General features: G+C 37.5%; 48 protein-coding genes and 1 other annotated feature (1 of these 49 running past the window's edge). Of the genes, 7 read left to right on the plus strand and 41 right to left on the minus strand.

The genetic code is table 11. From position 1 onward, the window contains the following. Nucleotides 1-392: 392 nt before the first annotated feature. The 3 genes from LMC10_RS06020 to LMC10_RS06030 are packed head-to-tail and all read right to left on the minus strand — an operon-like array spanning nt 393 to nt 6,672. A complete protein-coding gene (locus tag LMC10_RS06020; protein WP_324294037.1) occupies nt 393-884 on the minus strand; it encodes a lipocalin/fatty acid-binding family protein in 492 nt (163 codons plus the stop codon). A gap of 7 nt (nt 885-891) precedes the next feature. Beyond that, nucleotides 892-3,048 carry a hypothetical protein gene (locus tag LMC10_RS06025; RefSeq protein ID WP_229269206.1) on the minus strand — a complete coding sequence of 719 codons (2,157 nt, stop codon included), beginning with the start codon at nt 3,046-3,048 and terminating at the stop codon, nt 892-894. Between the two features lie 12 nt (nt 3,049-3,060). Beyond that, entirely contained in the window at nt 3,061-6,672 is a 3,612-nt protein-coding gene (locus tag LMC10_RS06030) for a hypothetical protein (RefSeq protein WP_229269207.1), read from the minus strand. A 261-nt stretch (nt 6,673-6,933) separates the two neighbouring features. Between LMC10_RS06030 and LMC10_RS06035 the strand changes: the two genes are divergently transcribed. After that, nucleotides 6,934-7,638: a glucosamine-6-phosphate deaminase gene (locus tag LMC10_RS06035; protein ID WP_229269208.1), complete on the plus strand. Its 705-nt coding sequence runs from the start codon at nt 6,934-6,936 to the stop codon at nt 7,636-7,638. Here LMC10_RS06035 and LMC10_RS06040 read toward each other — a convergent pair. The 3 genes from LMC10_RS06040 to LMC10_RS06050 all read right to left on the minus strand — a co-directional run bounded on the left by LMC10_RS06040 (nt 7,635) and on the right by LMC10_RS06050 (nt 10,983). Beyond that, the gene (locus LMC10_RS06040) at nt 7,635-8,195 is read right to left on the minus strand and encodes a Fic/DOC family protein (protein WP_229269244.1); all 561 of its coding nucleotides are present in this window, start codon (nt 8,193-8,195) and stop codon (nt 7,635-7,637) included. The two genes, LMC10_RS06035 and LMC10_RS06040, sit on opposite strands and share 4 nt — an antisense overlap. Further along, nucleotides 8,188-8,610, minus strand: a complete 423-nt coding sequence (locus tag LMC10_RS06045) for a helix-turn-helix domain-containing protein (RefSeq protein ID WP_003663582.1) — start codon at nt 8,608-8,610, stop codon at nt 8,188-8,190. The genes LMC10_RS06040 and LMC10_RS06045 overlap by 8 nt, the downstream gene beginning before the upstream one ends. Before the next feature lie 114 nt (nt 8,611-8,724). After that, nucleotides 8,725-10,983 (minus strand): bifunctional metallophosphatase/5'-nucleotidase, encoded by a 2,259-nt coding sequence (locus LMC10_RS06050; protein WP_229269209.1) that lies wholly within the window; start codon nt 10,981-10,983, stop codon nt 8,725-8,727. A 203-nt stretch (nt 10,984-11,186) separates the two neighbouring features. Between LMC10_RS06050 and LMC10_RS06055 the strand changes: the two genes are divergently transcribed. Continuing rightward, on the plus strand, nt 11,187-11,864 hold the full coding sequence (locus LMC10_RS06055; RefSeq protein ID WP_229269210.1) for a sunset domain-containing protein: 678 nt from the start codon (nt 11,187-11,189) through the stop codon (nt 11,862-11,864). 533 nt (nt 11,865-12,397) lie between these two features. On the opposite strand, the gene LMC10_RS06060 is transcribed toward LMC10_RS06055, so the two are convergent. From LMC10_RS06060 to LMC10_RS06115, 12 genes are all read right to left on the minus strand, one after another. After that, entirely contained in the window at nt 12,398-15,499 is a 3,102-nt protein-coding gene (locus LMC10_RS06060) for an AAA family ATPase (RefSeq protein WP_229269211.1), read from the minus strand. Nucleotide 15,500: 1 nt separating this feature from the next. After that, nucleotides 15,501-16,619 carry an exonuclease SbcCD subunit D gene (locus LMC10_RS06065; RefSeq protein WP_229269212.1) on the minus strand — a complete coding sequence of 373 codons (1,119 nt, stop codon included), beginning with the start codon at nt 16,617-16,619 and terminating at the stop codon, nt 15,501-15,503. A 152-nt stretch (nt 16,620-16,771) separates the two neighbouring features. Then, nucleotides 16,772-17,674: a GH25 family lysozyme gene (locus tag LMC10_RS06070; protein WP_229269213.1), complete on the minus strand. Its 903-nt coding sequence runs from the start codon at nt 17,672-17,674 to the stop codon at nt 16,772-16,774. 151 nt (nt 17,675-17,825) lie between these two features. Beyond that, a complete protein-coding gene (locus LMC10_RS06075; RefSeq protein WP_229269214.1) occupies nt 17,826-18,602 on the minus strand; it encodes a tyrosine-protein phosphatase in 777 nt (258 codons plus the stop codon). Between the two features lie 96 nt (nt 18,603-18,698). Further along, nucleotides 18,699-22,124: a DEAD/DEAH box helicase gene (locus LMC10_RS06080; RefSeq protein WP_229269215.1), complete on the minus strand. Its 3,426-nt coding sequence runs from the start codon at nt 22,122-22,124 to the stop codon at nt 18,699-18,701. A 64-nt stretch (nt 22,125-22,188) separates the two neighbouring features. Further along, nucleotides 22,189-24,039 carry an LPXTG cell wall anchor domain-containing protein gene (locus LMC10_RS06085; protein ID WP_229269216.1) on the minus strand — a complete coding sequence of 617 codons (1,851 nt, stop codon included), beginning with the start codon at nt 24,037-24,039 and terminating at the stop codon, nt 22,189-22,191. Nucleotides 24,040-24,739: 700 nt separating this feature from the next. Next, a complete protein-coding gene (locus LMC10_RS06090; protein WP_109913531.1) occupies nt 24,740-24,997 on the minus strand; it encodes a hypothetical protein in 258 nt (85 codons plus the stop codon). A 78-nt stretch (nt 24,998-25,075) separates the two neighbouring features. After that, nucleotides 25,076-26,479 (minus strand): amino acid permease, encoded by a 1,404-nt coding sequence (locus LMC10_RS06095; protein ID WP_229269217.1) that lies wholly within the window; start codon nt 26,477-26,479, stop codon nt 25,076-25,078. Next, complete coding sequence (gene mmuM, locus LMC10_RS06100) at nt 26,472-27,404, minus strand: homocysteine S-methyltransferase (RefSeq protein ID WP_229269218.1); 933 nt, start codon at nt 27,402-27,404, stop codon at nt 26,472-26,474. The genes LMC10_RS06095 and mmuM overlap by 8 nt, the downstream gene beginning before the upstream one ends. A 52-nt stretch (nt 27,405-27,456) precedes the next feature. Further along, nucleotides 27,457-27,699: a binding site (T-box leader), on the minus strand. Nucleotides 27,700-27,847: 148 nt separating this feature from the next. Then, a complete protein-coding gene (locus tag LMC10_RS06105; protein ID WP_003667058.1) occupies nt 27,848-28,273 on the minus strand; it encodes a protein-export chaperone SecB in 426 nt (141 codons plus the stop codon). Nucleotides 28,274-28,275: 2 nt separating this feature from the next. Further along, complete coding sequence (locus LMC10_RS06110; RefSeq protein ID WP_035156485.1) at nt 28,276-28,512, minus strand: hypothetical protein; 237 nt, start codon at nt 28,510-28,512, stop codon at nt 28,276-28,278. A gap of 3 nt (nt 28,513-28,515) precedes the next feature. Beyond that, nucleotides 28,516-29,052, minus strand: a complete 537-nt coding sequence (locus tag LMC10_RS06115) for a hypothetical protein (protein ID WP_035156488.1) — start codon at nt 29,050-29,052, stop codon at nt 28,516-28,518. A gap of 245 nt (nt 29,053-29,297) precedes the next feature. On the opposite strand from LMC10_RS06115, the gene LMC10_RS06120 reads away from it, so the two are divergent. Next, a complete protein-coding gene (locus LMC10_RS06120; protein WP_229269219.1) occupies nt 29,298-29,951 on the plus strand; it encodes a helix-turn-helix domain-containing protein in 654 nt (217 codons plus the stop codon). 86 nt (nt 29,952-30,037) lie between these two features. Here the strand turns inward: LMC10_RS06120 and LMC10_RS06125 are convergent, their stop codons facing one another. The 18 genes from LMC10_RS06125 to LMC10_RS06210 form a co-directional block, all read right to left on the minus strand. After that, on the minus strand, nt 30,038-32,062 hold the full coding sequence (locus LMC10_RS06125; RefSeq protein WP_229269220.1) for a UvrD-helicase domain-containing protein: 2,025 nt from the start codon (nt 32,060-32,062) through the stop codon (nt 30,038-30,040). A gap of 1 nt (nt 32,063) precedes the next feature. Beyond that, on the minus strand, nt 32,064-34,277 hold the full coding sequence (locus LMC10_RS06130; protein WP_229269221.1) for an AAA family ATPase: 2,214 nt from the start codon (nt 34,275-34,277) through the stop codon (nt 32,064-32,066). 88 nt (nt 34,278-34,365) lie between these two features. After that, nucleotides 34,366-35,211 carry a dTDP-4-dehydrorhamnose reductase gene (gene rfbD, locus LMC10_RS06135; protein WP_229269222.1) on the minus strand — a complete coding sequence of 282 codons (846 nt, stop codon included), beginning with the start codon at nt 35,209-35,211 and terminating at the stop codon, nt 34,366-34,368. A 281-nt stretch (nt 35,212-35,492) separates the two neighbouring features. After that, the gene (glf, locus tag LMC10_RS06140) at nt 35,493-36,611 is read right to left on the minus strand and encodes a UDP-galactopyranose mutase (RefSeq protein WP_229269223.1); all 1,119 of its coding nucleotides are present in this window, start codon (nt 36,609-36,611) and stop codon (nt 35,493-35,495) included. 2 nt (nt 36,612-36,613) lie between these two features. Continuing rightward, complete coding sequence (locus LMC10_RS06145) at nt 36,614-38,005, minus strand: MATE family efflux transporter (RefSeq protein WP_229269224.1); 1,392 nt, start codon at nt 38,003-38,005, stop codon at nt 36,614-36,616. A 13-nt stretch (nt 38,006-38,018) separates the two neighbouring features. Next, nucleotides 38,019-39,092, minus strand: coding sequence for an EpsG family protein (locus tag LMC10_RS06150; protein WP_324294036.1), 1,074 nt, complete (start codon nt 39,090-39,092; stop codon nt 38,019-38,021). Nucleotides 39,093-39,122: 30 nt separating this feature from the next. After that, nucleotides 39,123-40,112: a glycosyltransferase gene (locus tag LMC10_RS06155; protein ID WP_229269226.1), complete on the minus strand. Its 990-nt coding sequence runs from the start codon at nt 40,110-40,112 to the stop codon at nt 39,123-39,125. Continuing rightward, entirely contained in the window at nt 40,102-41,097 is a 996-nt protein-coding gene (locus LMC10_RS06160) for a glycosyltransferase family 2 protein (RefSeq protein ID WP_229269227.1), read from the minus strand. The genes LMC10_RS06155 and LMC10_RS06160 overlap by 11 nt, the downstream gene beginning before the upstream one ends. A 10-nt stretch (nt 41,098-41,107) precedes the next feature. Then, nucleotides 41,108-42,103 (minus strand): glycosyltransferase family 8 protein, encoded by a 996-nt coding sequence (locus LMC10_RS06165; protein WP_229269228.1) that lies wholly within the window; start codon nt 42,101-42,103, stop codon nt 41,108-41,110. 52 nt (nt 42,104-42,155) lie between these two features. Further along, complete coding sequence (gene rfbB / locus LMC10_RS06170; RefSeq protein WP_229269229.1) at nt 42,156-43,196, minus strand: dTDP-glucose 4,6-dehydratase; 1,041 nt, start codon at nt 43,194-43,196, stop codon at nt 42,156-42,158. Between the two features lie 11 nt (nt 43,197-43,207). Then, on the minus strand, nt 43,208-43,789 hold the full coding sequence (gene rfbC / locus LMC10_RS06175; protein WP_229269230.1) for a dTDP-4-dehydrorhamnose 3,5-epimerase: 582 nt from the start codon (nt 43,787-43,789) through the stop codon (nt 43,208-43,210). Nucleotides 43,790-43,802: 13 nt separating this feature from the next. Further along, nucleotides 43,803-44,672, minus strand: a complete 870-nt coding sequence (gene rfbA, locus LMC10_RS06180; RefSeq protein ID WP_229269231.1) for a glucose-1-phosphate thymidylyltransferase RfbA — start codon at nt 44,670-44,672, stop codon at nt 43,803-43,805. A gap of 11 nt (nt 44,673-44,683) precedes the next feature. Beyond that, on the minus strand, nt 44,684-45,343 hold the full coding sequence (locus LMC10_RS06185; protein WP_229269232.1) for a sugar transferase: 660 nt from the start codon (nt 45,341-45,343) through the stop codon (nt 44,684-44,686). Nucleotides 45,344-45,366: 23 nt separating this feature from the next. After that, entirely contained in the window at nt 45,367-46,113 is a 747-nt protein-coding gene (locus LMC10_RS06190) for a CpsD/CapB family tyrosine-protein kinase (protein WP_229269233.1), read from the minus strand. Nucleotides 46,114-46,125: 12 nt separating this feature from the next. Beyond that, the gene (locus LMC10_RS06195) at nt 46,126-47,001 is read right to left on the minus strand and encodes a YveK family protein (RefSeq protein WP_229269234.1); all 876 of its coding nucleotides are present in this window, start codon (nt 46,999-47,001) and stop codon (nt 46,126-46,128) included. A gap of 19 nt (nt 47,002-47,020) precedes the next feature. Continuing rightward, on the minus strand, nt 47,021-48,022 hold the full coding sequence (locus LMC10_RS06200; RefSeq protein WP_229269235.1) for an LCP family protein: 1,002 nt from the start codon (nt 48,020-48,022) through the stop codon (nt 47,021-47,023). A 393-nt stretch (nt 48,023-48,415) separates the two neighbouring features. Further along, nucleotides 48,416-48,814, minus strand: coding sequence for a winged helix-turn-helix transcriptional regulator (locus tag LMC10_RS06205; protein ID WP_228341280.1), 399 nt, complete (start codon nt 48,812-48,814; stop codon nt 48,416-48,418). A gap of 105 nt (nt 48,815-48,919) precedes the next feature. After that, the gene (locus LMC10_RS06210) at nt 48,920-49,642 is read right to left on the minus strand and encodes a hypothetical protein (protein WP_229269236.1); all 723 of its coding nucleotides are present in this window, start codon (nt 49,640-49,642) and stop codon (nt 48,920-48,922) included. 216 nt (nt 49,643-49,858) lie between these two features. On the opposite strand from LMC10_RS06210, the gene LMC10_RS06215 reads away from it, so the two are divergent. Next, on the plus strand, nt 49,859-50,434 hold the full coding sequence (locus tag LMC10_RS06215) for a helix-turn-helix domain-containing protein (RefSeq protein ID WP_229269237.1): 576 nt from the start codon (nt 49,859-49,861) through the stop codon (nt 50,432-50,434). Between the two features lie 9 nt (nt 50,435-50,443). After that, nucleotides 50,444-50,680, plus strand: coding sequence for a hypothetical protein (locus LMC10_RS06220; protein WP_066036079.1), 237 nt, complete (start codon nt 50,444-50,446; stop codon nt 50,678-50,680). 42 nt (nt 50,681-50,722) lie between these two features. Here the strand turns inward: LMC10_RS06220 and LMC10_RS06225 are convergent, their stop codons facing one another. The 4 genes from LMC10_RS06225 to LMC10_RS06240 all read right to left on the minus strand — a co-directional run bounded on the left by LMC10_RS06225 (nt 50,723) and on the right by LMC10_RS06240 (nt 55,010). Further along, nucleotides 50,723-51,235, minus strand: a complete 513-nt coding sequence (locus tag LMC10_RS06225) for a hypothetical protein (protein WP_324294035.1) — start codon at nt 51,233-51,235, stop codon at nt 50,723-50,725. 44 nt (nt 51,236-51,279) lie between these two features. Next, nucleotides 51,280-52,782 carry a glycerol kinase GlpK gene (gene glpK / locus LMC10_RS06230; protein ID WP_229269239.1) on the minus strand — a complete coding sequence of 501 codons (1,503 nt, stop codon included), beginning with the start codon at nt 52,780-52,782 and terminating at the stop codon, nt 51,280-51,282. A 133-nt stretch (nt 52,783-52,915) separates the two neighbouring features. Continuing rightward, nucleotides 52,916-53,101, minus strand: coding sequence for a 2-hydroxymuconate tautomerase (locus tag LMC10_RS06235; RefSeq protein ID WP_065533034.1), 186 nt, complete (start codon nt 53,099-53,101; stop codon nt 52,916-52,918). 79 nt (nt 53,102-53,180) lie between these two features. Then, the gene (locus tag LMC10_RS06240) at nt 53,181-55,010 is read right to left on the minus strand and encodes a cation:proton antiporter domain-containing protein (protein WP_229269240.1); all 1,830 of its coding nucleotides are present in this window, start codon (nt 55,008-55,010) and stop codon (nt 53,181-53,183) included. Nucleotides 55,011-55,147: 137 nt separating this feature from the next. On the opposite strand from LMC10_RS06240, the gene LMC10_RS06245 reads away from it, so the two are divergent. Beyond that, nucleotides 55,148-56,551, plus strand: coding sequence for a C69 family dipeptidase (locus LMC10_RS06245; RefSeq protein WP_229269241.1), 1,404 nt, complete (start codon nt 55,148-55,150; stop codon nt 56,549-56,551). Nucleotides 56,552-56,617: 66 nt separating this feature from the next. On the opposite strand, the gene LMC10_RS06250 is transcribed toward LMC10_RS06245, so the two are convergent. Beyond that, the gene (locus LMC10_RS06250) at nt 56,618-57,307 is read right to left on the minus strand and encodes an LPXTG cell wall anchor domain-containing protein (protein ID WP_229269242.1); all 690 of its coding nucleotides are present in this window, start codon (nt 57,305-57,307) and stop codon (nt 56,618-56,620) included. Between LMC10_RS06250 and LMC10_RS06255 the strand changes: the two genes are divergently transcribed. Beyond that, nucleotides 57,288-57,671 carry part of the coding region annotated (locus LMC10_RS06255) for a hypothetical protein (protein WP_229269243.1) on the plus strand (this coding region is incomplete at its 3' end). 829 nt of the annotated region lie beyond the right edge of the window, so 384 of the 1,213 annotated nt are shown. The genes LMC10_RS06250 and LMC10_RS06255 overlap by 20 nt on opposite strands.

Below are 57,671 nucleotides of genomic sequence, written 5' to 3' on the forward strand. Positions count from 1 at the left end.
TATTAAGCGAATTGACTTCGCAAATGTTTTGCTTCAAATCACATCGTGATTGAAGACCCTACACATTTGATTCGTCGAAACTTTGTTCAGTTTTCAAAGGTCTACCTGTTGGCTAATCAAGCAGCCAATCAACATATTTATTATAACATGTATTTGATTAGCTTGTCAAGAAGAATTTTTGATTATTTTTGAATTCCTTTTGATTGATAACTCAATCAGCAACTTTATTAATATACCATGTCATCAATAGAATGTCAACAACTTTTTTGAATTATTATTGACACTTTGCAACTAATTAAATGAATCTAAGAAGTTTCAAGCGATTATCCATCTCCTATCGCTGACAGGAATTTTATTATATCCTATCTTCAAATTCTTTGCAAGCCTTTATTTTATTTTTTATGCATATCACTCAAAAATTGTTGAAGGTTTAATTCTTCATTAACCTTTTGGAACGTTTCAGTATTCCAGCCATTACTACCCGTAATAACTAGTCTATTATTATCAAGCGTTGCAGTAAGCGGATTAGTCACGTCATGATCTTCCAAATTTATAAGATAGTGTTCTCCTTCTTTACGCCAAGTTAAGCTATCATCCGTATCTGGATTATTCTTATCCGCATAAACATAGCGACCTGTCCCATTTTCATTTAAGACAATAGCTGCACCATCTTGATCATCTCGATACGACCCAACAACTTTTATAGTCTTAGTTATTTTGGGCGAATCCTTTTTTACTACTTTATTATCACGAACTGGGTTAAGTTGCTTACTAGCAAAATGTTTATAATTCACCCCTAAAATCCCTAATAAGATTACCAGTAATATGGTAAATGTAATTAACCCAATATGGTATCGTTTCTTTTTAGTTTTTTTCACCATCATCACCTCATCATTTCAGTAAATCTGTCACATCTTTTTTAGCTGACCTTTTCTTTTCTTCAAGTTGAATAAATTCCCGAAGATATTTAAAAGGAAAAGGAATTACTGTTAGTTGATGAAATCGCACAAAATTCACCATCATCATTTGAAGAAACTTCAAGATGTTTTCGGTCTCAATCGTAGCGAAACCACGCTCATTTAATTTAATATTAGGCTGAAGTTGCCAGATGTGTGATGCTTTCGCAATTGACATATTCATGTTTTTACTAATGGTTCCTACATTATAGTAAACAATATTCGGATCGTCTTTATCCAAAAAATAGTTAATATTAGTTAACCCAGAGAGATACTTTTGAACATGAGCTTTTATTTTTGGTTTCACTTTCAAAACTAGTCCATATTGTTCATATAATTCATCTAATAACAAATTAATTGCAATTGGACTTAAGATTTTATTTTTCTTCATAAAATCAAATTCATCTTTTAAGTCATTGATACTAAATGAATCCAGCTCTCTTTTATTAATGATAGAAATAAGATTTTTGTATTTGGTTCTGTAATTAGGGTACCTTTTACTTAAATCATTCAAAGCCTGTTTAAGCTCTTCCTTTGTTACTGCTGAACAATTTTGATGACTAATCATCTCGTTGATATCGCCAAAAAGCTCAGCATTAGGTAAGGTAAAGATGTTTTTTCTGTTTAAAGTGTAGAAAGTATTAGCAGGAGTTTTAATTAGGTACTGGAGGTCTGCATTATCAGGATTAATAAATTTTGCGCTTTCTTGTAAATCTAACCGTCTCACCTCGAATTCATCACTATTAATCATTTTAAATAGATAGACTGCTTGGGCACCATTAGCTCCCTTTGCTACTTGATAAAACTCCCATCCCGCCATTAAAGCTGGTGAATGATATAGGCTTAAGCTTCTTTCTTTCAAATCTTTCTTTATTATCAACTCTTTTAATGAATTAATTAGCGTACTTCTTAAAGCACCCTTCCTAAAGGTATCAATTGTCAAATGTTGTACTATTGCCTGCTGATAGTCTCTCGCATAATTATCTTTAACATCTTCATGAGTTTGGAAATACCGCTTATTATTAATCACCACTAGATTATATTCAAAGTTATCTTCAACGGTCGGTCTAATATTGACTTTAACGGTTGGCAAAAGCTGAACCAACGCGGCCTTGATATCTTCTATCCGTTCATCCCTTACGATCCGATTGTCGATTAAGTTTAACTGATTCGTCGCAAAGAATTCTTCGATATGCTTGTCTAACTGATTCCCCCATTCAGTTTGTGATAGTTGTCCTAAAAGTTGCTTTGCTGTATCTACTTTTTCAAATTTCAATTCAGAAAAATACTCACTAAAGACTGAATTAAAAACACTGATTAAGTTATATAAGTGATAAAACTTTGTTGACTGTATTTGATTTAACTTGCCATCTGACCAAAATAGCATTTGGTGTGGCTTATCTTTAGGGTATAAAGGAGCATTAATAAAGCAATTTTCGATGTTTAAGTTCTTATTATATTTATTTACCTGCTTTATTTGCCATTTTTTCAAATCAATATCAAACCATGGAGCATTGTTAAGACTTTTTCTTTCTATATTATTAAACAAACTAATTCCATGTTCCATAAAACTTTTAACTTTAGTAAACCGGGAAGTTGATAAAAACAAGCTACAATCATCGCCAACCACTAACTTTGTTAAATCAAGGTAAATCTTTTGTGTAAGACGTGGCTTCGAAGGTGTGAGAAAAAGATTACCAAGCATCCCCGTCCCCTTAATTCCATAGAAGGGTAACATATTAAAAAATAGGCGGAGGATAACTGCTTTATCTAAAGAAGAGACTGCTTCCTCGTCTAATTTTGACGCCCTAAAAGTATGTTGACTATACTTCTCAATTGTCCTTCTTATCTCCTGGACATTTACCGCTGACTTTTTAGTGATGAAATATAAACGATAAACATTCTTTTTAATTTTCTTCCCTGTTAAAGCATTAATACCGAGGCCATTTTCTACATCGATATTAATACTAAAAATTCTTCTTGGAATAAAACGTTGCTCTTCTAAATTTTGGTCAACTGAATATATGTCATAGTTAGTCAGAATTTTGCGAGTATTAATATTAAATTTAGCAAGACGATTAGTTGTTATCATTTCTGTCTCCTTTTATTCAAAATAATCCAATAAATTTTTTGCTAATTGACTGTTAAGTTTCCCGTCAGCTAAAAACATACTAGAACATGTAAAGAATTGTCGATCTGATTGTGGGCTGAATAATTTTTGTTCATATTTACTATTAGGTTGAAGTTGGCGAAAATTAATAAAGTATACTGGATTTTTCTCTGTACAATTAGCCAGTTTTAGGCGCGCATTCTTAAATACTTCCGTTTGTTCGGTGGCATTAGTGATCTCATTGTAATCTTTGATATCAACAAAAACTTTCTTCTTATCTTTTGTTTGCAGGTAGCAATCAAATAATTCAAATTCATTATCTGTCATTGGATAGACCTTAATCCCTAAGTATTTACAAATAACCTTAAAAACCTCCTCGCTTAACGCTGGACGATAAAAATTATTAAAGATTCCTGGTAATAATTGATAATGGTGCGGCTTTTCAAAATCATGATAGTAACCTAATAGGTCAAAATCTTCTTTGAGCCACGAATTTGCATCATATATTTTATTTAAAGTCTTTCCATAATGGGCAAAATCAAATTGATGCTGGTTATAACGTTGGATTGGAACAGCATCAATAGCAAGTAACCGATCATAGTCTCCTTCGATAGCAAAGTAATATTTATTAACTGCTTTTTCGAACTGCCAATGGAGGCGCTGAATGGTTACAGGTGCAGCATCACCAAATGGATGCTTCAGTATTAATTCACGCGCTCTTTGCCAAAGCTCTTTTGTCCCTTGCCGGTCTTGTTGCAGTTGAGATGGCAACCAAACTGTAAAACGATGTTGGATTTCATTAGCCATATTGAGTTTTTCATAAAGTAGCCTTGCTTTTTCTTTCTTAAGTTCCGCTTCTATCTCACCAATATTGGTTAATACTGCGGCCATTTCTAAAGTAGTTCGTTTATTCTTCAAATAGTTACTTGCAAGATTCTTTTTTGCGACATTATCTATTAAGACCAAGGGACGGCTACTCTTGATATTGGTCCGTGCCATTCTTCCTAAAGCTTGCTCCATATAAACACCTCCCGCGACTTTTACTGGTTGCAAATCATTTTGTCGATAATTATTTACTGGGCCACCATTTATATAAGCATACAAATTTTTCCGATAAGTTGCCCTCGTAATATGACCTTTTCCATATAAGGCATCTTGTTCGCCGATTATGTGCAGCATTTTCGTTATTGAAAACTGTTCGTCGCCTCTGCCAATCCAAGTCGCAATATGAGTAGGGGCTTCAAGATATTCGCCATCAATGTCTTTAAATAAGTTCTGCTTTTGTTTGCCGATTATTACTCCATTTTTACTTTTGACTAGTTCTGTTAATGTTTCCGCATCAATTGAGTAATGAAGATTAATCCCTCTTCCCAAAGCAGCATAAGTGGTTACCATAATGTTAAGCTTGCCGTTTGTCCAATCCTTTTTTATTAGAGGAATCTTTTGCTGAACATTCTGAGCATCAACAACAGTTAAGGAAACGTTCCCCATCCCTATCGCCTTTAAACATAACCTATACCAATGCAATAACTCTGCGCTAACTTTCTTGTTTTTGAATAATACATATGCTGGATTAAGGAGCCGCTCATTGTAAAATTTTACAAATGTAATAAGAGCTTTGACTGTTTTTAGGTTCCGCAAAAGAGTAAAACTCACTTGACCATCCCCCGCTAATGAAATTACGTCATTAGGCCTTAACCCTCCTTCTTCTGGATATACGGTAAAGAGTTCGGAAGGAATATGGTTAAGCATCAGGACCCTTTGTAAAAGATCTTTTGCAAAAATAGTGTCTTGCCCTTTAATCCGTAAATCAACATTCGTAATCGAAACACTAATCCCGGCTCTTTTCTCGGTCGCCAAATAATCTTTATTTTCTTTATCGAGTTCTTTCTCCAGCTGTGTAGATAATTGATAATTATTCTTTACATGCGCTTTAACCCACTGATAATCAAAATTATTTAGCATTGTTGGGCTTTTAGCCGTTGCAGACAAACCATATACATGCCATTTGTTTGCTAAAAATGCCAAGAGTCTTTCAGCACTAAAGTTGGAATGGTACCAATAAACGTGATCGCCAAATGTTTTATCGTCATTACTCATTATCTGTAAGTATTCATAACCATTTGCATAAATACTTTGGTTGTCACCAAACAATTTCTCAGTCGTCAAATCAAATTTCCCTGTTATCCCATCTTGAAGACGGCTCAATATATACGTTGTTTTGTCTTCTTCGTTACTTTCATCTAAAATACTGCGGATGATATAGGCTGTTGCCTCGTTTGCCGTCCAGTCTTTTCTTTCCGCTCTGGTTACGTTTTGGCCTATTTTCTGCGCATTTTGGACGAAAAAACGAACTAATTTTTGCAAATGCTTTAAAACATGAGAAAGCCTCAGTTCACTATGTTGATATAATTCTTTATCAGACTTGATCAAATTTAACTGTTGTTGAGGATCTGATTGAATGACTAAATACCTTTCAGCTTCTGTTTTGCCTAACAGTTGGTTTTGCATCCCAGTATTAAAGATAAAGCGCTGGTTCTCATCCTTTAACGAATCGTCAAGCTTGACTCGATATAATAAGTTTAAATTTTGATAAGTATCACATATTTTTTGTTGCATAACTTTTAGAATATCTTTATTGTCGTTATTACCATTTATCCCCGGTGCATCAATAATCTGCTGTGGTAAGGTTGTCATACAGTCGTTTACTTTTATGATTATTCTCCGGTAAATATGAAACAAATCAAGACGGTCCCTAAATGCTAAATCACTTTTGTCAGTAATCTGGTCGATGATGAAATTATTCCAATCTTCTTTGATCTCATCGACCTCGTCCATAATTAAGTGAACCTTTTTCTGGGAAAAGGCAGCCCATATATGCATTGTACTGGCTTTAGGAGTTTTAATAAGGGTGAGAAATTTTCTACTCGTCATAAAGACAACCCGTTTCTCTTTTAATTTAAGTTCAGGAAACATCTTGAATACCCATGGAATGTTTGCAGTTATTTCCTGTAAGATATCATTATTACTAATCTTCTTAGAAAGGGACATCTTCCTAATATCTCTGACTAAATTCTTTTTCAAAAGCGGAACTGTTTTACTGAAATCTTCATCATCTACATGTTTATTTTGAGAAAAGTGGAGACCTTTTTGAAAGAAATAAAATTGACACCTATTTATTGCGCTCTTCAATGTTTCCGCAAATAATGGATAACGGTGTTTAAACGGTGATAAAAAACTCGTAACTCTAGAAGAAATACTATCAGTATCGGTTGGTTCAAGCCCCTTAAAGATCGCTTTATTTAAATAATCACTAACCTCATCAACTTCAGATTTAAGTAAGATGACATTTCGGTCAACAAAATGCTTATCTTTGCCATGGTTTTCTAATTGTCTAATCAATCCCCGCCATGCTTCGTCCCGATTCTGTCTGTTGGGAGTTATGTAGATAATGACATCGGAGCTCTTACTTTTCATTAGCATGTCCGTTACCCACTGCAAGGCACCCGTTGTTTTCCCAGAGCCAGTTCGATTTTCAAATAATGCTAAACCCGGAAGCTGCTTTTCAGCAATTTCTCTAAACATATTGACAGTTAACTTCCCCATTGACACTATCTCCCTTCCAAAAAGGGACTCCCTGATTTCTGATCAAAGAGTCCCCCGAATAATAATTTGATAATTGCAATAAATCATATATGTTGCTGAAAGATAATTCATTTTACTTATTTGCTGCTATTTTCTTTCCCTTATTTTACACATTTTTGTAAGCGCATTCAATAACATTTTTGGCAAATCTAAAGAATAAACATTAATAGTTACTCTTTTCTTTTTCCTTAAAAGAATTACAGTGATCGTGAGGTGATAAGAATGAAAATTCTTGTAACAAAAAATAAAGAAGAAGCAAGCAAAAACGCTTTTGAACTTCTTCAAACAGATATTATAAACGGCGCCCAGGTACTTGGCCTCGCAACGGGAAGCACTCCATTAGGTCTTTATCAAAAAATGACTAATAGTTCAGTTGATTATTCCAACCTTATTTCTATTAATCTCGATGAATATGTCGGTCTTAAATCAAATGATCCTCAAAGTTACCATTACTTTATGAAACATCATCTTTTCGCTCAAAAGCCATTTGCCAAAAGTTTTATTCCGGATGGCAGTAATCTAAATGCCACTGAAGTAATTAATCACTATAATCAGATTTTGGCTACTTACCCTATTGATACACAAATTTTAGGAATTGGCAATAATGGTCATATTGGTTTTAATGAGCCTGGAACCCCTTTTGATAGCCAAACCCATAAAGTAAAGTTAACCCCTGCTACTATCAATGCCAACGCGCGTTTCTTTACTTCAAGCAAGGATGTACCAACAGAAGCCTACACGATGGGAATTGGTTCAATCTTGCAAGCAAAACATATCATCTTACTCGCTTTTGGTGAGCAAAAAGCAGACGCAATCAACAAAATGGTCAATGGTAAAATCACGACTGCTGTTCCGGCATCAGCCCTCCAACAGCATCCAAACGTAACAGTGATTCTTGATAAACAAGCAGCTAGTAAACTAAATTAACCAGCACTTTTTTGTAATGCCATGGTCTTGGCAATAATACCGACATCTGATTGGTTTAACCCGGCAATCATTTCCGCGTTGTCTGCTGGGTAATCAATTACCTGGCTATGATGGAGGGCAATTAACTGGATGAATAATTTAGTTGACCGCCCATTTCCTTCACGAAACGGATGGATATAGTTCAAATCATTTAAGAGAGCAGCATAATCCTCAATGGTAGGCTGCTTTTTCTTATTCAATCGCCCAATTTCATCATTAATATACTTAATTGCATTATCAAAGCGACCATATTCCAAAAAATCAAAACCTGCTTTTGAAATGTAGTAGTTACGTAACTCACCCGCCCAGTCATAAAGCCAACCAAAAAGGAATTTATTAATTGTCTGTAAATCTTCAAAGCTTTTAATTTTCGGTTGTTGTTGCAGGAGGGCCACTTCCCTTTCTGCTACACCGCGATACTCGATTAAACTTAATTCATCTGCATTTTTAATTGCAAATTTATTGCGAAGTGTTCCATTATCATATAAAAATTTTGCTTGAAGTTCTTCATCAGTCATCTTCATCACCAAATAGCTGCTCAATTTCCATTAAAATTTCATCATCTGGATTTTCGGCACTCTCTTTTAATTGTCTTACCTCTGTTGCTGTAGGTTCCCATCCCTCTAAAACATTACTTTCAACTGCAAACCGAACTTGTTGATAAGAAGAAGGTGTTTGGAACTGCACGTGCTGAATCGTTAATTGATCATCGTCAGTATGCAAGTGAAAATCAAAGTCCTGAATCCGATCTAATAATTCTCCTGGACGCTCTCCTAAAGCATCTGCTAGTGCATTAAGAATCTGAATTGACCAAGTTGCAACAGGACGTTTAAGTGTTTCGTTAACCTGTGCAACATCAAGGCCGCTTTCTTGAGCGACAAATGCGACTGTCATGTTATTGGTTTTTAAAATATTGATGATATTTTCTGCCATGTTCTTACTCCATTTTTACTTTATCATTTCCATTATAGCGAGAAAATAAAATAATGAAAAATAGACTGCTAACTCCCAAATAATGAAAGTAACAGTCTATTTTATTTTAAACGATTAAGCATGTTTACGCTTGCGATCAATAATTGTCAATCCAGTTGCTGCCATTAATGAGCTTCCGAGAAGAAGTAATGCAAGATCTTCATCGTTACCAGTTTGTGGTAAAGTTTCTTGCTGGTCAGCTGTTTTTTGCTTTTGGCCCTTGAGTGATGTAGGCGTCAAATTAATTAATTGATTATTAGCAGCTACGGTTTGTTGCTTAGATTGAGCATGTAATGTAACAGTTTCGGCTGGTTGACCAGCTGTTGTTGGCAAGGTTACTGTTGGAGATACCGGTTGGCTTGGAACTTCTTGAAGCTGATTTCCTTCAGTTTGGGAATTAGCAATGTTTTGAGTGTTTTGATTAGTTCCTGTTTGCGACTGTGTGTCTGCGTCTGCCTTTGCTACTTGTTCAGCAGTCAAGTAAATCTTACGGTTCATTGTTGGTGCAGTAATTGGTTTACCATCATTAGTCATATCAGTAATATAGTCAATAAACGCGTCTGTATCTTGCCCAACAATCCCGACAACTTTGGTACCCTTAAATGCAGAAAAGCCATCTCCGCCACCTGCCAAAAAGTCATTAATAACAACATTATAAGTCTTATTCATATCAAGAGGTTGATTATGTTGGTCATAAACTTGAACGACCTTATATGGTTGGTTAGGATCATTTTGATCAGTATAAGTATAATGAAGCCCGGAAATTTGTAAGTAGTAAGCTTGATCTTCGTCATATTGTTGATTCAAAGCTTCAACGATTTGTGCCCCTGTCATCTCCACTACCCGCAAAATATTGCCAAATGGTTGAACCGCTTGGGCACTCCCCCATGTAATGGAACGATCAGGATTAACATGCAGATCTGCACGAACACCTCCTGTATTAGTCATCGCAAAATCAGCTGGTAAGCCCACCTTATGAGCGGCATATAATTGACCATCGACAACTAATTCACCAACGGCATTTTCACGAGTAGGAGTATTATGGAGTCGTCCAAGAATATCGCCTGTTGTAGCAGCTTCCCCTATTTTCTTATTAATAATCGGTGCTACTCGATTGTTCGCATCTTCAACAATTGCTGTAACGTTTGCATCTGTTTTGATATTAGGTGCATCCTTTTCAGATAGTACCGGAAAGACATGCGAAACGAGACTATTGGGCGCAAAATCATTAGTTGCTGGATCGATGTAACCGATAATATCATCGTAAGCCTTACCCGTGTAAATGGCTTGCACTAATTTTACACTCCCAACAGTAGCATTAGCATATTGGTGGGAGTGACCAGCAATATAAAGATCCACAGAATTATCTGGGTCAATTTGGTAAAGCTTCTTAATAATATCGACAGCATTGCCCTTAGTGTTACCATCTTTATCCGTTGAAACTCCCGTATGGGCAAGAACTACAATTGCATTAACACCCTTTTTACGTAAAATTTGATCATATTTTGCAATTGTTTCAGCCTCGTCTAAAACATCATAATCTTTGTAATTATCGTATAAGGTTAAAATTGGTAGGGAAGTAGTTTCAATCCCAATAAAGCCAATCCGGGCAACTTTACCATCACTAGTATGAATTTCTTTAATCAAGTATGGTTGCATTCCAAACGGGATCTGACCATCAGATTTATTTACAACATTGGCGGCAATGATATTAATCCCTGTTTTCACATGAGGATAAGCCATTTCTGCTTCATTATATTGTTTAGTAGGTTCACCACCATTAACAATCCGCATATACTCAGCTAATCCTTCATCAAACTCATGGTTTCCCAAAGTTCCGATTTCAAAATGCATTGCGTCTAAAGAATGCATGGTTGATTCGTCTTGGAGAAGGGCAGAATTTGCTGGAGAAGCCCCAACCATATCTCCAGCTTCTACCCGAATTGAAGTTCCCGTCGGATTAGCGTTCTTAAAACTTTCCTCCCCCGCATCAAGGTTGCCAGCTAGGCGTGCAACTGTCCCGGCATTCGAATAAGTCTTATCTCCAATCGTAGCTGATCCAGTCGTTTCTAACCCACCATGCAAGTCATTGATCCCTAAAATCTGAACTGGAATGTCATTTTGATATTTGGCTGGGTCAGACCAATCAGTAGTTGTTTGTGGTGTACTTGCCTCATCCTTATTAGTCTGAACCATTGGCGTAACATTGCTATGGGTAGTTTCTCCATTAGCTGTGGTACCAGTCACATCCGCATGAACACTATTAGCTTGGAAATATAATCCTAACAGCGCTGTCCCTAATAATAAACAATATTTTGAACTATTATTCTTCATAAAAAACTCCTCTATAAATATACAATGGACAATAGCTTAAAAGTTGTTTTAATTTTATCATGACCAAAAGTTAATTTTTATAGTAATTTTGATATTTTTGTAAGGGCATACAACAAGACTAGATTAACTTTTTAAATTGCCTTTTATATGATATGATCTTAGAGGGGAAAAACATCTATTAAAGAACATGGGGGAAGTATACTGTGAGAAAACTAGCAACAATCTTTACTAGCTTTTTTGCTGGAATATGCTTATTTATTATTCCAATTAACCAACACTCAGTACTTGCCAGTGATTTACCACTTACCGTTAATATCCCAGACGGTAAGAATGCGCAAGCGACAAGCAAAGGGATTAAGATTGATACTGAAGCAGACGGATCTGTCACTTTTTCAGGAAAGACTGAAGCCAATGCAACCATTAAAATTGTGAAGCATGGCGGAAACAACGGTCACTATACTGTTGAAACCGATGATAATGGTAATTTTAGTAAAAGTCTAAAACTTGCTACTAGTACCAAGAAGTGTCGTTTCGATATTACCGCCACTAATGGTGATGATGATAAAAGCGCCAAAACAAGTTTTACGGTTACTAATACTACTTACGTAAAACCAGTTATTGAAAGCGAATCATCTTCAGAAATATCATCGAGCAGCAGTAGTGAGGAAAGTTCAGCAGTTAATACAAGCAGCAGTTCAACCGCACCATCGAATAATGGTGATATGCGAACCGATCAAGCCGGTATGATCGTTGGTAATGCTCGTTCAAAAATCTACCATACGCCTGATCAGCAAGGCTATCATATGAATTCGGCAAATGCGGTTTACTTTAACTCAGAAGCAGAAGCGCAAGCCGCTGGATACCGCAAATCATTAAGATAAATAATTTCAAAGTCATTATTGCCTTCCCCACAATAATGGCTTTTTATATTATAAGAAAAAGCTAAGAATAATTTCCTAGCTTTTAAAATGAAGGCCTATTTGACTGTGGAAGATAATATGGAGTTAAAGAGCATTAAATGCATTTTTAGACCTTCACTTAAATATATACGTAAAAAGATAACATTTGCACTTTTTATTTAAAAAATAAAGATCTCCTATCTGGTGGTTCGTAAAAGAGCAGATAAGAGATCTTTACATTAAGATTTGTGGGAGAAGAAAGAGAGCAAGACAGAAAGCACCTGTTACTTCGTTTTTTGGCGCGAAACTAGCCTCTGCGAAAGCAACCTGACTCATGTCCCAGCTCCCATTTAGGAAAAGTGACTTACAAATGAAGACAGTAAACAATGGGGAAAGGAGTTTATGAACGAACAAGTCTTCATCTCGCAAATCACCTCCCCTATATATTTATATACGAAAAAAACTAATTTTTGCACTTTTTATTTTTAAAGTTTTTTATCTAATTTCATCATCGCTTATATTTCATGCTGGTATGAGACGTAACTACGGCCATTTCGTGATCGAACAATTAATTGATCTGGAATTTGTTCTTCCAGTTCAGTGATATGACTGATAATTCCAATCATCCGGTGGCCTTCGAGTTCTTGAAGGGAATGAAGAGCATCTTCAAGAGCTTGCTGATCAAGAGAACCAAATCCTTCATCGATAAAGAGCGCGTCAATCTTAATTCCCCCACTTTGCTCTTGGACAATCTGACAAAGAGCTAAAGCAAGGGCAAGTGAAGCCATAAAACTTTCACCACCAGAAAGCGTCCGGGCACTTCGCGTTCTGCCAGCATTATCATCATATACATTAACTTCAAGTCCACTCCACTTGGCCCCAGCACCATGACTTTCCGTTGCTAATTCAAACTGGTAGCGGCCATTAGTTAACCGTTCTAACTGAACATTGGCTGCAACTAAGACCTCTTGAAAATATGCCTGTAATACATACCGTTCTAGGCTAACGTGATTTTCGGTATTCCCAGTCACGACGTCTGTTAATGTTTGTAATTCATTAATTTCTTGATCAAGTTTTCCTGTTTTTTCAACTACCTTAATAATCTTTTGATCCGTTTCTTCTAATTGCTTATACTGAGCAGTTAACTGACCCATTTCTTGCTGATATTGCCGAAGTTGTTCACGCTCAGTATTAAGTTTGGTCTGCGTTGACGCAATATCTGGCATGGGATGATTATTGATGGCCTTAGTCAACCGCTCTTGTTGGGACTGATTATCCTGGACTTGATTCTCAAAGGTCGTTACCTGTTCACGTAATGATGACAATGTTGCTACTTGTTCACTAGCTTCTTGCCAGAAATTCCATTTAAGTTGGACATCATATTGGGCTAAAAGGTTCACAAGATATTGGTGTAAGTTATCCTGTTGCGTCGTTTGGGTAGTAATTTCTTCTTTAGTCTGGTCGATCCGACTATTTGTCCCTGCTAATTTTTCGGCATTTTCTTGTCGTTGTTGTTGCAATAATTCAAGCTGGTTATTAAAGGCTTTAATCTTTAGTCGATCAGTTTGAATTTGCTTGTCAGCAGCTTCTTTAGTAGTAAATTTTGCTGGTAAAGAAGCTGTTTTTTCTTTCAGAATAGTCTGCTTGGCGATTAAATCCTGTTTGCAGCGGTTCACACTTTCGTCTATTTTATCTAATTCTTTTTGAGAGAACTTGGATTCTTGTTGCAATTCTTCCTCTTCTTGGCGCCATTCTTTAACCTGTTGTTCTATTCTATCGAGGTCAGTCTTCATTTCTGCTAGTTTTTGAGCGTGATTTTCAATTTGTCCTTCCCAATCACTCGGTAATTCATTATCCCCTAACAGTTCAGCTAAATTTGCCTGCTTGGTTTCTACCCGTGTCGTTAAGTTAGCAATTTGGGCAACGCTTTGGCGAACTTGCTCTTTTAACTGGTCAAACGTACTACGATTTTGTTGAACTTTAACGGTTGCTGCTTTAACTTGCGCTTCCGTTACTAACTCACCATCATCTGCTAAATTTGCTGGATGGGGATGGTCAAGCGATCCACAAATTGGACAAGGGGTGGCTGGCTTTAATTTTTGAGCAAGAATGGCAATTTGGTGACGGGCAAAGCGATCATTCAAGTCATCCAATCTACTTTGCGATTTTTGAACGAGCTTTTCAGCATCCCCCTGCTTTTGCTCTAATTTCGCGCAATTTTCCTTTTCAGATGAAAGTTTTGTTTCTAATTGCTTTAAATCTTTTCCAACAGTCGTTAATTTTTCCTGAAGCCCTTCCTTCTTTGCTAGTTGGACTTGAATCTCCCCCAAATTTTCATACTCTTTTAAATTATTAGCAATAACCGTCAATTGCTGTTGAGCGTCTTGCAACTTCTTCTTGGAAGCAGCTTGCTGTTTTTTCTGCTGATTTAAGTGTGTTTGTAGTTCATCGACAGCTGATTTTAGCTTATCTCGATCATCGAATAATGGTAGTTTATTCGTCAAGTCGGCGACCTCTGTTTGAAGCTGATCAATCTCTTCTTGGCGCTGACTCGTTTGCTGCAGTTCAGTTTCAATTACTTGCTGTTGTTTTTGAAGGTTGCACAGGTTCTCATGGAGAATTTCATTGTCCGCTATTAATTTTTGGAGACGCTTTTCGCCATCTTTCCACCGTTGATATTCTGTCTGGTGTTCTTGATACCAGTCAAGGGATCTTACTTGTTGCTTTATTTCTTGAATCTCTCCTGCTTGAGCTTGCAGTATTTCCCCAGCCTTAACAAGCTCAGCCAATGCCTCAATGTTCTTTTTCAACTCTTGCTCAGTATGAAGTTGGGCATCAAGCTGATCAACTTTCTTTTGCTGTTGCTGCTCATCATCGCCCAAGTGTTCAAGATTAGCTTTTAGTCGGGATAAATAATTTTTTGCTTCCGCTAACCATTCTTTAGTTGTTAATTGCGCATCAATCTCGGTTGCTGTTTCCTTTAATGATTGAAGTTTTGTTTCTTGGGTCGTCAATGACTTCTTCTGTTCGCGCAAATCGTTTTTTAATTGCGTTGCCCACTGCTCATAACGGGACGTATTAAAGAGGTCACGCAAAAGAGCTTCCTTCGTATTGCTATCTGAATCAAGAAACTGCCGAAACTTTCCTTGAGGGAGAAGAACAATCTGCTTAAATTGATCACGGGTTAGGTTGAGCAGGTCAGTAATAAACGTGTCTGCTTCCTTGATCTTAGTAATTTCATGGGGATGATCACTTTCAAGCGGATAGATAAGGTCAACGGCTTGATTATGTTCAACTAAATTACCGCGACGTCCCTTTAAAACCTGTTTAGGACGACGCATAATTTGATATTTAAGGTCTTGGTGTTCAAAGGTAAACTTCACCATTGTTTCTTGATCAGCTGGTGCGAAATCAGAACGTAAAGCAGCAGCCGACCGATCACGATCATTGATTGTTTGACCAAAAAGTGCATAACACATTGCATCAAAAATCGTGGTTTTTCCTGCACCAGTATTCCCTGCTACCAGAAATAAGGAACGCTCTGTGAACTGCGTAAAGTCAATCACTTGATGCTCATACGGCCCAAAGTAATGTAGTTCAATCGTTAATGGACGCATCCTATTCCTCCCCTTTCATAATTTGAGTCAAAGCCTTTTCTGCCCATTTCTTTTGGCGGTCCGTTAAATCATTTCCCATCGTTTGGGAATAAAAATCCGTAAGCAAATCAAGGGGTGATTCCCGAGCACGTTTCTTACTAAGGTTGAGTTGAACCTGCTTGGCCTGATATGTCCGGTGAAGGCTGACAATCTTCGGATAATATTCGCGTAACTTGTTTAGCACATCGGGGATTCGTTCTTGGTTGGTCAATTCAATGTCATAAAAATCTTCTCGTAATGCTTCTGCGGGTTTTGTAGCCAGTTCAGCAAAACTCCCTTTCAAAAGGTGAATATCATGAACTGGCGATAGTGGAACCCACTTGGCCTTAAAAGGTGCTGTATCAACAATCCAGACGCCCTTTTCTTGCTTGGCTTCCGATACTGAAAATTTCATTGGAGAGCCACTGTACCTAACTTTTTCGTCATTTAAAGCGTTGCGGTTATGAAGGTGACCAAGGGCAACATAATCAAAGGGAGCTAAAACATCTGTCGTGACTGCACTCAATCCGCCAACCTCAATCAAAGTTTCAGAATCAGCCGTTCGCTTACTTCCAGCCGCAAAGAAATGGGCGACGAGGACATACCTTTTATCAGGGTCAAAATGTTTTTCCAGCTCGGTTGTAATCCGCGCCATCGCATCATTGACATTTTTAATCTTGTCATCATTAAAGTAGTTGCGAACTTCTTGAATCCCAAAGAATGGCAATAAGAAAAACTGGGTATCCTTGATTGTGACCGGGGTAAAAGCATCATTAATGTCAGTATTTAAGAAAAATGACTGGTAAGCAAACCAATCGGTCCCCGTACTTAAACGGACCGCTGAATCATGGTTCCCACTGATTGCCAATAAAGGAAAATGATCAGTCAAGTTTAATTTTTGCAGCATCTGGTTTAAAAGCTTAACCGCTGCTTCATTGGGCACAGACCGATCATATAAATCTCCCGCAATCACTATCGCATCAACTTGCTGATCTTTGGCAATTGCTTCAATCTGCTTAAAGGTTGCTAGCTGATCATCAAGCAAGCTAAAATCGTTTAAGGTCTTGCCAATATGCCAATCAGCCGTATGTAAAAAACGCATAAGTTCCTCCTAAAAATAGTGTCTCTAATATTATATATACGCAAAGAATCGTTAAATCCACTTAAAATCTTGTATTTTACAGAAGTGAGGCTGGGAGAAAAATTTTCTCTCAGCCTCACCTTTTTTCACGAATAATACGTGGAACTAGATTCTTAACTAAGTGGTTCAAATTTACCAAATGCCTCATTACTATCAGCGTTTCGGCATGGAAGATAGCCATATTGCCCATCTGCGCGGGGCTGACGTAACCAAACATAGCCATTATGACGTGACCAGGCATCATAATCAATAACGGAGCCAACTGGCAAGGTCGCAATCACAGAAGATGTCGGCAGTGCACCCCAGCGTAAATCAAGAACGCGATCCGTGATAAAACGTCCCTTTTCACGGTACCACTCATCGCCCAAGGAATCTGTCCACGTTGACGAATCATTTTGTGTCAGGGTTGGCTTAACATCAACTTGACCGCTTGGATTAGCAAGGCGCTCCCAGCCCTCACGATCAACCGTTGCAATTGAGCGGTCCTCATCGTCCCCCGCGAATTGCCAAAGAGTATATGTCTGCCATGGACTCGTATTAACTGTCATTGCCGGAACTGTCCACGAATGCCAATCCATCGAAGCATACTTGGCTACCCAGAGGCCACAATCACTGACACAATTGGCAACTTGCCAAATTGCTGATTCTTGAACATAGATTAACGGCCATATCCCTGTTTGGCGGTGAATTTCATCAACAAATTGCCGTACCCAAGTCGTATCACCCCAGGCAGCATTTTGGTACTGTTCCCAATCAACGGCTAAAACTGCCTGGCCGAGCTTATCTTGAATATGCGATAAAAAATAATTTGCTTCCGCGATCGGGTTGCCACCACCAGCATAATGGTAGAGTCCTAAAAGTCGACCAGCATTTCGGGCCAACGAATATTGATATTGATACTTTGGATTTAAGTAGCCCGTCCCTTGTGATACTTTAACAATCGTGCCTTGTGCATGAGGGTCAGTCACGATCCAGTCGGCACTTCCGGAAAAAACGTCTGTAAAATATAATGCCATCAATTTATCCCTCTTTTGAGTCCCCGCAAGCACCAATAGGCCTCCAATGTTCGGTTTAACCGGGCGTTGGAGACCATTGTTGTACTGCGCTATTTGTCTTTTATAAAAGTAACTTGATTTATGTCACAGTCTCTAAACTAATCTTAGCTTTTTAAAACAACCCAAACAATTTCTTACGCTGCTGAACCTTCTTAATCTGATGGCGACCAATTTCATCCCCGTTAATGATAGCTCGCGCATTATCTTGGTATTCTTGAGCAACGCCAGCGCCAAATTCACGCGATAATTTGTCAAAGGCCTGCCGCATTTCGTATTTTCGTCCTGGAAGGTCATGGGCATCAGAAGCAAAGATATATCCTTGACCAGCCGCAATCAAGTTTTTACTGAATTTTTCGACTTTTTTACCAAACGTACCAACATAGGAACTAGCGGTGATTTGCGACAAGCACCCTTTTTCCAGCATTTGATAAAGCAAGTCTGGTTCAGCCATGATCTTGGTATTCCGTTCAGGGTGAACAACCACTGGCGTAATCCCTCGTTGTTGAAGGCTAAAAATCATCTGGTTAGTGTAATGGGGTACATCATTGTCTGGAAATTCCAGCATCATATACTTCCCACTCTCATCAGCAAATAAAATATCATCATTATCAAGGGCTTCAATTAGCTGACCATTAATTCGCACTTCTTGTCCCGGAAAGACAGTTAATGGAATATTATTTTTCTCTAGTTCTTCTTGAAATTCTTTTGTTCGCGCTAAAACATCTTGTTTATGGTTTACATAGTGCCCGTTCATATGGTGAGGAGTCAAAAGTGCATGGGTAACCCCGTTTTCTGTTGCTTCTTTTGCAAGTCGCAATGAAATCTCCATACTTTTTGAACCATCATCAATCCCCGGCAAAAGGTGACAATGTAAATCAACCATTACCATTCTTCTCATCCCTTTTTTCACATATTAATATTTTAAGTATAGCAAGTTATAGCGGGATTTTATAGGGACTTAGGATAAAACTTCACAAAATCCATATTATTTGAGAATGTTGAGAAGGGTCTCCTTGTTGATGACGGCATTTGCTAGCTCATTTCCTGAAAGAATAGAATTGGCAAGAGCTGCTTTTTTCTGTTGCATTTCAACAATCTTCTCTTCAATTGTGTTTTGTGCAATCATTTTGTAAATTGTTACGTTATTCTTTTGACCAATACGATGAGCCCGGTCAGTCGCTTGATTTTCAGCCGCAATATTCCACCACGGATCAAAATGAATGACAACATCAGCACTCGTAAGATTTAACCCCGTTCCTCCGGCTTTCAGAGAAATTAAGAAGACGGCTGGCTGATCATAGGAATTAAATTCATCAACAAATTGTAAACGATCTGCTTTCTTTGTCTTTCCTTCAATCACAAAGTACTTAATTCCTGCTTTAGCAAGTTTTTCTTTTAAGATTGCTAATGCCGATGTGAACTGCGAGAAGAGTAAAATTTTATGATTATCCGCCACTTCATCCTTAATTAAGTTCATAGTTGCCTTAATTTTTCCCGAAGGACCACTGTACCCCCTATCTAACAATTGGGGACTGCAGCATAGTTCACGAAGACGAGTAATTTCTGCCAAGACTGCTAATTTATTCTGCTGAAATTCTTCATCATTCTGTTTTTGAATCTGTCTTATCAATCTTTGAGCACGTGCCTGATATAGGCTTTCTTGTTTACCAACCATGGGCGTTAAAAATACCTGTTCATTTTTCATCGGTAAATCATTAAGGACATCTTTCTTCAAACGACGGAGCATGAATGGTTGTACCAAACGTTTTAAGTCGTCCTGAGCTTGCTCATCCTGATTTTTAATAATCGGTCCTTCATACTGTTTGCGGAACTGCTGATAAGAACCGAGAAAGCCAGGCATCAAGTAGTCAAAAATACTCCAAAGTTCGCTTAACCGGTTCTCAATCGGAGTTCCGGTTAAAGCAAAATGCTGCTTAGCATTGATCGCTTTGACTGTTTTAGCGGCAGCAGTTTGGGGATTTTTAATGTATTGGGCCTCATCAATAACTTCAATATTAAAAACATGCCCTTCATAAAAATCAATATCTCGTTTGGCGGCATCGTAGGAAGTAATAATGATATCCCTTTCTGTACTTTGCGCAAACTGTTTCCGTCGTTCAGCTTTACTACCATCAAGAACAGTTACTTTAAGATCTGGCGCAAACTTTTTAATCTCATCTTGCCAATTATAGATAACTGCCGCTGGGGCAACAATTAAATTCTGTCCGTTTCCTTGTTCACTTAATAGAACAGTAATAATCTGCAGGGTCTTGCCTAGTCCCATCTCATCCGCCAGCAGTCCACCAAAATGATACTTCATTAAGGTCATTAGCCACTGGACACCATCATATTGGTAGGGACGCAATGTTGCATGAGGATTTGCCGGCACCTTAAAATCTTTCTGGGGAGTTTTAACATCAGTAACTAGCCGGCGCAATTCTGAAGTAGTACGGTAATTCAATGCTTCTTGGTGGGATAAAAGATCATCAAGATAAAGAGCACGATACACCGGCAATTTAAGTTCTTCCGCAGTAAAATCACGTGATGAGATTCCCATTTTGCGCAATATCTCAACTAATTCAGTTAGCGAAGGTTCATCCATCTTCAAGGTTTTCTTGCCCAATTGATAGTATTGCTTATGCGGTCGAAAATCTCTTAGAATTTGCTTGATTTCTTTAGCGGTTAGTTGGTCATCACCAAAATCAAGCTTTAAAAGGCCAGAATCAATGGAGATACCGACACTTACCTTAGTAAACGGCTGTTTGTATAACCCATTAAATGCAAGAGTAGCCTTAGTAATTCCTATTTCTTGCAATTCATTGACGCCAGTTGCTAGCAAATTTGTTGCCTCATCAACTAACAGAACTGCTCTTGTCCCGGTTTGATTAAAATTGGTGAAATATTTAGCTAGTACCTGTTCAACTCTTTGCATCAAAAATTGCGGAAGGTCATCAATTTTCTTAATCTTTTGTGTTTTGCCATCAGTTTCAGTTGCCAAGTCACAATAAATCTGTTCATCATGATAATCCAATAAGAAAACTACTGTTGGTAATGAAGGCAAAAATTTTGATAGGTCACGATCTTGGGGCAACTCGACTGAAAACATCGACTGAAGCTTGGGTAACACATAGCGGTAAAACTCAGCCATAGTATCAACACCAAAGACAAGGTCACTGGTTACTGGAAAAACAGGGTCTAATTTATCAGGGGCTATTCCTGTAAAAGCAGTCCAGGTATGGTCATCAAGGTGACGACTTGGATCGTCATCGGCACCATTTGCTTTAATTGAAATTGCCGCTTTTAACACATGTTCTTCCCGCTTAATAGGCACTTTCCACCGATTATAAAGCGTATTGCCGGTTTTTAGTATTTGGTCAACTTCATCCATAATCACGCCAGCCAGGGGCAGCGCATTTTTTACGGATGCTTCGTAATAACCATCGCGCGTTAAATCAGCGGTCGAGGATAGCTTGATAATCAAGTCTAACCATTGTTTACTATTTTTATCAAGGTTTTCGGGGGTAATTTGCTGATCAAAGAACTTTCCTAAATGAAGCCGCTCACCACGGGCAATCCCATTTGTTAAAGTTGTCAGGTTTGGAAACTTATACATATGGTCTGGTACACCTGCCCGGAAGTAAAGGTATTGACCACCATCATAGTATTCACCGATATTAGCAGTAATGATCGTCTGACTATCAGGATCGCGATCAAGAAAATTAGCTAGCATTTGCCGGGCCGCTTCATTAGTATTCTCTTCAATATTATGTTGATCAAGATACTTTAATAAGTAATAAAGGGCAACCATTTTAGCGATCTGTTGTCCTTCTCTTGTCTTTACAAAGTTTACCTGGACGTCCACAATCGTTTTTCGATTAAAAGCAACTAGCACTGAAAAGTAATATTGTTTAAAACGCCCAGCCACTGAATAATTCCACTTAGCTCCAGGAATTGTAAAATAAGCATCTGCAGCTTTAATTAGGATCTCAGAAATGATTTGAACATCGTCAAGATTAGTAAAGACATGTTCAATCAGCCGTAGCGGAAAGACTTCTTTACTTAGAAAACTTTGCGGATCAACTGGTAAACGGTTTGGCGGAAAAGCTGATTGAAAAACTTCCCCTAATGATTTTTGCGGTTCAATATTTACCGAATCATCATCAATCGCCTCTAAAACCGCGGCCATGTGTTTACAACGATGGTTATCCTGCGCATAGGGACAATCACAATGAAGTTGAGAAAACTTTCCATTATGGTATCTACCAGTTACTTTATAAGCCCGATTTCCCTTAACGATTGCTGAAAAATTATCGTCTTCATCAAGGACTAAGCTTTTAACTCTGCCGCGATAGTAGTAATCTTTCCCTCGTTCATAAATTCGTTGTGCAAATAGATTACGCCAGTTACTCATGTGTCGATCCTTTCAAACATTGTATTTTCATTGATTATATAGACTAGCATGACGAAAAACAAATTTATTCGTACCGTTTGAGTATTGCCCCAATTCCTACTAGCCCAATAACTGCGCCAAGGGCAATAATCGAAAGTGACGATTCATCCCCGGTTCGTGGCAAAACATCATTTGTTGTCTTGGCCTTATAATACTTAGCTAATGAAGTCTGAGTAATGTTGCTTAGGGCCGCCTGACCTTTTATTACTCCGTTTGGTTGGACGGTATTTTGCTTGGTTTGCGAAGTCACCAATATTTCTGGTGCTGAGGTTTGATTATTATCATTAACTTCTATTACCTGGGCGGAAAGATCATTCGCACGCATATTATTTTCTTGGGCACTATCAATCGTTTTCTGCGCAAGCGAAGTCTCTTTATCAGCGTCTACCTGTTTTTCTATTGCGGTAACAGTAACTTGCTCGTTAGTTAAAATCACCGATCCATCAGGAAAAACAATTAAGACATCTTCAATATGCTTTCCGGGATGTTGAAGGTCGGCTGCAACTTTAGCATCATCTTTCCACACTACCTTTGTTCCCTGGGGTAGCTTATTTTCTTGTTCATCGCCGGGCAAAGTAATAACAGCTTTATTCTGATGATCGTCATTTTCAACCGCAATCGCCGTCGTAACTTTAGGAGCAGGAGTTACTCCTGGCTCAACTGTTAGTGGTTCAAGGTTAATTAGCGAGCTATACTTTAAGGCATCGGTTTGTGCAGGAAGTTTCTCTTTTGCTGACGCTAACTTTTCTTGTGAATTTGTCTTATTGAGTAAGGCTTGCAAGAGCTTGGTTTGCGCATTGATTGCTTGGGATTGAGCATTAGCGCGATTTCCTTCAATTTGTGATAAGAGTACACTATCTTGCCAAGCTTTCCGTCTTGTTGAATCTAAATTGCTTTTAGCATATGTAAGCTTTTCTTGTGTCTCAATAAGATTGTTAGTCACTTCTTCAAGTTGCGGCAAAAGATTCTTAGAAACACTTAAATAGTAATTTCCAGTTTCTAATTCTTTTTTCGCAATTGGCAATATCTCAGCAGTCTTCCTTTGGTCTTCTTCTATTATTTTATGATGCCAATCAATTATCTCTTGAATATCACTGATATCCGCAGATTCTAAATCTAGCCATGAACGCGAACGATCCTTTGTAATCCAATCATGATAATGTTGATATTGGTTAAAAGTACCCTTTTTCTTTTCAATCATTATTTGATTAAGCTCAGTTAATTCCTTATTAACTGCATTTATTTCATAATTAATGGTGCCTAAGTTATAATAAGCCGGCGTATTTTTATAATCATTGTCAACAAAGCTCTGGTTTCTTCTAATAACTTCTTTTAAGAGATCAATATTATCCTGATATGCTTTGAGTTTAAAATTCTTTTCCGCTTGTGCATTCTGTCCTTTGTAACCATCATAGTTTGCTAAGTCAAATACTAAAGGTTTGTCTGAATTCATCATAGTATTTAAATAGAATACTGGAACTTTCAGTATTCGCTGATACTCTTGCTGATACTTTGTTAAGTCATTTTGAACATTATCAAATTCTTGCTGAGCATTAGTAACAGCTTGATTTGAACTATTGCTTATTTTTTCCTGTACCTTTGCTTTAGAATCTGCGTCTGCCAAATTTTGATTAGCAATATTAAGGTCATTATTTGCGGTTGCTACGTCAGCATTGGCTTTATTCACCGCGTCTTGGGCTGCACAGACATTCTGCTGAGCTTGTTGGTTCGCATCAGGCAGCGTTTGTTGAATAGTATTTTTATTATTTTGCACTGTATCAGCTTTGGCGGAATTACTAATGGCCGCCACCCCCGTTGTAACAGCCATCACCGTCGCAGTTGTTGCTAAACTCTTCTTTAATTTTCTTTTCTTCATAAATAAAACCCACTTAATTATATTTAAAATTACAAAAGGCCAGTCAGCGAATAACGTTGATTGGTCTTAATAATCTTTATCATTTTAGCATACTTTATGATGTACACAAAAAGAGATAATATGTTAAATACACATTACCTCTTTTTCTTAGGCGACAACATGAACCCAATCATGAAGTATTAATAAATACTAACGCCCGTATAAATTACCTGTTTTCATTTCACATAATGGGCTGCCGAAGCATTGAAACTAATCTTTAATCCCATTCGTTATTATAATTATAACAAACCTTAAACACAATTGATAGTTTTAATCGATTAAAACTACACCGTATTTTCCAGCACCATTATAAATTAGTCCTCCATCATATCTCTTTCGTCTAATTTTTTGATAAATACTGGGATCACTCTTTTTTTGCCCTATCTTTACATAATGTAACAACAAAGGCCGTGGAATAAAATCAGCAATTTGTAATAGATTATTATTACTCATTTTTTCTACAAAAGAAATGCCGGTTAATTTATTTTGTAGATATAGAGCCGAATACCGATAAGGTTACTTTAATTTTTAGTAATTGCTGAAAATGGATGAAAATTCAGTTTTTTTTGAAATTTTATAGCAAAAATTTTATACTTTTTACTGCATATACAAAAACGCACCTCTTTCACAAGAAGTGCGTTTTCATTTATACCTATTTATATTATTCTTCAAATGCCTTTAGCTGTTTCCAAAACATTGGGAGTAAGAATAGCTGGAGGAATAATACACAGCCAGTAAGGACACTTGTATAACTAAAGAAGATTAATTCTGAAAATAAGTCGGCTAAAATTACGACCGCGATACAAAGCTGGCTAACAGTTAACCATTCTCGCTTAATTCTATTAGCTGAGAAGATCATTACTAATTGGATTGCTACTAAGACTGCCTGAATCAACTGTAGTAAAAATAGTGAATGCATTTTATATCTCCTAACTAAAAATTATCCCCGTACATTTTACTACACGTTATGATTTTTTTAATTACAGCTTTTTTACATCTATTTAACAACTGTTGAAACCTTTTTCTTCGTAGTATACTTGCGCCACAAGGTCTGTAAATAATAAGCAGCATAGCAAACAATTACAAACGGAATCGTACAATACAAGGCAATTCGTTGTTGTGGATCAAACCAAATTAAGATGCAAGAAAGGCTGCTAGCAATAAATGCAAACCATGGAACAACCGGATACCATGGCGTGCGATACTTTAACTCACTTAACTGGTGACCAGCTGCTAAAAAGCGCCGACGAAAAATAAGCTCACATAAGGAAATCGCAATCCATACAAAGACAACCGCCAATCCAGAAACAGAAACCAAGACTAAATAGACCGTTCCAGCCGCATAGATACTGGAAAGCAAAGCTAACACCCCGCCAAGCATACTTAAGAGCAATGCGAAAACCGGAATCCCGCGTTTATTGGTTTTGGCGATGACAGCTGGAATCGTTCCTTCATTAGCTAATGACCATAACATCCGGGTTGATGCGTATAGGCCAGAATTAGCGGCAGAGATAATCGCAGTGAGAACGACAAAATTCATTAAATCAGCAGCATATGGAATACCAAGTTGGCTAAAAACGTAGACAAATGGGCTTTGCGTTACCCCCGCCTTTTGATAAGGAATCAAAGAGGCCATAACGATCATGCTCCCGACAAAAAAGATCACTAACCGCCATAAAGTAGTATGGATCGCCTTAGGGAGGGTCTTTTCAGGATGCTTAGTTTCCCCCGCGGTGATGGCGATTAATTCAGTCCCAGAGAAAGCAAAATTAACCGTTAACATCGTCATAAATAATCCGCTAAAACCACCTGGAAATAGGCCGTCCTTAGTAAAATTATTTAGCAAAGGCGCATGATGATAACCTTGAATCGGAATAAGGCCAATTACTGCTAAAGCCCCCAACAAAATAAACGCGCAGATCGCAACCACTTTAATCACCGCAAACCAAAATTCGCTTTCCGCAAATGCTTTGACAGTAAAAATGTTAGATAAGAGGATAATGATGATAAATAACAAGCTCCACCACCAAACCGGAATCTGAGGAAACCAGCGCTTCATAATTAGGCCAGCCGCGGTAAATTCGGAGCCCATCGCAATCGTCCAAGTCAACCAATAAAGGATCGCAACGGTAAATCCAGTAGCAGGTCCGATCAGATTTTTGGCGTAAACATGAAAAGCCCCCGTATACGGCATCGCAACACTCAGCTCACCTAAACATAGCATGACGGCATAGACGATTAACGCGCCAATCAAATAAGCAATAACGGTTCCCAACGGTCCAGCCTGATGAATCGTGTAACCAGAACTCAGAAATAGGCCGGTCCCGATTACTCCGCCAAGCGCAATCATTTGGATATGACGCGCACTCATTTCACGGGCTAAATGCGTCTTCTTAGTCATGATGGGCGCCTCCTTCCAAGTACGCATGCAAGGCGGCAATATCTTGGGGCGTAGTAGTACAGCATCCCCCAACAATTGTCAGTCCAGCCGCGAGCCATTGTGGTAAGTAATCGACTAACCCGCGACGCCCATGAGGATAGCTCCACGTTTTTGTCATCGGATCATAAGTCGCACTCGAATTAGGATAAGCAATAACTGGTTTATCAGTGACTTGATGGACCGTCTCAATGGCTGCCGTTACCTCTTCTAACGGAATACAATTTACTCCCACCGCAAAAACATTTGGATACTTCGCAACGGTTCGAGCCGCCACTGCTAATGGTGTTCCATCTGGCAAATACGTGGAATCTTTCAAGGAAAAACTGACATAGCATAGGATATCGGGAGCCAGTTCTTTAACAAGGTCTAATTCTGCCAAAACTTCATCTAAGCGTGGCTGGGTTTCAATCGCAATCACATCAACGCCAACCGTTAAAATATCAGTTAATCGCGGTCGATGAAATTGTTGATATTCGATTGTACTGAGGTGATAATCACCAGTATATTCACTCCCGTTAGCAAGATAAGCGCCATAAGGACCAAGCGCTCCCGCCACATAGTTATAAATACCGGTTTCCTGCTGATATTCATCACGCGCTTCTTTAGCCAAGACGACTGCCCGCTGGATCAATGAATGGGCCTCTTGTTTTGAATAACCATTCTTTATGAATGCCGGAACATTTGCCTGGTAGGTATCAGTAATTGCTAATCGGGCCCCCGCCTTAAAATATTCCTGGTGAACTTTTTTAACTAATGCTGGCTGGTTAGCTAAAACACTCGCCGTCCATAATGAGTTATTGGTATCAGCACCTAATTGTTCCAAAGCCGTTGACATTGCGCCGTCAATTAGTAATGGTTTAGTTAATTCTGCAGTAATCTTTGTCATCTTTATCCCCTCCTCGTAAATAAAAAAGCCCCTCAAAAAGAAACTAGTCTTTTCAAGGGACGATCAATACGCGGTACCACCCAAATTCAGGAAATTTAAAATCCTGCACTCAAACAAACTTATTCATAGTAATAAATTTGCAGCTTGGGTAACGGTAGCAACGCCGTGATCTGCTAATTATTCACCGATCAATCGCTCACGAACCATCTTCACTAACTCTAGAAATACTGCATTGCACCAGTCACAGCTCTCTATTAAATCTATAATTAGTTACTCATTCGATCTCAGCAAATTCTCATATAAATTACGACTAGTATAACGATCGAGGGCGAATTCGTCAAGGGTGTTTTTAATGTGATTTTAATTTATAAATGGATCTGATGTGAGATAATATCTATATTTTATAAGAAGAATGCTAATATTATTTTAAATAGAGAGTAATTCTATAACTGACTTGTAAAATCTATAAACGGTATATTCTGTTCACGAAATTTAGAAAGTGAGGTAATACTACGAATTTGTGGTCTGATATAGGACAGAAGTAGAGAAGCAGCATTTACCTTTAAAAGATCTTCTTCCTCTTCTGTACTCAATCCTTTTTTCCAAATAAACTTTGCCTTCATCGTCTGTCTAATAAAGAACGGTTTATTACTATTCATATTTATTTGATTAAAATTGGAAACTGTTAGAGAGACAATGGAGCTTTTATTAAATTTACTTTCTATTTGAATATCACTATGGTTAGTGCTTATCATCATATTTTGAGAAATATCTAAACTACCTTTATAGTTAGGATTTTCCATAAATATGGACTCTACTAACTCAGGATTTGTAAACTGAATGATACTTTTGTTATTTTGTGAATCCATAATTAAGCAACCTTTTGTTCAATTGTCTTAGTTTCATTGAATGCTGAATTTGTATTTACAGATATTAGATTATGATCTTGCGATGAAGCCATTATCAAACTATTTAACTCATCAATAATATTACTGTCATCTTTATCATCAAAAAAAGCAGAATAAATCTCTTCATCTGATATCCAGTTCTTTGTATCCAGAGCTTCTTCTTTTAATTTAGCCTTTTTAGCATTACCAAATATTGACATTTTCTACACCTCTGCAACTTTTTTGATAATATCAAGATTCCTAATGACGAGTTCTCGTCCATTTGGAAAGTTTGATGTGGTATTAGGAATAAAGCTTGTATATGTACACTTTACCATAAAATCTGGAGTCTCATCAAACATCCCTTTTTTAATAGCTAATTCTAATATTATCCCATCAATATTATGACGTTTCTTAGCATTCCCTCTACGATATTTTTTCCATATTTCATTGGCTCTTTGTTCGAGGGACGCCCTAATTTGATTCCATTTTTGTTTAAATTCTTCATCATCAAGATCTATATAGTAAACATCAGAGGATACGCTTATAGTTACTTCTAGCACCTGCGTCTTTCCATTTTTATACTGAATAGCGTATCTTCTAGCGTTATTTTGAGGATCCCAAATATTTTCTTCGTCAGGGCAATATGTATATACACCATTTCCTAAATCATTGGTAACTTCCTTATGAATAATTTTGAAATTCTCTCTTAGGATTTTTTGAGCAATTTCTTTTGTTGTCCCATGATATACTTCAAGCATTATTATGTCTCACCCCGTACACTCTTTAAGTAGTCAGCATAACTATAATATTGAACTTTTTGAAGTGGAAATGTATACAAGTTAAACTGAGTCTTCAAATAATCTGCCACTTTCTCATCTGTGAGTCAACCTTTTTCTTTTATTTCTCTAATAAAAAGTTTTAAATCATGATATTCAATAAACCGCTTAAAATATGGATCTTTTTCACACAAAGAATCAAATGAAGCATCTTCTGTAGCAAGAATATGCAAACTAAACGACCATGGAATATCTTTAATCAATCTATTAAAAATCGTCTCCAATTTGACCCTCATCAACTAAAACGACCATTAAGTGTGTTATGTATAAAGGCACCCACAACTAATATTCAACCATTGGGAACGATCCTAACGAGGTTTATTAGTTTCCACTATGATGATTACAATGTTTATATGGTGGAAAATAGCAGTCCGGTCATCACCAAAACGATTATGCAAGAGTTGGCCCCTTATTTAATTAGAAATAAAACCAGTGCAGGACTGAGCAATTCTTTTACTCATCTGCACCAGTTTAATCAATTCTATCAACAAGCAGTTAAAGCAATACGACTTGGAGAAGCAAATTCGTTTAATCAATATCATGATTACATTGCTCTAGATCTTCTTGATCATATCCGCCAAGATCAGTCTTTGAATAATTATCTAAGTCCCCAAATACAAAAACTAGCAAAAGAAAATTCAGAACTATTTAAAACACTGAAACTTTTTCTTCTAAATCACGAGAATAAGAAACAGACCGCTCTTGATCTTCAAATTCATCGTTCGACGTTAGATTACCGCTTAAATAAGCTAGAACAGATTAATTACAACGCGCCAAGCGAATATCTTTACGTTTTCCTGTCCTGTTTGCTTGTTGGATAAGCTAAAAGGCATCCTCCAACATATTAGGTACTAATTTCATTTACATTAGCTTCCATTAAAAGTACAGGTGCCTCAATCATCAGACACTACTCCTGTTCCGTCTCAATACGTTCAACATTCGGAAATATCTTACCAATCTTTTCAGCTAATTTATCATCTTTAAATTTCTCAGTTTCATATATTACATACAACTTTTTCTTAGCTCTAGAGCAAGCAACATACAAAAGATTTCGCACCTCATTAAATCGTTTCTGGCCTTTTTCATTAAGAATACTATTATTGTAATTTTCAAAAAACTGTTTACAATAATCATCCCTTCTCGCAAAATTATCTTGTAAAACAACTATAACATTATCAAATTCCAGGCCCTTAGACCCGTGTAAGGTATAATATTTTATTCCTGTATCCATACTTTTGTCAAATATGTAATTATACCAATTTTCGAATTGTTTGAACTTAACTCCAAAAAACTTATCTAATGACTCAGAATTTCCCTCGTCTGAGAAGAATAAATAGTCAAATGCCCTATTTTTAATGTAAGTCATAACATCATCATTTTCATCATTTATTGAAAAAATATTTCTAATAGCCTTATCGCCCTCGTCAATTTGACACAACTGCACTATGCACTCTTGAATAGTCATTGTTTCCATATTCACTAACTTGAGCCTAATATTTTTAATTAATTTACTGAATCTGTCGAATGTAATTTTACTAGCGGTTAGTTCTGGCATAAAATGAATAACCTGATTTACGGTTGAGCGATCGTCAATGACACATTCAATAAATTTCACAAATTCTAGTATCTCACGCAAAAGCCATCCAATATGTAATGAATTTTTCTGTAAAAACTCATTGTTTATGTTGCCATAATTTTGCTCGCTAAATCTCGGAAATTTACTAATTACATCTAAAAGTTCACTGAATCCTCTCTTAGCTGCAATATCATTATTCTTTAATAATAAACATGCAGCATTTTCAGTTAGATCGTGTTTTTTTAAGAATTCAGATAAATCAAAATCTATATTTGTTAAATAAAACTCACAGGACTCACCCTCATTGTTTTCATAGATAGATTGTTGGCCAAATCCATCATTTCTAACCTTTTCAATAACAGAGATAATCTGTGTTGTTGAACGGCGATTAAATTTCTTTTGAATAAGCTCATATTCATCAATATTTGGTAAAGTTCCGATTCCATCCCTATAAATACTCTGCAAAGCATCTCCAAAATAACCAACCGTAAAAGACTTATTTTTATCTTCAGCATACTTCTTAACACAGCTAATTATATCAATCACTTTTATATCAGTATCTTGATACTCATCAACAAAAATATATGGATAACTATCTAATAACATTTGCTGTAATATATCATATTCTTCGATAATTTTTTTGCAGTAATCTAATAACGTATCATGGCTAATAATATTTTTCGCCAAATTATCCCTATTTTGGGTTGGGCGATATTCAACCTTACTAGGATTATCTTCTAATGCTTTTGAGTACTTCACCATCCTATTGACAGCCTTAACTGCATCCTTAAATTTTCCAAAGCCAAATTTATAGTTCCCCCAGAAATCATCATGCGCTCTAATAGCTTTCCAAAAAGGATCAGCCCTCCCATGATAATTTTTATAAAAGACATCCAAAAATCCTTTATCGCTCACTTTTTCCTCAAAAATATTTTTATCTAACAAATAATTTTCTATAAACTGCTCTTCTTGTTCTTCAGCCTTTATCTGCTCATCCTTCAGCTTTTTTCTATGCTCATGGATTAGTAAGATCTGTTGTATAGAAATAAAGTCCCATAAAAAATCATGAATAGTAGAGATTTTTATTTCGGAATTATAACCAATTCGGTCAAGAATTTCATCTTTAGCTGCATTAGTATATGTTATACATAAAATTTTTTGACTGCGATCTTTTAATAGTCTTCTTTTGTCTTGATCTTGTAAAATATGCTCAATCGACTTTACAAGTGCATATGTTTTCCCTGCACCCGCACCAGCATCAAAGCAAAAACTCTCGGAATTATCTATACACTTATTAATTTGTTCTTGAATTTTTAATTCTTCAATTCGATTTGCCTCAGTAATTTCTTTTTTCATATTACTTTTCCTCAAAAGATTCACGTAACTCTTGCAATGCTAAAGAAATATATTCGGGCTCTTTTATCACAAAGCCATCTTTTATTACTGGATAATAGACTAAGTCAGTTGAAAATTTTTCTTTTCCTTGTGCACTTGCTATCCCATACTGGTATTTAAATGAATTTTCTAAAAAAGATTCCTTTTCTAATTTTTCTTGAGAGTATGCCCGAGGATGGATATCACCTAACAAAGTTATGAGGGAACTTTGAAGATTACAATCTTTACCATTAGTTAAAATAATAGCTTCCTCAAAGCTAGTAGCATAACTACCATTAATTTTTCCTTGAGAGTAAATAGAAATGTCAGTTTCAGAAAGTTTAATTTTTAGATATTCCTTTTCGCCAATAGAATCAACTATCTCCTCGTTTATAGCGTTGTTATCATCGTCAGCAATATTATTAGATTGTTTTATAAATGCCTTTAGTGCACCATTTGTCGTTAAACATTCATTGCTATTTGCACAATGCCCCGCTAAATCCTTTATATTGTCCTCTATAGGTTTGTTATTGTCATCTTTCTCTCTTCTTATATCTAAATCAGTTAATACAATAGTTCTCACCTTGATGAGTTTTAATAGGCTAATAAATTTATGGGCAAAAGCGCCGTCTATTCTATAAACCTTAATATGATATGTATTTAGCTCCTCTTTATCAATAAGGTATCTCAGATAAGTTTCTTCAGACATCCCTTCTACTAAAATAATAGCATCAGCGAAAAAGACATCAATTGCCTCTAAACGTAAATACTTTTTAATGTATTCATACTTTTTATCTTCTCCATCTATTAAAATTTCATCCATAATATTTACAATTATATTTTGACCATTAGGCGAACCTAAATAAATAATATTATTGAGCGTATTTCCAGATTGAATTTTACTATTTAGTATATGCGAAGAGTGCGTAGTAATTAAAAGTTGAAAGGTGTCAAATTCATTCTTTTTTCCCAAAAGCATGGCAATTGCTTTTGCAATATTCTTTATGAATTGTTCTTGCATTTGCGGATGCATAAATGATTCAGGTTCTTCAATACAAAGTATATTGATGGCGCCATTAATATCATCTTCTTTATAAAGCTCAAGATAATCGACAATTTTAGCAATAATTACCATCAAATTAGTGTAACCCATTCCATATTGAGATTCTGGAATATTATTACTATTTTCCTGGTACTCATAAATTATGTTATTAGTAAAGATCTTTTCTAAAGTAACATCTGGATATAGATTCATCTGTAGATTCCTTGATGATTCAATTGCTGAAACAGCATTTTGTAAAATCCCTTTAACATTTTCATCTACCATATTTTTGATTTGAGAACTTAAACTATCGACTATTTCATTAATACCATCTAAATGATTATTTTTTGCATACGTTAGCACGATTTTACTATATGCCTTTGATAAAGTATCAGCATTTTTAACAGTGTTTGCCTCAACAACATCAACTTTAAGCAATGGTACTAGCGAAAACTGCTCAGCTGGTTCATCTGATTCAAGAGGATAAAAATTGAGAACATAATAATCATCATCAAAAAGAGTTAAAAATTTCCGATAGTTTAATTCTTTATAATATGAGGTTTCTTTACTATTGCCTTTATTATGTTCAGACTCCTTTAAGATATTTAATTCAGCTATAAATTTTTCTGCATTTGCAACTTCGTATCTAATTATAATCGTCACTTCGGCAATATCCTCGTCTACATTATTATTCTCTATTTCAGTTAAGCCGCCAATGACTAATACATCTTTAAAACTTGAGATATTATCATTTCCATCATCTATCCCAATTTTTAGCTCAAATTCCATATACGGTAAATCTTTAGGTGAGATTTTCTTATCCAATGAAGGATTTAAAATATATTCATCATACCATTTATGTAAGTAGTTCAAATTAAAATCGGTATAACTAAAGGCGTTTCGACTGCCACATCTTTTACTTTGTAATACATTTAATAACTTAATAACAGTACTTTTTCCTGCATTATTCTTTCCGACTAATAACGAGGTACTTTGTGAAATGTATTTTTCCGTTTCTTCAATATTTTCGTTATTTGCACTAGTAATATTTTTTGGCCACCTACTATGTGCAAACTTGAAAATCTGACCTTCACCAGATTCTCCATAACTTTCAAATTTTCGATAATTTTTTATTGATAGGCTCTTCAAATACATCCTTACTCCCCCAATACATAATCACTAAGCTCAAACATATGTTCAAATTATACCACACAAAAAACCGGCGTCCAAGCCGGTTTTCGCTCTACTCTTCAATCTCCCCCATAAACTCACCTAACGCAGTCTGCCAATCCACAATCTCAAAGCCCGTGCTCTCTGCCTTCTTCAAGCTCATAACTGAATGGCGGGGGCGGTAAGCTTTGGCTGGATATGCTGATGAATCAACGGGAGCGACTTCAACATCTTTATCCTTTAAGATCTCGGTGGCGAATTCGTACCAGGAACAACTATTCTCGTTAGATAGCTGGTAGGTGCCGAATGACTGATTATGATCAACTAAGTACGTCATAAATTCTGCCAGGGTTCTAGTCCACGTTGGACGGCCAAATTGATCATTAACGACGGTGAGCTGATCATGGTCTTTGGCAAGACGAAGCATTGTGTATACAAAATTCTTACCATATTTACCAAAGACCCAGGATGTCCGAATGATGTAGTAATCCGCTAAGGTTTCTTGGATGGCTTTTTCACCAGCAAGTTTAGCTTTACCATATTCGTTTCGTGGATTAGTGGGCGCATCAACTTCATACTCGCCTTCATTGGTCCCATCAAAGACATAATCGGTACTGATGTAAACCATCTTAGCGCCAACTTTTTTAGCGGCCTCGGCAACATTACGCGTACCATCGGCGTTTACTTGCCAATTGAGATCTTTGGCAACATCTTCAGCGTTATCAACGGCGGTATAAGCAGCACAATGATAGATCACTTCTGGTTTAAGCGCACTAATCTTTTCATTTACAACGGCTTGATCAGTGATATCCATTTGTTTAGAATCAAAGGCGTCATATGTAATTCCGTGTTCATCTAATAGGATCCGTAATTCTGAACCAAGTTGACCATTGGCACCAGTGATTAAAATTTTTGCCATTTTTACCTCTCCCAATTACTAAACAAAAGGCGACATCTAAAAGAAAAGACATCGCCTAATGCAATTATTTAGCTACCATATTAGTATAAAATATCTTCTAAAATTTTGGTAGTAGTTTAAAAGAAAAACCTGCAATAAATACAGGTTCGACACACATATTACAACATTAGTGTTAAGAAGAAAAAGGCGTCCTTCGACAGACACCAATTCAATGAAGTTTAATTATGTTGCTTAGCTATTGTAACAAAGAATTATGCATAATTCTATAAAAAGATTAAATTTTATTTAAATTCTTCCTTAACAGCTGTCAATGCTGCATGTAATACTTGATCCATGTTGTAGTAACGATATTGACCTAAGCGACCACCAAAAATCACATTATTAGCCTGTTCACTCGCTAATTTTGCATATTGCTTATACAAGTCGTTGTTTCGTTGATTGTTAATTGGGTAATATGGTTCATCACCACGATGCCAATCAGCCGGATATTCACGAGTAATCACCGTCTTATCCTTATCACCCTTACCAAATTCAAAGTGCTTATGTTCAATAATCCGGGTATATGGTGTTTCCGCATCAGTATAGTTAATTACCGCGTTACCTTGATAATTGCCAATGTTCTTTTTCTCAGTTTCAAAGCGTAAACTACGGTACTGTAATTCGCCTAACTGGTAGTCAAAGAATTGGTCAATCATCCCAGTAAAGACAATCTTTGGATAATCTTTAAGGTATTCATCTTTCTTATCAAAGAAGTCGACTCCAGTTTCAACATCAATCAAATCACTATCCAGCATTTTTTCGACAATCTGGGTGTAACCACCAATCGGAATTCCTTGATAGGTGTCATTAAAGTAGTTGTTATCGTAAACTAACCGCACTGGCAGACGCCGGATAATAAAGGCTGGTAATTCAGTTGCCTTTTGTCCCCACTGCTTTTCGGTATAACCTTTAATGAGCTTTTCATAGATATCGCGACCGATTAAGGAAATGGCTTGTTCTTCCAAGTTTTGTGGTTCTTTACCAGCCATCTCTTGGCGTTGCTCATTGATTTTTGCCATTGCTTCTGCCGGTGTCCGTACACCCCACATCTGGCTAAAAGTATTCATGTTAAATGGGAGGTTATACATTTGGCCTTTATAATTAGCTACCGGACTATTCGTATAGCGGTTAAATTCCGCAAACTGGTTCACATAATCCCATACTTCTTTATTAGACGTATGGAAAATATGTGCACCATATTGATGAACTTGAATACCGTCTACTTCCTTAGTATAGATGTTACCAGCAATGTGGTTGCGTTTTTCAATCACTTTTACACGCTTACCACGTTTAGCAGCTTCATAGGCAAACGTCGCACCAAAAAGGCCCGTACCTACTACTAAATAATCATAGTTTTTCATTATTAATTAAACTCCTTAATTTTTAATATCTTAGCCTTAACTAAAAAGATTCTGAGAATATATAAAGCACATATTATAATTAATGCTACTCTCCAGTCAAAACTATTTGACACAAACATAAAAATAATAGCAAGGATAACGTCTGCCACTTCTAAAGCACTGACATTAGTCTTAATATCCTTGCTTAATAAAGTATCAGCTAATACACTTCTAAAAATGATTGCCAATACCATTCCCACTATCACAAAATACATACTGTTAAATATGTATGCAGAAATTAATCCAAAAATTGAACTAATAACAATAGTGATAATATTAATTTTTAGTAATAATACTTGTTTGTTTAATACTTTAAAGAAAGTATTGCCGATTAAATTCATCTTACTGTCAAAATAACAAATTGGTAATACTGTTGCTAAATAACTAATACTTTCTTTATAATCTGGTAACCATAATTCTAGAATATATTGAACTGGTAAATACGCAATATACATCAAAGGTAAAATATAGAATAATCCTAAGGTTAATTTACCATAATATCCTTTTAGTTCATCTGAAGATAGTCTTCTTAATGCCGGAAACAGGACTAATCCAATTTGCATGATAAATGTCAGAGCAAAATTCATTAATGTTAGAGAAAAGGAAACTTTACCAAAAGCAACTAATCCCCATTTCATATCAACAATTTGACGACCTACGCCCAAAATTAGCAAGGAACAAATATTGGCAATCATCAAACTAATTCCAACCCGCATACTAATTAAAGACTCACGAATTCCAAGATTAATATCAAATTGAGATATACTAAATTCGGGATAAATTCGAATCAACAAATATCCTAAGGCAAGAGCAATTGAAACAATATATAAAACTATATAAGGATACGCCTCTGTATATCCTAACCACATCAGGATAATTTGTGATAAAAGAAAAACAATCCGAATAATAATTATTGATTTAGAGTAGATATTTGTTTCGTTAATTGCTTGAAATATATATCCCAAAAAATTATGACAAGTATAGAATAAATAATAAACAACTACTAAGAAAATTACTTTTTGACGATTTGCTGAGTCAGAAAATAGAATCATAACTGTCCCAACAAGTATTCCTAAAATAGTCTGAAAAATTATTCCTACTCCAAATTGACTTTTAACAGCATTCCCATCAAGTTTGGACCGTAAAATACCACCATATCTTAAATAAACACCATCATTTAATCCTAATGCTAAACATGGAATATATGTACTATAGAAGATAAATAGCTGCCAATAACTATAGTTAACTACACTTAATACTTTAGGCAAAACTAAATTAGTGCTGCAACTAACAATAAGGGAGATTCCTTGTGCCAAAAAAGCAAAGATAAAATTTTTCTTTAATTCTTTTTGCATATCTTACCTCAAGTTAACTATTAAATGAATATGGAATAATGTCTCCCATATTCTTTGATAATTTATAATATAAAAGGATAAAACCAGCTATCATTATAGTTGAAGTTAGAATAGCTTTAGCTGTATTACGATTAGAAAATTTAGTTATAATCTGTTCAACAGAAAATGGTAAAAGAACAGTTGAATATATAGCAAAATAATCTGCCATTCGAATAAGTAATTGTAATTTATAACCTGCAATATAAATCATTGCACCAATACCTGAGAAAAACAAAATATTTGAAAATATCTTATTTTTTAAAATATCAGGACTTAATAAAGGCGTTATAACCACAAATACCATGATAAACAATCCAAGAATAATTGTTCCCCCCTTAGAGGATAACGCATTTGAATTGAAGGTATTTAGATACATTTCATAGTGGCCAAAAATACTTGCAAATTTATTTAATAGACTTCCAGAAGCAAAAATAAAAATACCTGAAAATAATACAGCAATTATTAATGTCTTTTTTGATTTTTTTAATTTTAAAATAACTATATTAATAAAACAAATTATTGCAGTACTATGAATACCTACTGCTATTAAAAACAACAGCAGTCCCCACAGCCATCTGTTTTTAATACATAAATATGTTGCAATCAGAGATATTGAAACTGCTAACATTTGGCGCTGAATATTAAACGCATTAAAATAATAATAGAAGGTTATATATATATATATACTTAGAAATCCTTCATAATAATTAGTTTTAACTAAATAAACAAATAAAATATATAAAGAAACAGTTAGTGTGGATAATACCATTAAAAATACATGATAGTTACCATTTGTCAAAATCCAAATTATGTTACTTATCCAATTATATACAGCTCCTCCTCCTTGATTAAAATCGGTAAGACGTTGTAAATAAATCCCAACATATTGTGAAGTATCAGTTCCAACCCAATATGACCTCATCCCCATAATTATTGAAAAATGTATGGCTACCAAAACATAGTAGGTTCTTTCAAGATTAGGCCTTATTAAATAAAAGAAGAACGAATAGCAAAGAAAAATAAATATCTGTATAAAATAAAAAAGCACTTTATTCCTCCATAATCATTTCAAGCAGTATTAGATTATTTTCCGTTTAAAAGTCTTTGTATATTTATACAATCTAAACAACAAAATAGTTTTAATTGATGCATTGCTGATCACACTATTAGAAGTTTTAATTCTATATTTTTTTAAAAATCGCAAAGACTTTATTCCACCATTATTCAATGCTGCTTGTAACTCTGTACTAAAAGCATTCTGCTTACTAAGTGTCTCTATAAAGTACAAGTCATCCCAGTATACTGCTGCATGTTGATTTACTATTTGTGGTAACTTAGTAAATAATCTTTTTAGCATACCTAGTTTACCGTAGTTCCCTGGTGTTCCAGAAACATTATTTCCAGTTCGCCGATATAGAACAAGAGGACGATCAATAAATTTAATTTTCCCAGTCATGGCAGCGTATTTACCAATATAATTATCATGAGACATATTATATTTTTCAGTATTTTCATCTACATAGACTTGTTCCCACAATTGCCGATTGTGAGCCATTGTAGTTCCCCAAATATAGCGATAACTAAAGAAAAGATTGTATGGATTTCCCGTGACATCAATATTAGTTGATTCTGACATCTTTGTTTTTGTGTCTTTACCTTCAGCAGTCATAAATTCAAGATCTGAATAGCAAAGAGAAGGTTGTGCTTCATCAGCTAAACGTTCGATTTCAATTGCCATTTTTTCATTAATCCAAATATCATCTTGATCACAATAAAAAAAGTATTGGTAGTTCTCATTAGGAAGTGATTTAACATATCTCATTACATTATAGAAATTATTAAATGCACCATGATGATCAGAATGATGTAAGATCTTCTTTATACGATCATCTTGAGCCATATATTTTTCTAAAATTTGAAGCGTTTGATCGCTTGAACCGTCATCACTAATATACAAATCCCAATTATGAAAAGTTTGATTTTCGAGACTGTTTAATTGTTCTTCTACATATTTTGCGCCGTTATAAGTAGTCATCATGATAACAGCTTTATTTTGATTAATAGCCATATTTTAACACCCAAAGTCGATATAGAATTTTTGTAAAGGGGAGCAATGCATAATTATTTGATCTAATTAAGTGAATAAACCGATCATCATTTAATCGTTGATAGCTTGCTTCAGAAATATTATGAATATTCTGGTCAAATATAGTTATTTTATTTTTAGCTATCTTTGTTTTTAACAAAAGATATGTTCTCATTGTACTTCCAATAGATCGCTTAAATGTATTAAATATGGTACTGTCTTGGTTTGATTTCATACCATTATTTGTGAATTTGTCATAGAGCCGTACTAACTGATATGAAACTTTCTCTTGCATTCCCACATTCTTCAACATATTATTTTTATTAACACTTTGATCACTACTCCCCAATCGGTACATATATAAATAAAGATTTAAATATGTAATTGTTTGAGAAACATAGGTTGCCCAAACCACGTATTCAACATCAACATAAAAACAATTTTCAGTTATATGAACATTATTTTTTTTCAATAACTCTGTTTTAACAGTTAAAGTGTGGAGAACTACTCGTTTGATATCGAAGTCGTTATTCCAAGTATATTCTTTATTTGCTTCCATTCCTTTAACTAAGCAAACTTTATTGGTACGATTTGGATATACCTCAACATGATTCGTTAAAACCATATCGGAATCTAAATGCTTTAATTCATCAATAAATTTAATTAACGCATCTGTATCTACCCAATCATCACCGTCAATAACTTTAAAATACTTACCTGTCGCTAATGAAATTCCTTTATTAATTGTAGAGCCATGTCCCCCATTTTCTTTTTCTACATATTTAAATGTTTGTGGAGCAATTTTTTCATATTTTTGAGCTACCAATTTTGTATTGTCTTTAGAACCATCATCAACAATTAATACCTCTAAATCATTATAAACTCGAGCATCATTGAATGACTCTAATGTTTTATCTAACGTTTTTTCTACATTATAAGCTGCAACTGAAATTGTTAATGTCTTCACGATTATCTCCTTAATTAAATCTATTTTTTAATGGCCTTACATATTTCTGAAAGACTCCTGCACCCAATAAAATGGTATCTTTTAATCCATACTCAAAAAGAATATTAATTAATTTTTTCTTTTTACTCATTTCTATTTGCAGAGGTTGATTTTTCCATGGAGTTTCTTGATAAAACTTCAACCATATTTTTTTACACTGGTGATTGCTATTTTTAAACCATGGCCGAATTGAGTAAAAACTACTAGTAAAATGTAATATTACTGGATTTTCTTTAGCTTTTGCTATTATCCTTTCTGAATAAAAATTAACTGGTGATCGGTATAATTTTATTTCTCTATAATCTAAATCATAAAAAATAGAAACAAGATTATATCTAGGATCAAGGGTAAACGTTTTATTGCTTAACACTGAATTAAGAACTCCTTGATCCCCCTGTTGTACTTTTCCATGGCGCTGTCTTATAAAGGAAATTGCCTTTTCTTTAATTTTATTATCTCTCCACGCTTTTAAATCAATAAGCATTACTCCAGAATTAAACATTAAATCATCATTTACAAGGTTAATATTTTTACGATAGTACTTGCTAAATGCATCTTTTAATGCTGCAATTATATCTCCTTTAAGCTCGATATTCCAAAGATCTTTCAGTGACGAAAGAATTAATGTATCACAATCTAAATACAACACCCTTTCTACTGAATTATCCAAGACGTCCCCAATGAATAATCTAGAGTATTGACTAAAAGATCCCCTATCATTTTTTACATCAATTCCTATTTTTTTAGATATTGATTCTATTTTGATCCATTTCAGGGATGCATTAACAAAATTATCACAAATTTTTTCTATTCTAAATTTATTCTCTTTACTAATACCACTATCCAAAATAAAAAAATTTATTTTTTCAGCTTCCTTGTTATTTCTCAATAACGACAACAAAGAAGTTCCTAAGACTGGAGCAAATGTATCATCAGTAGCATATACAATATTATAAATAGTTTTCATTTTTTATCCCTATAAAAAGGTCAGGTAACCATTGGTCACCTGACCATATTAATTATTGACCGTTTTTCGCATATTTTGCTTCAACTGCGGCTTTTTCATCTTTCCACCAATCTTGGTGTTCCGTATACCAATCAATCGTGTGTTGTAAGCCGGTCTTGAAGTCAGTGAATTCGGGCTCCCAACCAAGTTCAGTCCGGAGCTTCGTGGCATCAATGGCATAACGCAAATCATGTCCGGGACGATCCTTAACATGGTCATAAGCATCTGTAGGTTGGCCCATTAACTCTAAGATCATTTCCAGAACTTCTTTGTTGTTCTTTTCACCATCGGCTCCGATGAGGTAAGTCTCACCGATCTTACCCTTGGTCAAAATATCCCAAACCGCCCGCGAATGATCATTAGTGTGAATCCAGTCGCGGACATTCTTACCGGATCCATAAAGCTTGGGGCGAATACCGCTCAAGATATTGGTAATCTGACGAGGAATGAACTTTTCAATGTGTTGGTAAGGGCCATAATTATTGGAACAATTGGAAATCGTTGCCCGTAAACCAAATGACCGGACCCAGGCCCGTACTAACAAATCAGAGCTAGCCTTTGATGAAGAGTAAGGACTTGATGGCCGGTATGGTGATTCAGGCGTAAACTTTTCTCCTTCCCCTTCACCATGATCGGGTAAGTCTTCCCGCAATGGTAAATCGCCATAAACTTCATCCGTTGAAATATGGTGGTAACGGACGTCATACTTGCGACAAGCATTAATTAAAACCGAAGTCCCAACAATATTAGTTTGGATGAACGGGGTAGGATCAATCAAGGAATTATCATTGTGACTTTCCGCCGCATAATGCACAACGGCATCAGCATTGCTTACCAACTTATCAACTAAGTCTTTATCACAAATATCCCCGACTACGAGTTCAACTTTATCCTTTGGCAAGCCATCAAGATTAGCCGGATTACCAGCATAAGTCAGTTTATCTAAAACCGTAATGTGTTCAACTTCCGGGTGGTGGTTAACAACGTAGTGAACAAAGTTAGAACCGATAAAACCGGCTCCCCCCGTAACAATAATATTCTTAAATTCTTCCATAATAACCTCGCTTAAATTTCACCATAAACAAATGGGTTATCTTTTTCAAATTCAGTTAAGGTTGGTTGAGCGGCATCTTTCTCGGAAGTAATGGCCTTATCAAATTCAATTGGCCAGTCAATGTTTAATTCTGGCGTCTTAAAGGAAATTCCCCCATCAGCTTCCGCATCATAATAATTATCGCACTTGTAAACAAAGTTAACATTATCAGTTAGCGTCAAGAAGCCATGGGCAAAACCACGTGGGACTAGGAGTTGACGGTGGTTACTTGCGGATAAGATATAACCTTCCCATTGCTTGTATGTTGGTGAACCCTTCCGTAAGTCAACGATCACATCAAGAATAGCGCCGGTAACTACCCGGATTAACTTTGTTTGGGCTGCTTTTCCCCGTTGAAAGTGTAGTCCGCGCAAAACACCCGCCTGCGTTGAAAGTGATTGGTTGTCCTGAACGAAATCAAAATCAATCCCAGCTGCCTTAAAGTCACGATCAGAGTAAGTTTCTTCAAAGAAACCCCGGTGATCACCAAAGACGGCGGGAGTAATAATTTTGACGTCTTGTAGTTTGGTTGTTTGAACGTTTAATTTTCCCATTATCTGTTCACTCCTAGTCCTGTTGTGCTAAACGTAATAAGTATTGACCATAGTCATTCTTCTTTAATGGTTGAGCAAGTTCAACCAATTGGTCCTTATTAATGTAACCCATCCGATAAGCAATTTCTTCTAAGGAAGCCACTTTTAAGTTTTGCCGCTTTTCAATTGTGGCGATGAAATTGGCTGCTTCAAGCATTGAATCGTGGGTGCCGGTATCTAACCAGGCATAGCCACGACCCATTAACTTGACATCGAGTTTACCTTGACGCAGGTATTCCTTATTAACATCAGTAATTTCAAGTTCGCCCCGATCTGATGGCTTGATATTTTTAGCAATATCAACTACTTGATTATCATAGAAGTAAAGACCAGTCACGGCATAATTACTCTTGGGATGAACCGGCTTTTCTTCAATCGATAAGGCGTGCATCTGGTCATCAAAGTCGACCACGCCAAAACGCTCCGGATCATTGACATGGTAGCCAAAGACCGTGGCGCCATCCGTTTTTTGTGCTGCTGATTGAACTAATTCAGACAGACCAGCTCCATAATAGATATTGTCTCCTAAAATCAAACAAACACTATCGTCACCAATAAAATCTTCGCCGAGAATAAAAGCTTCGGCGAGTCCATTTGGCTGGTCTTGTACCTTATAGGAGAAGTTCAAGCCCAAACTGGACCCGTCACCCAATAATTCTTCAAATAGTGGCAAATATTCTGGTGTCGAGATCACCAAAATATCCCTAATTCCGGCTAGCATCAAGGTCGACAGCGGATAATAAATCATCGGCTTATCATAAACCGGAATCAATTGTTTTGAAATACCACGCGTAATTGGATAGAGGCGGGTTCCTGACCCACCGGCTAAAATTATTCCTTTCACAAATACTCCCCCTAATAAGATCCATTTGGTTTAATTATTATTTCAACAGTTTTCCAGATAATCCATAAATCAAACATAAAACTAGCACGCTGAATATATTGAATATCTAATTGCACCATTTCATTAAAACCAACTTCATTCCGTTCAGTTGCCTGCCACAATCCTGTACAACCAGGCGTCACATATAACCGCTGCTTGTCATAATCACTATACTCTGCCACTTCAGATGGTAGCGGTGGTCGAGGACCAACTAAGCTCATATCGCCTTTAATTACATTTAAGAACTGGGGCAATTCATCTAGACTGTGTTTACGAATAAAATGACCAATTTTAGTTACTCGTGGATCATCTCTCATTTTAAACATTGGTCCTTCAACGTCATTTTGTTCTTTTAGTTTAGCTAACATTTGGTCAGCATTTACAAACATTGACCTAAATTTATACATTTTAAATGTCTTCCCGTTTTTTCCTACTCGTACTTGTTTGTAAAAAACGGGACCATGATCCTCAACCTTAATTAAAATTGCGATAACAAGCATTACAGGACTTAAAATTATAACTCCGCATATAGCTGCCATAAAGTCAAAGATCCGTTTAATACTGTGATACATAAAGCGTGATTTGATTTGCTTTTTATTGAGCGAAACAGCCTTACTTTCTAACAAGTCCATACCCCCTTTATTATCTTAATTTTTTATTTACCTGTATCTTCTCCATAACCATAGCCATAACCATAACCGTAGGCAGCATCACCATCGGCATTAACATCATTCATTACGTAACCAAGTAAATTAGCATGTGCTAAGTTTAATAATTCAACGGCCCGCTTAACGGCTAATTTTTGAGTTTGTCCTTGCTTTACAACTAAGACAACCGCATCAAGGTGACGTGACAGAATTTGCGTATCAGTAACTTCTAACATTGGTGGTACATCCACAATGACCATATCGTAAATACCTTTGACCGTATCCAATAATGTTTTCATCCGTTGTGAGTTCAAGAGCTCTGCTGGATTAGGTGGAATAGGTCCCGCTGTTAAGATATCGAGGTTATCGATCCCACTTGGTTGAATAATTTCTCGTAAATCAACGGAATTAGTACCACTAGTCAAGATCGTCGTTAATCCATGTTGATTACTCTTGCTAAAAGTGGCGTGAAGAGTTGGGCGTCGTAAATCCGAATCAATTAATAATACCCTTTGTCCTGTTTGTGCCCATACTACGGCAACGTTATCCGTTACGGTTGACTTTCCTTCACTTACATTGGCAGAGGTCATTGCTAAAGTCTTAATCGGCTTATCGATCGCCATGAAGTTAATGTTGGTCCGAATCGTTCGGAACTGTTCGGAAATTGGGCTCTTCGGGTGAGCAACGGTAATCAATTTTGCCCCATTATCCATGGTATCTGTTGATTGTTGTTGTGTTCGATGAAATAATGACATATTCTCTCCTCCTTAAACCCGTCGATTACCATTATTTTGGCGCCGACTCTCTTGATTATTAACTTTAAAGTCCCGGCTCATCTCAATATGGTTCACATGGCCTAGATTAGTTAAGCCTAGTTCATTAGTAAGGTAATCATCATCGTGCACACTGGTATCCATTAAGTCGCCGATCAAGATGTATAGGAAACTGAGGATTAAGCCTAATACAGCACCAGCTAAGGCGAATAGCTTCTTATTAGGGAATGATGGTTCATCTGGTGTACTTGCCCGTGAAACGATTGTTACATTGTTGACACTCATGATCTTCTTAATTTGTTGCTTGAAGACATTAGCAACGGTATTAGCAACTACTGCTGACTCTTGCGGATCATCAGTTTTAACTTGAAGTGAAAATACTTGTGAATTCTGCTGAGTTGAAACACTAATTGCCTTTTTTAATTCATCGGTTGAAAGACTATAACTCTTTCCGCCACGTTCAACGACTGCTGGTTGGGCTTCCTTAATCAACTTCCGTGTACCATCTGCGTTGCGACGGTATTCTGCTGGTTGAGCCGGTTTGATAACGCGCACTGGATTTTTAAGTTGCTTACTAGCCTTACTCAAAATCACTTGGTTAGTAATGATATCCTTATAGGTATTAATCATTTGGATATCCGCTTGTTGATTCGTATAAGCTTGACCATTATCGTTATTTTCATGTTTTTGATTAACTAAGATTTCTGTCGTTGCCGTATACTTTGGTACCACGACGAACTGGGCCACGACATACCCCAGTACTCCGGCTAGTAATGTCCAGATAATTAACATCTTAATATGTTTACGACAGAGCATCATTAACCGATGCAAATCAATTGTATTATTCGCTGTTTGTTGTGAACTATTCACGACTTCTACTCCTCATGTATTAATTTTTTAGACTATTTTGTAACAAGTTAGTGATCCGTTGTTGCTCACTCGTTGGCACAACTTCAAAGGCTTGACCATCTTCATTTTGCCCTCGCCCTTGCGCATGATCTTGAACGATATGTTCATTAGTATCACGATAGCTTTGCGCTAACCGCATCATATCATTGAAGGTCAAATCAGTTTGTGAGTTATCAGATACTGACCGTAAGAATGACCGGTTAAGAACCGTCTTATATGAAACGGACTTCTTAAGCAAAGCAGTGATTACTAATCGTTGCCGTTGTTGCCGACCATAGTCACCGTCAGGATCGTCATACCGCATCCGACTAAATTGAAGGGCCTTTTTTCCATTCATGTGGTAGGTCTCACCCTTCTCAAAGTGATAGCCTTCATAATCAAACGTCAATGGGGACTTGACATCAACTCCACCGACTTGGTTGATGGCCTTTTCCAAGCCACCCATGTTGACTAAGACATAGTAGTCAATTGGGATATTGAAGTGGTCCTGGATCGTATTAATTGATTCCTTTACTCCCCCATAGGTATAAGCAGCATTGATCTTTGCTGGTGAATATTGCGGATAACCTGGTAAGTTAACCTTCATATCCCGAGGAAGACTAACAATCGTGGTTGTCTTCGTCTTCGGATTCAAGGTCATGATCATCATCGTATCCGTCCGACCCTTATAATCCCGACCGAGTGCTCCAGTATCAGTTCCTAACAGGAGGATTGAAACAGGCTTCTTTTGGTCAAGAACCTTTTGTGCATCCCGCGACTTGGTAGCACCCGCGCTACTGTACATATCATCAGTCGTTGACTTTAAGTTGTGCCATGCCATCCCCGCAAAGAACAGGGCGACGAGGACTAATACCCCTACAACTGACCAGAAGATCTTCCATCCCCGGTGACGCCGATGATGTCTGTGGTGGTGATGGTGATGTTCCGGTTGTTGCATACCATCATCGTTATTATTCAAGGGTCGATTATTTTCGTCTGACATAAAAAATTTCTCCCATTTTTGACTAACGCCGTAATTAAAAAAATCCACTAGTGCAACAAGTTACATTACTGGAAACCTACACTAACAATTGTAAATAACGAGTTGCGAACTTTTTTAATATCAGTTGTCAGTCAATCAAATTTATAATTACTTAATACATTATTAAGAATGTAACATGGATAGTCAAGGACGAATTTCATAACTTTTTCACACTTTCGTCAAATCATCAAGTTCCTTCTCGCTTTCCTTGTGATTATATCAGCCTTTTAACGGGTAAATCGCGAATTCTGATCGTTAATCACCTGTTTATTTCATTTTAGTTACAAATTCAAATTTGACTATTAGCCTAACAAAAAAGCACCCAGGAAATTTTCCTTAGGCGCTCACCGTTCGTTAAATATATTCATTAAGCTTCTCATTATATTTAATCAGCTCTGACATACTGGCATCTTTTTCCGGCTCAACGATCTGCGTGGAAACTCGGTTAGCAGAGTCATCCATTTGTTGTCGCCCCCAGACGCTCATGGTTAGGATCATGTTACGCAAGTCATTACCATCATCGGTCAATGAATACTTGTTTTCTTCATCAACAACTGGATTAACAATTCGCAAGTTCTGCAAGGATGTTATTTCTTCTTTAAGAGCAACATCTGTTAAATCTGGTAGCAATTGATGTAATTCCTCAATGGCAAATGGCCGAAAGCCTAACCAAAAGATAATCCGTGGTTGCCATCGATCTTCTAAAACATCTAGTGTGTATTTTACGCCACACTCATCTTTCTTTTCAGTCATAAAAATGCTCCATTCTATTACTTAAGCTACTCCTCTTCACCACCTATTATAACAAGCTAATGGACTAATGTTTAATTATTGTGCATTTTTGTGCTGTCTTTTCTCTCAGAACTTATTTATCACCCGTTTTACTTCTTTAACAAGTTCAGCGGGTGTTTCTTCGCCATATACCTTCTTATGAGCCTTGTTCAGAATATGTAAAACTGTTCGGATAAAGAGATCAAGTGCCAACTTACGAAGTTTCGTATAAACACAATAATCACCAAAGTAGGTTCGTTCGAAGAGCTCCCTTTTCACCTTCCCCAGGCGATGCATCCAGTATTCAAAGAGAGAAAGCTGGTCATTAGCAACTTCATCAGCAGCACTTACAATTCGTCGAAAAGTGCGCTCAGAAGTAGCAATTTGGACGTGGTATTTATCTCCCGCTCGGCCATTCATAATCATTTCCACCCTCTTATCACTCTCTAACTCACTAGCGTCCTCCATCAAATGAACCATGTAATAAATAACCTGTTCATTTGATGATCCGCAAGTTGGCACTAGGCGATGGTGACCAGCAACATACCCCCGTGTTTGACAACCGACTTTAGCAAAATGCACTTCCATTTCATACTCATAAATTAGATTCGCCTGTGCAAAGCGACTAAGGACATCTTTCAACCGTTCCCGAATAAGCAGCTGTTCCCCATCGGCAGTTAAGACAAACGTTCGATTTTGATCGTAAGCCGTTAACAGTAAGGTGTTATCCCACCGAACCAGGTAGTTTGCCACTTCCCCATCAATTTTTAATTTATTCAGCATGGTCATATCAATTGTTTTACGAACCACAATTATCTCCTCCAAGCAAATCATAAAAAAGTGCAAATTCGCTGTAAAACGTTTCACTTTTAATATGAATATTAAGATACTGAGATAAATCTGCCCTGTCAACGTCTTTTTAGGACACTTTCGCCCTATTTTATCGTTCGCTAAGACGGCAGATTTTTTGGTAAGTTAACGGTACTCAAGAGCTCTTGAGAATATTTTCAAAGGATGTTCTCAATAATGAATTATAAAAAAATTTCTGACGGTTTAACTTTTCTGATGAGTGATAAGCGGATCACGATTGTCCATGGGGTATTAAAGAGTCTCGGGGTCTCACCGCGCCGGGACGACTATGATGATTTTGTCCAAGATGCTTCAATTATCTTTGCCCAGGCCTACACTGATTTCTTGCAGGAGAAAGATGAAGTCGAGAACGAACGGGACTTGATGTGCTTTGCTTACCAACGGATGCGGTGGCGGTTGCTAGACCGGTTACGGCGGCAGCAACTTGAAAGTTTCCTCTTTAATTACACCCTCGACAATGAGGAAGATGATCATGACTACGACGAGACAATGGTTGACCATACAGCGACCGCCCCATTTGCTCACCTGGAAAATAGCGACTTTCTTAACTACCTCTACCACCACTGTCCCCGCGTTCAACAACGGTACTTGATTGCCAAACTCAACCACCATTTGAGTGACCGGCAGATTGCGGATGAGTACCAGGTCAGCCGGGCAGCCGTTTCACAGTGGCGACGCGGAGTAATTACCCGTGCCCACCAGCTTCGTGCTAAAATGAAAGGAGAGTTTTGAGGTGAGAATGTGGAAAAACATGAAATCGACCATCAAGCTAAGTGGCTCCATATTAAGTATGACGGCGAAGATCGTGATGATGAGTGCGTTAATGAGCTTAGCATTTATCAGAACGCTGACGAGCCTGAGCTGCAAATGCTGGTGTCAAATATTGATTTTGATAATATCAGCCATGATAATACTTTTGCACTGACAAAAGAGGATGCGAAGGTATTGATTGACTACTTGCAAAAGTGGATTAACTAAAAAACAGGTCTGGATTGCTCCAGGCCTGCTTTTTCTATTCTCTTACTTGATACTTTCCCGATCCAAACTTTCCCCCAACATTTTCCAATAATCCATGATCATTGCAAAGTCGATGGGGCCTTGAATTCCGAGGTCGAGTTGGGTAATTTTTTGTAACTCATTACTCAATAAGACCCGGAAGTCAGTTAATTTAATAATCGTCGAATGAGGCGATGGTGGTACCAAATCAAGGACGTGATCCATGAGGTCTTCAATCAAACCAGCATAGAAGTCCATTAAATCCTCGCTTGGCACAGCAGTTGGGTCTAATAAGTGGTTCCGTTCGTTATTAAAAACCTCATACCACCGTGCCATGGAATTCCAATAGGCATTATAGAGGCGTTTACTTTCCTTATCAGCGTATTCTAACTGGTAACGACTCAAAATTTTCCACTGTTCTAACAAATCAACATAGAGTGATTCATGAGGGTAAGCCGTGTCTTCCCGGGTTTCCTTAATAAAGCGTGCCAAATCATCAGTCATCTGAACCGGTGTTTTCATTTTCATTTCTCTCATTTTCCTTTTATATTAGTTTGTTGAATGGTGATCAGTGTGTTTAGTTAATTTCTCCCATAAAACTGCGCAGCTGCAATGGCGCGTTGCCATCCCCGATACAAGTCAGCTGCCTTTTGCGGATCCATCTGCGGATCAAACTGGTCGCCAATCCGTGATAGCTTCCGTAACTCATCCTGGTCTTCCCAGAAATCAACGGCCAATCCAGCGAGGAAGGCTGCTCCCAGGGCGGTTGTTTCTTCCATTGCTGCCCGCTTAATTGGCGTTTGTAAAATATCGGCTTGAAACTGCATCATAAAGTTATTCCGTGATGCTCCCCCATTAACCGTTAGTGCTGTTAGTGGTAATTGGGTGTCCTTGACCATCGTATCGACAACATCTTTGGTCTGGTAGGCAATTGCTTCTAAGGTTGCACGAATAATGTGTCCCCGTTCAGTTCCCCGGGTAAGGCCAAACATTGCGCCTCGCACTTCTTGATCCCAGTACGGTGCTCCCAATCCCGTAAAGGCGGGGACGACATAAACGCCACCAGTGGTCTTGGCATCGACAGCCATTTGTTCGGACTCGCTGGCTTTCTTAAACATCTTGAGGCCGTCCCGCAACCATTGAACGGCAGAACCAGCCACAAAGATACTCCCTTCAAGTGCGTAATGGGTTTGTCCATCCAGACCGTACGCAATCGTTGTCAACAAGCCATTATCCGAAAGCGTGGGTTCCAGCCCCGTATTCATAACGATGAAGGCCCCTGTCCCATAGGTGTTCTTGATTGAACCCTTATCATAAGCTGCTTGACCAAAGAGGGCCGCTTGTTGGTCACCCGCAATCCCGGCAATTGGAATCTGGACACCATAGAAATGGTAATCGCCAGTATAACCGTAAATGGCTGAACTTGGCTTTACTTCTGGCAGAAGTGACTGCGGAATCCCAAGCAAGTCGAGGATATCTTGATCCCAGTCGAGGGTATGAATATTGAAAAGCATCGTCCGGCTGGCATTGGTCACGTCTGTTGCATGGACCCGCCGTCCCGATAAGTTCCATAGTAACCAAGTATCGATGGTCCCAAACATCAAGTCTCCCTTCGCCGCTTTTTCTCGGGCACCAGGGACATGGTCAAGGATCCACTTGATCTTGGTGGCCGCAAAATATGAATCAATCACTAGGCCGGTCTTTTTGTGGATCATATCCTTATAACCATCTTTAATCAATTGTTCGGCGATATCGCTTGTTTGCTTCGATTGCCAGACAATTGCGTTATAAATCGGCTTCCCGGTATGGCGATCCCAAATAACCGTCGTTTCCCGTTGGTTAGTAATCCCAATCGCCGCAATCTTATAGGGTTTGATCTGGGACTTAATCATTACGTTTGAAATCACCGACTGAACGCTATCCCAAATCTCCAGGGGATCATGTTCGACCCACCCTGGTTGCGGGAAGTGTTGGGGAAATTCCTGCTGGCTGATTGCGACCTTGTTTCCGTCATGGTCAAAGATAATCGCCCGTGAGCTCGTCGTTCCCTGGTCAATCGCCATGATATATTGTTGTTCACTCAATTATATTCATCCTTTCGCTGCTAATTGCGAGCAGTTTCTACCTATATAATAAGAAGAAACTTGATGGATTTTGGATCATACAAAAAAGCCACCGTGCAAAGACTGAACTGCCTCCCCGATGACTCTCTTGTTGTTACTTGTCGCTGACCATCTTACCAGCTACACTATAGCGGTCTTTGCGCATCTCATTCAACACGATATGCACCCGTTCAGCAGGAACGTTGGCATTCTTTGAAATTGCTGCTGTAACATCCTTTACGAGAGCCTTTAATTGCTCATCGGTCCGGCCTTCAATTAAGTCAATATGAACTAATGGCATAATCCGTGCCTCCTTCTAAATTCATTTAAAATCTTACCATAAGAGCGCTTTTACGGCAATTACATTAACGAAAAATATTTTAATTAACGCCGCGCAAGGCTTCACGAACCTCTTCGGCTGCTTTCCGGTCCCCAGTAAAGAGGATATGATCGCCATACTCGATAACCGTATCACCATGCGGGTCGATTGGCTTGCGCTTCCGGAAGATCCGACTAATCGTAATGTTATTAACAAATGGCAATGTATGCAGTTCACGTCCAGTATAACGTGAATTAAGGACGGTTGCTTCGTATAGGCCAGCTTCAGTATCGGTCAACATCCGCAAGATCAATGGTGATTCAATCAAGGCCCGCAACACACTACTCTGGACATTAAAGCTGTTAAAGATTTCAATGCCTTTTTCCCGCAACGCAGCAATCTCTTTCGGGTCTAGCCGCGGATTGTTTTGACTGGCAATTACCCGTTTTACCCCATGCTCTTTGGCGATCTGAGCTAACCGCGCTGACTTATGATCATTTAAGAACCCAACAACAACAATGTCACAATCAAAGTATCCCCCTTGCTCAAGGGCCTCTGCATCAAGCTTCGGCAGGTACTCTAAATGCTTCACCTGACTATTATAGGTCTTGAAGTTATTTTCATTGTCCGTAACCATCCGTACGTCATACCAGTTCTTATATAGTTGTTGGGAAATCGGAACAGTTAAGGTATTGGTTCCGATAAAATTAACCTTTTGCTTGATCAAATCAGATTTTTCAAGCTTATACATTGAATTGAAGACGATTGGCGCAATGATACAGACAATTACGGCAGCCAATGTAAAGGCATCGGATTGCGCACTAGTAATTGCATGCAAATTCCGCGCAACTTGTAAGGTTGGTAATACCAAGGTAATCGTTGTCGCTACTAAAAAGCTGCCGGCAAATGAATTGCGAGGCTTAAAACGGCGCCGATAAATAAACATGGTTGGCAATTTAGCAAGCAAAAAGCCGATGACCAAAATCGGAATCAGGGCTAGTGCTTGGCGGTTAGCAAATAAATTCTTCAAGTCAAGGCGGTCACCCGTCATGATAAAGAAGAACGGGATCAGGAAACCATAACCAATTGAGTTTAACCGGTCTTCAGTGGCTTCACTTGGTTCAAGCAGTTTCATGACCATCCCGGCTAGGAAGGCTCCCAGGATATTTTCCGCTCCCACTGTCTCGGCGATTGTTACTAAGGCGAAGATCAAGAAGAAAGCTAACCGAATATCAAGTTGAGTGGTTGATTTGGAAATTTTATTAAACCAAATAAACGGTTGCTTAAACCGCCGCAACAGGAAAAAGGCCGCCAAGAAGAGGAAGACAATTAAGCCCAAGCGCTTGGCATTGCCCCCATTAATGGATGCATAGAAGGTCAATGCAAGCATCGGGACCACTTCCCCTAATACCGCCGTCAGTAGTAGGGTCTGCCCCACTGGCTTTTGTAAAATATCCTTTTCCTTTAACGTCGCGATAACAACTCCGAGGGCGACGGTTGAAAAAATAATTGTCGCTAACAAAATATCGCTAAATAAGTGCAAACGGCTAATAATTAAAGCAATCACAAATGAAGAAACGACAATGAGGCCAAACGCCTGTGAAGCCATAATTACTGGCGATTTACTATCACGTTTTTTCCCGGGGGTCTTACGAAAAAGATCAAAATTAATCTCCATCCCCGACAAAAACATTAACATAATAACCCCCAACGACGACAAGAAATTCAACGTCCAATTGGGGTTAACGATATTAAAAAAACTTTTTCCGAGAATAATACCGGTTAAGATTTCCGCAATCGCCGTCGGAATCGAGGAAACCTTAAACCGTGCCATAATAATAGGAATAATTAACGCCGCTAACATAACAATTAACAGTGATAATTGTTGCATATTATCCTCTCCTTTCCTATTTTATACAGCAATATTATATACTTCTTAACTTGAAATTAAAATATTCCAACTAAATCGACTTAAATCACGGTTCGCGGTACAATTAATACAATACGCAAAAGGAGAATGTATTATCTATGGGGAATAAATTAACTGCATGTACAAGTATTTTAATTGGTAAAGGGGCCAGCATCGACGGCACAATCATGATCGGTCGAAATGAAGATGCCAAAGCTGCCTGGCCCAAGCATATGGTTGTTCACCGCCGTGGGGAGATGCCCAGCCATTTCATCTCTAAGGATACCCGTTTAGAGCTCGACTTGCCAGGAGAAAGCGCTCAGTATACGGCAACTCCGGAATGGACAGATAAAGACGGGTTGTTTGAAGAAGATGGGATTAATGAATACGATGTGGCAATGAGTGCGACTGAAAGTGCTTATTCTAATCCCCTCGTTTTGGGCTATGATCCACTAGTTGAAAATGGTCTAAACGAAGAGGCAATGATTACCGTGGTTTTACCATACGTTAAGACGGCACGTGAAGGAGTCCAACGCCTTGGTAATTTGATTGCGAAATACGGAACCGGCGAAACGAACGGGGTACTTTTTGCTGATAATGACGAAGCTTGGTACTTCGAAACCGGTGCAGGTCACTACTGGGTTGCACAACGAATTCCGGATGATTCATACGCGGTGGTTGCCAACCAACTGGCAATTCAAGAAATTGACTTTAATGATACGAATAATTTCATGTTTCATCCTGGAATTCAAGAGTTTGTGGAAGAACATGACTTAAATCCTGACCCATCCTCCTTCAATTTCCGCAAAATCTTTGGGACTGCTGATCGGTCAGACGCAATTTACTCTGAACCGCGGGTATGGGCTGGTCATCAAATGTTTAGTCCCCGGCAAGCAACAGAGGAGACCCCAGAATCAACTGAATTGCCATTTATCATGAAGCCGGATCATAAATTGTCGATTTTTGATGCCCAGAACTATCTCAGTAACCACTATGAGGGAACCGAATTCGATCCCCTTGGTCACGGTGAACACGCTCATAAGTACCGGCCAATCAGTTTAGCTAAGACCCAAGAGTCACATATTTTACAGATGAACCGGCCGGGTGCTAATATTCACTGGTTAGCAATGGGGGTCGCTGCTGAAAGTACCTATGTGCCATTCTTCAACGGCATTACTGATACGCCAGCCCCTTACAAGCGTGGGAAGCTGCCGGCCCAGCTCAACTCTGCTTACTGGATTTTTAAACATGCCAGTGTGCTAGTTGACAGCCACCTGCACGATTTCCTTCCATTATTACGGGACGTACAAAAGGAACGAAACGCCGCGGCCATTAAGATGATTGCGGAAACTGATCGTCGCCTCCCAAGCCTCAAAGGAGAAGCACGAGCAACTTTCTTAACGCGGCAAAGTGACGGTTATGCTACCGATACATTGAACGCATATAAGAAATTAAGCCTTGAGCTAATTACGAAGATGACTGATTATTGTGAATTAAACTTTAATACAGACGAGAACCTGTAAGATAAAAAAGAAGCAGCTCCTAAGTTGGAATTTCCAGCTTAGGGGTTGCTTTTTGTATGCACCTAATTATTTATCTTCGTTGTGCTTTTTCTTCTTCGCAATTAACAAGAGCAAGACTGCTTCTAATGACATTAGACCAAGCAATTCAGCCGTTGTTTGACTGGCATTACCGGTTTGTGGAAGCTTTTTGTTTTGCTGACTGGTCTTATTTACATTACTGTTTTCAACTGAGTTTTGGGCAGTTAAGTCAACAGTTGTGTGCTTATCAGCAATAGATGTATTTGTATTTTCAAGACCGGAAGCATTTGTACTATTAGTAATACTCAAACTCAATGAAGATGAGCCGTTTCCAGATCCATTCGTCGACATTGAACCAGAGCCACTATTATCTGGGAATGGTGTTACTGGCGATTGACTACCACTAGTAGATTCTGATCCATTTATCGATGAAGAATTACTAATTGAGGTTGAAGTACTTTCACTAGGATTAATCGAGGTGCTTTCACTTGTTGAAGGTGAAAGACTAGCACTCGTCGAAGCAGATGTGCTTGAGCTTATCGAAATCGATTCACTCGTACTAATCGACATTGATACTGAATCACTGATTGACTCAGATGGGTTATCTGGGTGTGGGTTTACTGCCGAATCACTAGTTGAACCACTGATTGAAGCGGAAACTGATTCACTGGTGCTTAATGAGGCGGAGGTGCTTTGACTGAGTGAGGTTGATGCCGAATTGCTGAGACTCTCACTCATTGATACCGAGTTGCTGAGGCTTTCGCTCATTGAGACCGAGTTGCTGAGACTTTCGCTCATTGAAACGGAATTACTTAAGCTTTCACTCATTGATACCGAGTTGCTGAGACTTTCACTCATTGAGACTGAATTACTCAAGTTTTCACTCATCGATACTGAGTTACTTAAACTCTCACTCATCGATACCGAGTTACTCATGCTCTCACTCATCGAGACTGAGTTGCTTAAACTCTCACTTATTGAAACGGAGTTGCTGAGACTCTCACTCATCGATACTGAGTTACTCATGCTCTCACTCATCGAAACTGAGTTGCTGAGGCTTTCGCTCATTGAGACTGAGTTGCTTATGCTTTCACTCATTGAT

Origin of the sequence: Limosilactobacillus reuteri subsp. simiae (assembly GCF_020784875.1) — a bacterium.
Lineage (GTDB): Bacteria > Bacillota > Bacilli > Lactobacillales > Lactobacillaceae > Limosilactobacillus > Limosilactobacillus reuteri_H.

Bases quoted from the DNA above. Each gene is read 5' to 3' on its own strand.
- LMC10_RS06020 (WP_324294037.1), bottom strand. From the start codon at position 884: ATGATGGTGAAAAAAACTAAAAAGAAACGATACCATATTGGGTTAATT.
- LMC10_RS06025 (WP_229269206.1), bottom strand. From the start codon at position 3,048: ATGATAACAACTAATCGTCTTGCTAAATTTAATATTAATACTCGCAAA.
- LMC10_RS06030 (WP_229269207.1), bottom strand. From the start codon at position 6,672: ATGGGGAAGTTAACTGTCAATATGTTTAGAGAAATTGCTGAAAAGCAG.
- LMC10_RS06035 (WP_229269208.1), top strand. From the start codon at position 6,934: ATGAAAATTCTTGTAACAAAAAATAAAGAAGAAGCAAGCAAAAACGCT.
- LMC10_RS06040 (WP_229269244.1), bottom strand. From the start codon at position 8,195: ATGACTGATGAAGAACTTCAAGCAAAATTTTTATATGATAATGGAACA.
- LMC10_RS06045 (WP_003663582.1), bottom strand. From the start codon at position 8,610: ATGGCAGAAAATATCATCAATATTTTAAAAACCAATAACATGACAGTC.
- LMC10_RS06050 (WP_229269209.1), bottom strand. From the start codon at position 10,983: ATGAAGAATAATAGTTCAAAATATTGTTTATTATTAGGGACAGCGCTG.
- LMC10_RS06060 (WP_229269211.1), bottom strand. From the start codon at position 15,499: ATGCGTCCATTAACGATTGAACTACATTACTTTGGGCCGTATGAGCAT.
- LMC10_RS06065 (WP_229269212.1), bottom strand. From the start codon at position 16,619: ATGCGTTTTTTACATACGGCTGATTGGCATATTGGCAAGACCTTAAAC.
- LMC10_RS06070 (WP_229269213.1), bottom strand. From the start codon at position 17,674: ATGGCATTATATTTTACAGACGTTTTTTCCGGAAGTGCCGACTGGATC.
- LMC10_RS06075 (WP_229269214.1), bottom strand. From the start codon at position 18,602: ATGGTAATGGTTGATTTACATTGTCACCTTTTGCCGGGGATTGATGAT.
- LMC10_RS06080 (WP_229269215.1), bottom strand. From the start codon at position 22,124: ATGAGTAACTGGCGTAATCTATTTGCACAACGAATTTATGAACGAGGG.
- LMC10_RS06085 (WP_229269216.1), bottom strand. From the start codon at position 24,039: ATGAAGAAAAGAAAATTAAAGAAGAGTTTAGCAACAACTGCGACGGTG.
- LMC10_RS06090 (WP_109913531.1), bottom strand. From the start codon at position 24,997: ATGCATTCACTATTTTTACTACAGTTGATTCAGGCAGTCTTAGTAGCA.
- LMC10_RS06095 (WP_229269217.1), bottom strand. From the start codon at position 26,479: ATGACTAAGAAGACGCATTTAGCCCGTGAAATGAGTGCGCGTCATATC.
- mmuM (WP_229269218.1), bottom strand. From the start codon at position 27,404: ATGACAAAGATTACTGCAGAATTAACTAAACCATTACTAATTGACGGC.
- LMC10_RS06105 (WP_003667058.1), bottom strand. From the start codon at position 28,273: ATGGATTCACAAAATAACAAAAGTATCATTCAGTTTACAAATCCTGAG.
- LMC10_RS06110 (WP_035156485.1), bottom strand. From the start codon at position 28,512: ATGTCAATATTTGGTAATGCTAAAAAGGCTAAATTAAAAGAAGAAGCT.
- LMC10_RS06115 (WP_035156488.1), bottom strand. From the start codon at position 29,052: ATGCTTGAAGTATATCATGGGACAACAAAAGAAATTGCTCAAAAAATC.
- LMC10_RS06120 (WP_229269219.1), top strand. From the start codon at position 29,298: ATGCAAACTAAACGACCATGGAATATCTTTAATCAATCTATTAAAAAT.
- LMC10_RS06125 (WP_229269220.1), bottom strand. From the start codon at position 32,062: ATGAAAAAAGAAATTACTGAGGCAAATCGAATTGAAGAATTAAAAATT.
- LMC10_RS06130 (WP_229269221.1), bottom strand. From the start codon at position 34,277: ATGTATTTGAAGAGCCTATCAATAAAAAATTATCGAAAATTTGAAAGT.
- rfbD (WP_229269222.1), bottom strand. From the start codon at position 35,211: ATGGCAAAAATTTTAATCACTGGTGCCAATGGTCAACTTGGTTCAGAA.
- glf (WP_229269223.1), bottom strand. From the start codon at position 36,611: ATGAAAAACTATGATTATTTAGTAGTAGGTACGGGCCTTTTTGGTGCG.
- LMC10_RS06145 (WP_229269224.1), bottom strand. From the start codon at position 38,005: ATGCAAAAAGAATTAAAGAAAAATTTTATCTTTGCTTTTTTGGCACAA.
- LMC10_RS06155 (WP_229269226.1), bottom strand. From the start codon at position 40,112: ATGGCTATTAATCAAAATAAAGCTGTTATCATGATGACTACTTATAAC.
- LMC10_RS06165 (WP_229269228.1), bottom strand. From the start codon at position 42,103: ATGAAAACTATTTATAATATTGTATATGCTACTGATGATACATTTGCT.
- rfbB (WP_229269229.1), bottom strand. From the start codon at position 43,196: ATGGAAGAATTTAAGAATATTATTGTTACGGGGGGAGCCGGTTTTATC.
- rfbC (WP_229269230.1), bottom strand. From the start codon at position 43,789: ATGGGAAAATTAAACGTTCAAACAACCAAACTACAAGACGTCAAAATT.
- LMC10_RS06185 (WP_229269232.1), bottom strand. From the start codon at position 45,343: ATGGACTTGTTAGAAAGTAAGGCTGTTTCGCTCAATAAAAAGCAAATC.
- LMC10_RS06190 (WP_229269233.1), bottom strand. From the start codon at position 46,113: ATGTCATTATTTCATCGAACACAACAACAATCAACAGATACCATGGAT.
- LMC10_RS06200 (WP_229269235.1), bottom strand. From the start codon at position 48,022: ATGTCAGACGAAAATAATCGACCCTTGAATAATAACGATGATGGTATG.
- LMC10_RS06205 (WP_228341280.1), bottom strand. From the start codon at position 48,814: ATGACTGAAAAGAAAGATGAGTGTGGCGTAAAATACACACTAGATGTT.
- LMC10_RS06215 (WP_229269237.1), top strand. From the start codon at position 49,859: ATGAATTATAAAAAAATTTCTGACGGTTTAACTTTTCTGATGAGTGAT.
- LMC10_RS06225 (WP_324294035.1), bottom strand. From the start codon at position 51,235: ATGAGAGAAATGAAAATGAAAACACCGGTTCAGATGACTGATGATTTG.
- LMC10_RS06235 (WP_065533034.1), bottom strand. From the start codon at position 53,101: ATGCCATTAGTTCATATTGACTTAATTGAAGGCCGGACCGATGAGCAA.
- LMC10_RS06240 (WP_229269240.1), bottom strand. From the start codon at position 55,010: ATGCAACAATTATCACTGTTAATTGTTATGTTAGCGGCGTTAATTATT.
- LMC10_RS06245 (WP_229269241.1), top strand. From the start codon at position 55,148: ATGGGGAATAAATTAACTGCATGTACAAGTATTTTAATTGGTAAAGGG.
- LMC10_RS06250 (WP_229269242.1), bottom strand. From the start codon at position 57,307: ATGAGTGAGAGTCTCAGCAATTCGGCATCAACCTCACTCAGTCAAAGC.